This window comes from Alteromonas sp. ABH2_165 (genome assembly GCF_056159945.1).
In genome coordinates, this window is sequence record NZ_JBSWWF010000002.1 from 115042 (window position 1) to 172712 (window position 57671).

The 57671-nt window shown below is 49.6% G+C and carries 56 protein-coding genes (2 of these 56 only partly in view); 32 read left to right on the forward strand and 24 right to left on the reverse strand.

Translation table 11 applies throughout. From position 1 onward, the window contains the following. Window positions 1-622: the 3' portion of an HTH-type transcriptional activator IlvY gene (ilvY, locus tag ACXAFQ_RS05100; RefSeq protein WP_474818612.1), read on the forward strand. 236 nt of this gene lie to the left of the window's left edge; the window shows 622 of its 858 coding nt (coding positions 237-858); its start codon lies off the left edge, out of view; its stop codon occupies window positions 620-622. On the opposite strand, the gene ACXAFQ_RS05105 is transcribed toward ilvY, so the two are convergent. After that, window positions 614-2134 carry a YifB family Mg chelatase-like AAA ATPase gene (locus ACXAFQ_RS05105; protein WP_474818615.1) on the reverse strand — a complete coding sequence of 507 codons (1521 nt, stop codon included), beginning with the start codon at window positions 2132-2134 and terminating at the stop codon, window positions 614-616. The two genes, ilvY and ACXAFQ_RS05105, sit on opposite strands and share 9 nt — an antisense overlap. Before the next feature lie 85 nt (window positions 2135-2219). After that, complete coding sequence (locus ACXAFQ_RS05110; protein ID WP_070124450.1) at window positions 2220-2831, reverse strand: trimeric intracellular cation channel family protein; 612 nt, start codon at window positions 2829-2831, stop codon at window positions 2220-2222. Between the two features lie 342 nt (window positions 2832-3173). On the opposite strand from ACXAFQ_RS05110, the gene ilvD reads away from it, so the two are divergent. Together ilvD and ilvA are read left to right on the forward strand one after the other, a co-directional pair. Beyond that, complete coding sequence (ilvD, locus tag ACXAFQ_RS05115) at window positions 3174-5024, forward strand: dihydroxy-acid dehydratase (RefSeq protein WP_474818619.1); 1851 nt, start codon at window positions 3174-3176, stop codon at window positions 5022-5024. After that, window positions 5021-6550: a threonine ammonia-lyase, biosynthetic gene (gene ilvA / locus ACXAFQ_RS05120; protein ID WP_474818621.1), complete on the forward strand. Its 1530-nt coding sequence runs from the start codon at window positions 5021-5023 to the stop codon at window positions 6548-6550. Before ilvD ends, ilvA begins: the two co-directional genes overlap by 4 nt. A gap of 51 nt (window positions 6551-6601) precedes the next feature. Here the strand turns inward: ilvA and ACXAFQ_RS05125 are convergent, their stop codons facing one another. From ACXAFQ_RS05125 to ACXAFQ_RS05150, 6 genes are all read right to left on the reverse strand, one after another. Beyond that, window positions 6602-7348 (reverse strand): copper homeostasis protein CutC, encoded by a 747-nt coding sequence (locus ACXAFQ_RS05125; RefSeq protein WP_474818623.1) that lies wholly within the window; start codon window positions 7346-7348, stop codon window positions 6602-6604. Window positions 7349-7408: 60 nt separating this feature from the next. Further along, window positions 7409-8365, reverse strand: a complete 957-nt coding sequence (locus ACXAFQ_RS05130) for a glycosylasparaginase (RefSeq protein ID WP_474818624.1) — start codon at window positions 8363-8365, stop codon at window positions 7409-7411. 27 nt (window positions 8366-8392) lie between these two features. Then, window positions 8393-9247 carry a glucosamine kinase nucleotide-binding domain-containing protein gene (locus ACXAFQ_RS05135; RefSeq protein ID WP_474818625.1) on the reverse strand — a complete coding sequence of 285 codons (855 nt, stop codon included), beginning with the start codon at window positions 9245-9247 and terminating at the stop codon, window positions 8393-8395. Continuing rightward, window positions 9248-10231 (reverse strand): Kelch repeat-containing protein, encoded by a 984-nt coding sequence (locus ACXAFQ_RS05140; RefSeq protein WP_474818626.1) that lies wholly within the window; start codon window positions 10229-10231, stop codon window positions 9248-9250. Window positions 10232-10262: 31 nt separating this feature from the next. Next, window positions 10263-12713, reverse strand: coding sequence for a glycerol-3-phosphate 1-O-acyltransferase PlsB (plsB, locus tag ACXAFQ_RS05145; protein WP_474818627.1), 2451 nt, complete (start codon window positions 12711-12713; stop codon window positions 10263-10265). 102 nt (window positions 12714-12815) lie between these two features. After that, window positions 12816-13289: a DUF2177 family protein gene (locus ACXAFQ_RS05150; protein WP_474818628.1), complete on the reverse strand. Its 474-nt coding sequence runs from the start codon at window positions 13287-13289 to the stop codon at window positions 12816-12818. A gap of 118 nt (window positions 13290-13407) precedes the next feature. Between ACXAFQ_RS05150 and ACXAFQ_RS05155 the strand changes: the two genes are divergently transcribed. Beyond that, entirely contained in the window at window positions 13408-14193 is a 786-nt protein-coding gene (locus ACXAFQ_RS05155) for a hypothetical protein (protein ID WP_474818629.1), read from the forward strand. On the opposite strand, the gene ACXAFQ_RS05160 is transcribed toward ACXAFQ_RS05155, so the two are convergent. The 6 genes from ACXAFQ_RS05160 to ACXAFQ_RS05185 form a co-directional block, all read right to left on the reverse strand. Further along, window positions 14180-16429, reverse strand: coding sequence for an ammonia-forming cytochrome c nitrite reductase subunit c552 (locus tag ACXAFQ_RS05160; protein WP_474818630.1), 2250 nt, complete (start codon window positions 16427-16429; stop codon window positions 14180-14182). The two genes, ACXAFQ_RS05155 and ACXAFQ_RS05160, sit on opposite strands and share 14 nt — an antisense overlap. A 15-nt stretch (window positions 16430-16444) precedes the next feature. Further along, window positions 16445-17911 carry a sulfatase family protein gene (locus ACXAFQ_RS05165; protein WP_474818631.1) on the reverse strand — a complete coding sequence of 489 codons (1467 nt, stop codon included), beginning with the start codon at window positions 17909-17911 and terminating at the stop codon, window positions 16445-16447. Continuing rightward, window positions 17904-18071 (reverse strand): hypothetical protein, encoded by a 168-nt coding sequence (locus tag ACXAFQ_RS05170; protein WP_474818632.1) that lies wholly within the window; start codon window positions 18069-18071, stop codon window positions 17904-17906. The genes ACXAFQ_RS05165 and ACXAFQ_RS05170 overlap by 8 nt, the downstream gene beginning before the upstream one ends. A 2-nt stretch (window positions 18072-18073) precedes the next feature. Then, window positions 18074-18451 carry a sulfatase-like hydrolase/transferase gene (locus ACXAFQ_RS05175; RefSeq protein ID WP_474818633.1) on the reverse strand — a complete coding sequence of 126 codons (378 nt, stop codon included), beginning with the start codon at window positions 18449-18451 and terminating at the stop codon, window positions 18074-18076. An 11-nt stretch (window positions 18452-18462) separates the two neighbouring features. Beyond that, window positions 18463-20124 carry a sulfatase family protein gene (locus tag ACXAFQ_RS05180; protein WP_474818634.1) on the reverse strand — a complete coding sequence of 554 codons (1662 nt, stop codon included), beginning with the start codon at window positions 20122-20124 and terminating at the stop codon, window positions 18463-18465. An 83-nt stretch (window positions 20125-20207) separates the two neighbouring features. After that, window positions 20208-22559, reverse strand: a complete 2352-nt coding sequence (locus ACXAFQ_RS05185) for a TonB-dependent receptor (protein ID WP_474818635.1) — start codon at window positions 22557-22559, stop codon at window positions 20208-20210. Between the two features lie 358 nt (window positions 22560-22917). Here ACXAFQ_RS05185 and ACXAFQ_RS05190 point away from each other — a divergent pair, with 358 nt between their 5' ends. The 3 genes from ACXAFQ_RS05190 (at window position 22918) to lexA (ending at window position 26000) form a co-directional block, all read left to right on the forward strand. Continuing rightward, a complete protein-coding gene (locus ACXAFQ_RS05190; RefSeq protein ID WP_474818636.1) occupies window positions 22918-23937 on the forward strand; it encodes a LacI family DNA-binding transcriptional regulator in 1020 nt (339 codons plus the stop codon). A gap of 49 nt (window positions 23938-23986) precedes the next feature. Beyond that, window positions 23987-25309 carry an MFS transporter gene (locus ACXAFQ_RS05195; protein WP_474818637.1) on the forward strand — a complete coding sequence of 441 codons (1323 nt, stop codon included), beginning with the start codon at window positions 23987-23989 and terminating at the stop codon, window positions 25307-25309. Window positions 25310-25373: 64 nt separating this feature from the next. Further along, complete coding sequence (gene lexA, locus ACXAFQ_RS05200) at window positions 25374-26000, forward strand: transcriptional repressor LexA (RefSeq protein WP_474818638.1); 627 nt, start codon at window positions 25374-25376, stop codon at window positions 25998-26000. A 130-nt stretch (window positions 26001-26130) separates the two neighbouring features. Here lexA and ACXAFQ_RS05205 read toward each other — a convergent pair whose 3' ends face one another. Both ACXAFQ_RS05205 and ACXAFQ_RS05210 read right to left on the reverse strand, forming a co-directional pair. Next, a complete protein-coding gene (locus ACXAFQ_RS05205; RefSeq protein ID WP_474818639.1) occupies window positions 26131-27273 on the reverse strand; it encodes a serine hydrolase domain-containing protein in 1143 nt (380 codons plus the stop codon). A 123-nt stretch (window positions 27274-27396) separates the two neighbouring features. Next, on the reverse strand, window positions 27397-27972 hold the full coding sequence (locus ACXAFQ_RS05210) for a YceI family protein (protein ID WP_474818640.1): 576 nt from the start codon (window positions 27970-27972) through the stop codon (window positions 27397-27399). Window positions 27973-28364: 392 nt separating this feature from the next. On the opposite strand from ACXAFQ_RS05210, the gene coxB reads away from it, so the two are divergent. From coxB to ACXAFQ_RS05230, 4 genes are read left to right on the forward strand one after another with little or no spacing between them, the layout of a single operon-like run. Further along, window positions 28365-29489, forward strand: coding sequence for a cytochrome c oxidase subunit II (gene coxB, locus ACXAFQ_RS05215; protein ID WP_474819256.1), 1125 nt, complete (start codon window positions 28365-28367; stop codon window positions 29487-29489). A gap of 9 nt (window positions 29490-29498) precedes the next feature. Then, window positions 29499-31130 (forward strand): cytochrome c oxidase subunit I, encoded by a 1632-nt coding sequence (ctaD, locus tag ACXAFQ_RS05220; protein WP_474818641.1) that lies wholly within the window; start codon window positions 29499-29501, stop codon window positions 31128-31130. A 9-nt stretch (window positions 31131-31139) separates the two neighbouring features. Then, a complete protein-coding gene (locus tag ACXAFQ_RS05225) occupies window positions 31140-31730 on the forward strand; it encodes a cytochrome c oxidase assembly protein (protein WP_474818642.1) in 591 nt (196 codons plus the stop codon). 21 nt (window positions 31731-31751) lie between these two features. After that, entirely contained in the window at window positions 31752-32630 is an 879-nt protein-coding gene (locus ACXAFQ_RS05230) for a cytochrome c oxidase subunit 3 (protein ID WP_474818643.1), read from the forward strand. Between the two features lie 198 nt (window positions 32631-32828). Here the strand turns inward: ACXAFQ_RS05230 and ACXAFQ_RS05235 are convergent, their stop codons facing one another. After that, window positions 32829-33038: a DUF2909 domain-containing protein gene (locus tag ACXAFQ_RS05235; RefSeq protein ID WP_474818644.1), complete on the reverse strand. Its 210-nt coding sequence runs from the start codon at window positions 33036-33038 to the stop codon at window positions 32829-32831. A 30-nt stretch (window positions 33039-33068) separates the two neighbouring features. Here ACXAFQ_RS05235 and ACXAFQ_RS05240 point away from each other — a divergent pair, with 30 nt between their 5' ends. From ACXAFQ_RS05240 to ACXAFQ_RS05265, 6 genes are read left to right on the forward strand one after another with little or no spacing between them, the layout of a single operon-like run. Then, window positions 33069-33779 carry an SURF1 family protein gene (locus tag ACXAFQ_RS05240; protein WP_474818645.1) on the forward strand — a complete coding sequence of 237 codons (711 nt, stop codon included), beginning with the start codon at window positions 33069-33071 and terminating at the stop codon, window positions 33777-33779. Between the two features lie 4 nt (window positions 33780-33783). Beyond that, on the forward strand, window positions 33784-34341 hold the full coding sequence (locus tag ACXAFQ_RS05245; RefSeq protein ID WP_474818646.1) for a hypothetical protein: 558 nt from the start codon (window positions 33784-33786) through the stop codon (window positions 34339-34341). Between the two features lie 9 nt (window positions 34342-34350). Then, window positions 34351-35340, forward strand: a complete 990-nt coding sequence (locus ACXAFQ_RS05250) for a COX15/CtaA family protein (protein WP_070124486.1) — start codon at window positions 34351-34353, stop codon at window positions 35338-35340. Beyond that, complete coding sequence (cyoE, locus tag ACXAFQ_RS05255) at window positions 35333-36250, forward strand: heme o synthase (protein WP_474818647.1); 918 nt, start codon at window positions 35333-35335, stop codon at window positions 36248-36250. Before ACXAFQ_RS05250 ends, cyoE begins: the two co-directional genes overlap by 8 nt. Then, a complete protein-coding gene (locus ACXAFQ_RS05260) occupies window positions 36247-36894 on the forward strand; it encodes an SCO family protein (RefSeq protein ID WP_474818648.1) in 648 nt (215 codons plus the stop codon). Before cyoE ends, ACXAFQ_RS05260 begins: the two co-directional genes overlap by 4 nt. 5 nt (window positions 36895-36899) lie before the next feature. Continuing rightward, window positions 36900-37499 carry a GNAT family N-acetyltransferase gene (locus tag ACXAFQ_RS05265; protein WP_474818649.1) on the forward strand — a complete coding sequence of 200 codons (600 nt, stop codon included), beginning with the start codon at window positions 36900-36902 and terminating at the stop codon, window positions 37497-37499. A 14-nt stretch (window positions 37500-37513) separates the two neighbouring features. Here ACXAFQ_RS05265 and ACXAFQ_RS05270 read toward each other — a convergent pair whose 3' ends face one another. Continuing rightward, window positions 37514-38593, reverse strand: a complete 1080-nt coding sequence (locus ACXAFQ_RS05270; protein WP_474818650.1) for a polysaccharide deacetylase family protein — start codon at window positions 38591-38593, stop codon at window positions 37514-37516. Between the two features lie 91 nt (window positions 38594-38684). Here ACXAFQ_RS05270 and ACXAFQ_RS05275 point away from each other — a divergent pair, with 91 nt between their 5' ends. Continuing rightward, window positions 38685-39959 carry an MATE family efflux transporter gene (locus tag ACXAFQ_RS05275; protein WP_474819261.1) on the forward strand — a complete coding sequence of 425 codons (1275 nt, stop codon included), beginning with the start codon at window positions 38685-38687 and terminating at the stop codon, window positions 39957-39959. A 25-nt stretch (window positions 39960-39984) separates the two neighbouring features. On the opposite strand, the gene ACXAFQ_RS05280 is transcribed toward ACXAFQ_RS05275, so the two are convergent. Both ACXAFQ_RS05280 and nfuA read right to left on the reverse strand, forming a co-directional pair. After that, window positions 39985-40242 (reverse strand): hypothetical protein, encoded by a 258-nt coding sequence (locus tag ACXAFQ_RS05280; protein ID WP_474818651.1) that lies wholly within the window; start codon window positions 40240-40242, stop codon window positions 39985-39987. Between the two features lie 30 nt (window positions 40243-40272). Continuing rightward, window positions 40273-40851 (reverse strand): Fe-S biogenesis protein NfuA, encoded by a 579-nt coding sequence (gene nfuA, locus ACXAFQ_RS05285; protein ID WP_070124495.1) that lies wholly within the window; start codon window positions 40849-40851, stop codon window positions 40273-40275. 124 nt (window positions 40852-40975) lie between these two features. On the opposite strand from nfuA, the gene ACXAFQ_RS05290 reads away from it, so the two are divergent. Then, window positions 40976-43567, forward strand: coding sequence for a M14 family zinc carboxypeptidase (locus ACXAFQ_RS05290; RefSeq protein ID WP_474818652.1), 2592 nt, complete (start codon window positions 40976-40978; stop codon window positions 43565-43567). Between the two features lie 172 nt (window positions 43568-43739). Here the strand turns inward: ACXAFQ_RS05290 and ACXAFQ_RS05295 are convergent, their stop codons facing one another. After that, window positions 43740-44417, reverse strand: a complete 678-nt coding sequence (locus tag ACXAFQ_RS05295; RefSeq protein WP_474818653.1) for a ComF family protein — start codon at window positions 44415-44417, stop codon at window positions 43740-43742. A 66-nt stretch (window positions 44418-44483) separates the two neighbouring features. Between ACXAFQ_RS05295 and bioH the strand changes: the two genes are divergently transcribed. The 4 genes from bioH (at window position 44484) to ACXAFQ_RS05315 (ending at window position 47689) form a co-directional block, all read left to right on the forward strand. Further along, window positions 44484-45287, forward strand: coding sequence for a pimeloyl-ACP methyl ester esterase BioH (gene bioH, locus ACXAFQ_RS05300; protein WP_474818654.1), 804 nt, complete (start codon window positions 44484-44486; stop codon window positions 45285-45287). Between the two features lie 230 nt (window positions 45288-45517). Next, window positions 45518-46297 carry an IclR family transcriptional regulator gene (locus tag ACXAFQ_RS05305; RefSeq protein WP_474818655.1) on the forward strand — a complete coding sequence of 260 codons (780 nt, stop codon included), beginning with the start codon at window positions 45518-45520 and terminating at the stop codon, window positions 46295-46297. A 176-nt stretch (window positions 46298-46473) separates the two neighbouring features. After that, window positions 46474-46806, forward strand: coding sequence for a hypothetical protein (locus ACXAFQ_RS05310; RefSeq protein WP_070124510.1), 333 nt, complete (start codon window positions 46474-46476; stop codon window positions 46804-46806). 7 nt (window positions 46807-46813) lie between these two features. Then, window positions 46814-47689, forward strand: a complete 876-nt coding sequence (locus tag ACXAFQ_RS05315; RefSeq protein WP_474818656.1) for a putative metalloprotease CJM1_0395 family protein — start codon at window positions 46814-46816, stop codon at window positions 47687-47689. Between the two features lie 69 nt (window positions 47690-47758). Here the strand turns inward: ACXAFQ_RS05315 and ACXAFQ_RS05320 are convergent, their stop codons facing one another. Further along, on the reverse strand, window positions 47759-50107 hold the full coding sequence (locus tag ACXAFQ_RS05320; protein ID WP_474818657.1) for a Tex family protein: 2349 nt from the start codon (window positions 50105-50107) through the stop codon (window positions 47759-47761). A 151-nt stretch (window positions 50108-50258) separates the two neighbouring features. Next, the gene (gene greB / locus ACXAFQ_RS05325; protein ID WP_474818658.1) at window positions 50259-50744 is read right to left on the reverse strand and encodes a transcription elongation factor GreB; all 486 of its coding nucleotides are present in this window, start codon (window positions 50742-50744) and stop codon (window positions 50259-50261) included. A gap of 178 nt (window positions 50745-50922) precedes the next feature. Here greB and ACXAFQ_RS05330 point away from each other — a divergent pair, with 178 nt between their 5' ends. From ACXAFQ_RS05330 to ACXAFQ_RS05355, 6 genes are all read left to right on the forward strand, one after another. Next, complete coding sequence (locus ACXAFQ_RS05330) at window positions 50923-51213, forward strand: hypothetical protein (RefSeq protein ID WP_474818659.1); 291 nt, start codon at window positions 50923-50925, stop codon at window positions 51211-51213. A gap of 152 nt (window positions 51214-51365) precedes the next feature. Beyond that, the gene (locus tag ACXAFQ_RS05335; protein ID WP_474818660.1) at window positions 51366-51929 is read left to right on the forward strand and encodes a type 1 glutamine amidotransferase domain-containing protein; all 564 of its coding nucleotides are present in this window, start codon (window positions 51366-51368) and stop codon (window positions 51927-51929) included. A gap of 15 nt (window positions 51930-51944) precedes the next feature. Further along, on the forward strand, window positions 51945-53027 hold the full coding sequence (locus ACXAFQ_RS05340; RefSeq protein ID WP_474818661.1) for an alkene reductase: 1083 nt from the start codon (window positions 51945-51947) through the stop codon (window positions 53025-53027). 34 nt (window positions 53028-53061) lie between these two features. After that, window positions 53062-54066 (forward strand): metal-dependent hydrolase, encoded by a 1005-nt coding sequence (locus ACXAFQ_RS05345; protein WP_474818662.1) that lies wholly within the window; start codon window positions 53062-53064, stop codon window positions 54064-54066. A 96-nt stretch (window positions 54067-54162) separates the two neighbouring features. Further along, a complete protein-coding gene (locus tag ACXAFQ_RS05350; protein WP_474818663.1) occupies window positions 54163-54720 on the forward strand; it encodes a DJ-1/PfpI family protein in 558 nt (185 codons plus the stop codon). A gap of 31 nt (window positions 54721-54751) precedes the next feature. Beyond that, window positions 54752-55144 carry a ribbon-helix-helix domain-containing protein gene (locus ACXAFQ_RS05355; protein WP_474818664.1) on the forward strand — a complete coding sequence of 131 codons (393 nt, stop codon included), beginning with the start codon at window positions 54752-54754 and terminating at the stop codon, window positions 55142-55144. A 122-nt stretch (window positions 55145-55266) separates the two neighbouring features. On the opposite strand, the gene fkpA is transcribed toward ACXAFQ_RS05355, so the two are convergent. After that, on the reverse strand, window positions 55267-56037 hold the full coding sequence (fkpA, locus tag ACXAFQ_RS05360) for an FKBP-type peptidyl-prolyl cis-trans isomerase (RefSeq protein ID WP_474818665.1): 771 nt from the start codon (window positions 56035-56037) through the stop codon (window positions 55267-55269). A 203-nt stretch (window positions 56038-56240) separates the two neighbouring features. Between fkpA and ACXAFQ_RS05365 the strand changes: the two genes are divergently transcribed. The 3 genes from ACXAFQ_RS05365 to ACXAFQ_RS05375 all read left to right on the forward strand — a co-directional run. Beyond that, window positions 56241-57236: a WD40 repeat domain-containing protein gene (locus ACXAFQ_RS05365; protein ID WP_474818666.1), complete on the forward strand. Its 996-nt coding sequence runs from the start codon at window positions 56241-56243 to the stop codon at window positions 57234-57236. After that, complete coding sequence (locus ACXAFQ_RS05370) at window positions 57229-57459, forward strand: SlyX family protein (RefSeq protein WP_070124525.1); 231 nt, start codon at window positions 57229-57231, stop codon at window positions 57457-57459. Before ACXAFQ_RS05365 ends, ACXAFQ_RS05370 begins: the two co-directional genes overlap by 8 nt. A gap of 104 nt (window positions 57460-57563) precedes the next feature. Beyond that, window positions 57564-57671: the beginning of a transposase gene (locus tag ACXAFQ_RS05375; RefSeq protein ID WP_474818667.1), read on the forward strand. It continues 600 nt past the right edge of the window; 108 of the gene's 708 nt are visible here — the first part of the coding sequence; the start codon lies at window positions 57564-57566; the stop codon falls past the right edge of the window.

A 57671-nucleotide genomic window follows, 5' to 3' on the forward strand; every position in this document is an offset into this window, starting at 1 on the left:
GCACGAACTGCGGGATGACAGCGAAACCCTGCAAGGTGAACTTAGCTTATTCTGCTCAGTGACTGCCGCACAAAGTCACCTTCCAGCGTTACTCAAACAGTTCCGTAATCGCTATCCTGGCGTAGATATCCGCCTTATTACTGGCGATCCTGCGTTGGCGAATGAAAAAGTGAAACAGAAAGAATGTGATGTAGCGATAGCCATTCATACCCCTGACTTCCCTACCGACATGGCATTTTCAGCACTGGATGATGTTCCGCTAGTATTGATTGCACCGCGGGACTGGCGTTTAACGGAGCTGTCGCAGGTAGACTGGCGCCGTCATCAGGTGATCATGCCTGAACATGGCCCCACCCGGCGCATTGCTTATCACTGGTTTGCTGAACACGGCATCCGACCCAATGTGTATGCGTCGGTTGGCGGAAACGAGGCCATTGTGAGCATGGTGGCGTTAGAATGCGGTGTGGGCTTCGTGCCCGAAGTGGTGCTGGAGCACTCTTCAATGGCAGGAAGCGTGAGTAAAATATACGTGGCCGATATTGAAGCCTATGAGCTCGGCATTGCCTGTTTGAATGCCCGGCGCAGCGACCCGCTGATTGATGCCTTATTTAGTTTAGGCTGAGCTAAGCTGTTTAATCACATTGTCCAGCGCCCGGTAGCCAAGGGCTTCGGCCAGATGCTGACGACCCACAGCCGTTTCCTGTTCAAGGTCAGCAATGGTGCGGGCTACGCGCAACGCCCGGTGAAAAGCGCGCATGGAAAGCTGAAGTTTTTTGGCTGCCTGCTGAATAAAATTGAGATTTTCATCACTGAGTAAGCAGTGTTCTGCAAGGCTGTTTACTGGCAAGGCGCCGTTTAGCACACCTTGTCTGCTTATCTGTAACTCTCTGGCTTGTATCACTTTTTGGCGTGGCGACTGCAATGTTACCGGTTCATTGTTTTCCAGGGTCAGAGTAAGTTGATAATCGGGCAAGCGTGGCACTTCCACTTGAATATCAATACGGTCTAATAGTGGGCCAGATACTCGACTTAAATAGCGCAGTACCTGATCTGGTGGTGTTCTGCCATCCTGTACATCCCCTGTGGGACTGGGGTTCATCGCCGCAATGAGTTGGAAGCGAGCGGGAAATACAGCGTGCCCGGATGCGCGGGAAATGTGCACCTCTCCGGTTTCCAGAGGTTCGCGCAGTATATCCAATGCCCGACGGCCAAATTCCGGCAATTCATCAAGAAATAGAACACCATGATGGGCCAGAGAAATTTCTCCCGGCGTAGGTGTCGAGCCGCCGCCTGTCAGGGCTACAGCTGAACTGGTATGATGGGGAGAACGAAAGGGCCGGGTGCCGGTATTTTTTGTCCCGGAGCCAGTGTGACTAATGGAATAGAGCGTGGCGACTTCAAGTGCTTGCTCGGCTGTGAGTGGCGGTAACAATTGCAGAAAACGGCTGGCTAGCAAGCTTTTACCCGTACCTTGCGGACCTGTAAAAAGAAGATTATGCGCGCCTGCTGCGGCTATCATAAGCGCTCGCTTTGCTTGATGCTGTCCATGAATGCCATCCCATACAGGGTTTTGATGCTCACTTTCTAACTGCAAAGGTTGATGAGGATCTTCACTTAATCGTTCCAGGTCGGCCAGATGAAGAAACACAGATAATAGTGATTCTGCAGCATAGCGCCGGGCCCCTTCCACCAAAGCCGCTTCGTTTCTATTCGCAGAGGGATGGAACAGTCTGTGATTATGATCGCGACAGGCTAATACTGCTGGAATGATCCCTGATACGGCCATTAGCTCTCCGGTGAGCGCCAGTTCGCCAACAAATTCATAATCATCAGCAATACTTTCGGGCAGCTGCCCGGCAGCGATAAGAATACCGATAGCAATGGCTAAATCGTAGCGACCGCCCTGTTTAGGAATGCTGGCGGGAGAGAGGTTCACGGTAATACGACGGGCGGGAAATTCAAAGCCACTGTTGATCATGGCGCTGCGTACCCTGTCCCTGGCTTCCTTTACTGAAGTTTCTGCCATACCGACGAGCTGAAAAGCCGGTAGTCCATTGGCCAGATGTACTTCCACTCGAACCAGGGGCGCGTTGATGCCGCTACCCGCCCGGGTTTTTACCACTGCCATGCCCATACACAATCTCCGTTACACATCTGGGCTAAGTGTATCGGTGCTCAGGCACGGGAATAACTGGCCTGGCGGGCAGTTTTAATTAGGCTTACTCGTTCTTGAATACCGGCAACTGCCAATGCCAACGCATGGCGGCCAGGCGCATTAGCACGGTAACCAAAAGTGCAAACCAAGGGCAGTAGTGCTGATCGAACCCAGCATACAAGAGCGCGGCGTAACTCAGACCACCGGTAATACAAGTGATGGCATAGAGTTCACCATTGAGGACCAGCGGCACTTCACGGCAAATCACATCCCGCAGCAAACCGCCGAATACACCGGTGATGGTGCCCATGGCGATGGCTACCGACATGGGCGCGTCGTTGATCAGTGCTTTCTCCATTCCCACCACGTTAAAGAGTGCCAACCCGAATGCGTCGGCTACCAGTAAATAGTGATAAGGAAAGCGAGGACTAATTCTCAGCCAGGCTATCGTCAACAATGCGGCGCCTAACGTGGTATACAGGTAGTCGGTGTCTTTGATCCAGAAAACCGGTAAATCGAGCATGATATCGCGCAGGGTACCGCCGCCGATAGCGGTCACCGATGCGAGCACCACCACCCCAAAGCCGTCCATCTTTTTCTGATAGGCCATTAATGTGCCGGAAATCGCGCAAACTGCGACGCCCGCCAGATTTAGCCAGTGAAACCAATCTGTCATTGCATTACTCTGTGTTGTTGTTTTATGTACACCCTCATTCAGGCTTAATTTGGGCGTCAGGGCGCAAAATACTTGATTCTGGCGCGGGTTTCATGCTATTTCTTCGCCCTCAAGCAATGTGTGGTCAGCCAGCCACCTGCTACGGCGCATTTTTAATGCTCCGGTAGAAATTCTGAACAATTCTATAACCCAGTCATAAAAAGTCCGCGCTAACGGGCTATCCTTTTCTATGTCGGCCAACAGGCGAACCTAGATGAGCGTGTCGTTCTGCGTGCAAGTCAGCACCAACGACAAATCAATTCGCATTTAATACATTTTTTAAGACCAAAACGGGAAAGCATTATGCCCAAGTTACGTTCTGCAACCTCCACCCAGGGAAGAAATATGGCCGGCGCACGCGCGCTGTGGCGTGCAACCGGTATGAAAGATACTGATTTCGGCAAGCCGATTATTGCGATTGCCAACTCCTTCACGCAGTTCGTGCCGGGACACGTGCACTTAAAAGATCTCGGTCAGTTAGTGGCGCGCAGCGTTGAAGAGGCAGGCGGTGTGGCCAAAGAGTTTAACACCATCGCGGTAGATGACGGTATCGCCATGGGTCATAGCGGTATGCTGTACAGCCTGCCGTCACGTGAAATCATCGCCGATTCCGTGGAGTACATGGTAAACGCGCACTGTGCAGACGCCATCGTATGTATCTCTAACTGTGACAAGATCACCCCGGGAATGCTAATGGCCTCTATGCGCCTGAACATTCCGGTAGTATTTGTATCCGGTGGTCCGATGGAAGCCGGTAAAACCAAACTGTCTGACCAACTGATCAAACTTGACCTGGTTGATGCCATGGTTGCCGCTGCCGATGACCGCGTGAGCGATGAAGATACAGACAACATTGAACGTTCTGCCTGCCCCACCTGTGGTTCGTGCTCCGGTATGTTTACCGCCAATTCAATGAACTGCCTGACCGAAGCGCTGGGTCTGTCCCTGCCGGGTAACGGTTCTATGCTGGCGACCCACGCCGATCGCGAAAAGCTGTTTAAGCAAGCCGGTAAACTGGTGGTTGAGCTGTGTGAGCGCTATTACAAAAATGATGACGAAACTGCCTTGCCGCGCAACATTGCATCGTTCAAAGCGTTCGAAAATGCCATGAGTCTGGATATTGCCATGGGCGGTTCCACCAATACGATTCTGCACTTATTGGCGGCGGCGATGGAAGGTGAAGTGCCTTTCACTATGGCTGATATCGACCGTCTGTCTCGTAAAGTACCGCACTTGTGTAAGGTGGCGCCGTCCACGCCTAAGTACCATATGGAAGACGTTCACCGTGCCGGTGGTGTTCTGGGTATTCTGGGCGAGCTAAATAAAGCTGGCCTACTGAATCAGGACGTACACCACGTTCTTGGCAAAAAGCTGCCAGACGTGATCAGCGACTGGGATATCACTAACCCTGAAAACAAAGACGCCGATACTTTCTTCCGTGCGGGCCCTGCGGGTATCCGTACTACTCAGGCATTCAGTCAGGATTGTCGCTGGGATGAAGCCGATGCTGACCGCAGTGAAGGCTGTATCCGTGATTTAGAGCATGCCTACAGTAAAGACGGCGGTCTGGCGGTACTTTACGGTAACCTGGCGGTTGATGGTTGTATCGTTAAAACTGCGGGCGTGGATGAATCTATCCTCAAATTCACTGGTTCTGCAAAAATCTACGAAAGCCAGGACGATGCGGTAGCAGGCATTCTGGGTGACGAAGTGAAAGCAGGCGATGTGGTTATCATTCGCTACGAAGGCCCGAAAGGCGGCCCGGGTATGCAGGAAATGCTGTATCCCACGTCTTACCTGAAATCCAAAGGCCTGGGCAAAGCCTGTGCGCTTATCACCGACGGTCGTTTCTCCGGTGGTACCAGCGGTCTGTCTATTGGTCACTGCTCGCCTGAAGCGGCAAGCGGCGGCGGCATTGGTCTGGTGGAAGACGGCGATAAGATTGAGATCGACATTCCTAACCGTACGATCAACATTGTGATTTCCGACGAAGAAATGGCTCATCGTCGCGCGGCGATGGAAGCCAGCGACAAGCCTTGGAAACCGAAGAATCGTGAGCGCAAAGTGTCTCTGTCTTTGAAAAACTTTGCGATGCTGGCAACCAGTGCGGACAAAGGCGCGGTGCGTGATGCGTCTAAATTGGAAGATATATGAGTGTTACCGACCACGAATACCTGAAAAAGGTTCTACTCGCGCCGGTTTATGAAGTTGCCGTCAACAGTGAGTTGTCGGCCATGTCTCGTCTGTCTCAGCTAATCGGTAACGAGGTTTACCTGAAGCGTGAAGATCAGCAGCCGGTGAAGTCATTTAAGTTGCGCGGTGCATATACGCGCCTTAGCGCACTGAGCCAGGAACAATTGACTGCGGGTGTGATTGCGGCCTCAGCCGGTAACCATGCGCAAGGTTTGGCTTATGGCGCGAAGAAGAAAGGTGTTCATGCCACTATCGTGATGCCTGAAACCACACCGGATATTAAAGTGGATGCGGTGCGTCGTTTCGGTGGCAACTACGCCAATATCGTGTTGCACGGTACCAACTTCGATTCTGCCAGCAAGCATGCACAGGAACTGGCGAAAACCCACGGCTACACGTTTATTCCGCCGTTTGACGATCCGGATGTGATTGCTGGTCAGGGTACGGTTGCCCGGGAACTGCTGGAGCAAAATCCGAATCTGGATATTCTGTTTGTGGCTATCGGCGGTGGCGGTCTGGCGGCGGGTATCGCGGTATACCTCAAACAACTGAAGCCAGACATCAAAATCATTGGTGTGGAATCGGAAGAATCCGCCTGCTTTAAAGCGGCCATGGAAGCCGGTGAAATCGTAACCCTGCCCTCCGTGGGAATTTTCGCCGATGGTGTGGCGGTGAAAACCATGGGCACGGAAACCTTCCGTTTATGTGAGCGCCTGCTTGATGGCGTGATCACCGTGAGCAACGACGAAATCTGTGCGGCCATCAAAGATATCTTCGATGACACCCGCGTGATTGCAGAGCCCGCCGGCGCCATGTCCATCGCGGCCATTAAGAAGTATGTGGCCGAGCACGATATTCGTGGCAAGAAGCTGGGCGGCATTCTGTGTGGTGCGAACATTAATTTCCATACACTGCGTTATGTGTCTGAGCGCTGTGAACTGGGTGAGCAGAAAGAAGCGGTGTTTGCGGTGAAAATCCCTGAACGTCGCGGCGCGTTCAAGCAATTTTGCGAAACCCTGGGCGGTAAGGCCATTACCGAGTTTAACTACCGTTTCGCGAATGAGAAAGACGCGCACATCTTTGTGGGTGTGAACCTCAAAGGCGGTATGAAAGAATTCGCTGACCTGAATACGTCACTCACGGCGCAGGGCTACGACTGTTTTGACATGAGCGGTAACGAGCTGGCTAAGCTGCACGTCCGTCACATGGTGGGTGGACGTCCGCCCACACTGCTGAACGAAGCGGTTTTCACCTTTGAATTTCCGGAGCATCCTGGTGCGCTGCTGAAATTCCTGGCGACCCTGGGCGAGCGTTGGAACATTACCTTGTTCCACTATCGCAATCACGGTGCGGCGGAAGGTTTGGTACTGGCCGGGTTTGAAATCCCGCCTGAAAGCCGTGCCGAGTTCGATGCCCATGTGGATCAGCTCGACTACGAGTTTAAAGAAGTTACAGAAGATCCCGCTTACAAGTTTTTCTTGTCTTAGCGCTATTCAGAGCCTGCCAGTCGGCAGGCTCTATTGTTTATACTGTTCGATTTATACTGTTCGACAGCCCTGCATCAAACAAGACACCTTTTCAGCATCCAGTTGCCCATTCGACAGCAGCGAAGAAAAGCAATGTAAGGCAAAGGGCGCCTTACGGCCAATCTGGCTCTCCTGCATATTTGCTGTTAACGCATTTATTAGTGTTGGCGCATTATTCGGTGTGACACCGCCCCCTATTATCAGCTCAACCTGATTTTCAGCGTGCTGTAAAAAATGTTGGAGTCGTTCAATACCATCCACGGCCCCTTTGCCTGAGCCCCAGTCTGTCCCTGACGACAGCACTCTATCAATACCAAGTGTAAGCACCTGCGACAGCGCTTCTGAAGGAAAAGAAGTGGCGTCGAAAGCGCGATGGAATGTGGTTTTCAGGTTCAGCGAACGAGCGGCATCGACAAGTGTGCGATTTGCCTGCATATCCAGTGCGCCAGTATTATCAAGCACACCAAATACTACACCATCGGCGCCACAACCTGCTGCCATTGACATGGACGATACCATTTCAGCCAGTTCCTCAGCGGTGTAACTGAAACTCCGATCATGCGGGCGAACCATCACTAATAGTTCGCCATGGGGAAAGGCATCTCTGGCAGCGTTAATAGTTGCCAACGACGGCGTTAATCCCTGACGGTCCATATCAGCGCAAAGCTCAACGCGATGAACGCCAAGTGCTGTAGCAAGCTTTAGGTTTGCTACCAGGAAAGGTGAATCAGCGTCAGCGCACAGTTCAATGTCTGTCATTGTGATACCTTTGATTCACCCTTTAATGATGGTAGATAGGTTGCTGCAACAGGCTTATCCTTAAAGCAAACTTTTACCGTCGATTAACTGTGTGCCTGATTTGTCCTGCACCGCATAGTTAAACCCTGGCTGAATGCAGTGAGCACCGTATTCGCCATTTTTATTCAGCGCCAGGAAACCAACCTGAAAAGCTTTGAAATCGCCTAACTTACGGGCGATGCGTTGAACGGCTTCTTCACAAGCCTCAGCCGGTGCTGCGCCCTGACGCATGAGTTCAACCACAAGGTGACAACCTACGGTTTTAATCACCAGTTCGCCCATGCCGGTTGCGGTTGCGGCACCCACTTCGTTGTCGACATAAAGACCAGAACCGATAATCGGAGAGTCGCCTACTCGCCCCTGCATTTTGTAAGCCGCACCAGACGTGGTGCAAGCACCAGAAAGATTGCCCTGACTGTCCAGCGCAAGCATGCCGATGGTGTCATGATTTTCGATGTTGATCTGTTTGATTTCTCGGGTTTTCAACCACTGTTGCCAGTCTGCTTTTGAAGCGTCGGTAAGCAGGTTTTCTTCAATAAAACCCTGTTCGAGGGCGAATTTCTTTGCGCCTTCACCCACCAGCATCACGTGAGGCGTTTTATCCATTACCAGACGTGCGACAGAAATAGGATGTTTGATGTTTTGCAGGAAAGCCACAGAGCCACAATTCATGTTTTCATCCATGATGCAGGCATCAAGCGTCACGTTGCCATCACGATCAGGATAACCCCCAAAACCAACGGTTCTGACTTCCGGATCTGCTTCCGGCACTCTTACACCTTGTTCAACGGCGTCAATGGCCCGACCACCCTCTTCGAGTACCTGCCAGGCTGCCGCATTGGCGGGGATGCCATGTTCCCATGTGGAGATAACAATGGGTTTTCTTTGCACTGGCGGCTTTTTTGCGAAAGCACTGGTTGCCAGGCCTACCGCCCCTGTTAATGTAGAAAGCTGTAGAAAGCGGCGTCGTGAAGTCATGGTCTTTCCTTGTTGTTTTGGTATTTATTATTGTTGAGCGGCTTGCCTCGCAAACATAATTGCGCCTTCCTGTGGAGAAGCCTTTGCCGCGTATATTGTTGATTGGGTTTCAGCCGACATAAATGGCAACAATGCGTTCGCAACGCTGCCAATTAACGTTACTCTGGGAGCGCCAAAGTCAGAGAGCTTTTCGATCACGGATTCTGCAAACTGGGTTGCCTGGCGTAACAGGTTTTGTGCAACTTCGTCGTTTTGCGAGGCTGCCTCGAATACGGCTGGTGCGTACTGGCCAAACGTGGTGGCGTTAGCGTTCACGGTATGTTGTGCAAGCACGGTTTTGTTTTCACCCGCAAGTAGCAGGTTCTGAAGTATTGTTTGGGGCGCTAACTGATCTTCTGCCAGAAGCACAGCTTTTACTGCTTCTAGTCCAAGCCACGAACCACTGCCATTTGCATTAATCGGAAATCCCATGCCACCAATAGCGAGTCGCTGCTGACCACAAACGGCAAGAGCACTAAACCCGGTTCCGAGTATGAGTACGCCACCATCGTGGCCAAGATGTGCGCCAAGTACTGCGGCATGAAGGTCGGTAGTGAGTGCCAGAGATTTAAATGGATGGTCCCAATTCATCATAACTTGCTGCATAGCACCAAGATGCAGGCCGGCGAGGCCAGCGCCAACAGTAATTTCGCCCACGCATTCTCTGCTGAGGCCGGCATTATCCAGCGCCTGAAAGCATGCTTCAAGGATTGAATTCTGAGACTGGCTTACGCCATTAACCGGATTCGCTGGACCGCCTATCCCTTGGCTTATTGTACGTCCATTTTCATCTTGCAATATTGCCTTACAAGATGTGCCACCGCCATCAATCCCTATAAACACTTATTTCCCCACTGCTTTACGCAGTTGCTTAGCATCAAACACTTGAATAGCATCCAGGACTGGGCCTGATGTGCCTTGGGTTCCACCGATCAGATAGACTGAGTCGTTAAAGGTGACTGCGCTGCTGTGTCGCACGCCGGTAATTTCAAGTTCACTATGATGCCACTGCTCGGCTTTGAAATCGTAGGTCCATACTGCGTCCAAATCGTCATAGTTACCGAAAACGATCAGGTAATCACGCCAAACGGTAGCGCTATGTGCACTGATTTTTTCGGGTAGCGGCGGCATCGACTGCCATTTACCCGTAGCAGGGTCGAATTGTTCAAAAACATCTTGCGACTCACCGCTAGCATAACCACCAATGGCGTAAATTTTTCCATCATACGTTACCGTGGCGGTTTCCTTTTCGGTAGGCATAGGCGGCCCCAGTGACCAAACACCCGTTTGGGTGTCGAAAATCGCCATTATCGCAGTGGTTTTGTGTTTGCGGGTATCCCAGTCAAGGTGTGAGCCGCCCAGAACATATATTTTCCCGTTCAGATAGACTGCTGAATTCATTCGCGTTGGGTAAGGTAGCGGGGCTGCTTCGACGACCTTGCGGGTAACGGTATTAAAAATCTCGACCTTGCTTTCGTAGCGCACTTTTTTGCCATCTTGCGCAATGCCACCAATGAGATAGACGTTTTCACTACCATCATAAACGGCAGAAAAATAGCGGCGAGGAATAATATGATTTTTCAGTACTTGGATATTTTTAGTGGTGGGATCAATAATTTCAACATCACCCAGAAACCCTGCCTTGTAGCTGCCACCGAAAACGAATATCCGTTTATCGTCGGTGGCGGATTTGGCCCCCAGTCGCGGCATTTCCAGCTTAAAGGTATTCCCCTTTTGAAATTTGCTAATGTCTGGAATTGATGAACAGGCAGCAATTAACACTAAGCCTACCAGCAAGGTAAGTAATCGGATTGTCCTGACGTACATAACGTTCCTGTTTTTCTGTCGTTTATTATAATTATTGGTTTTGAATTTCGACGCTTTGTAGATGCTGGGTGATTTCCGGCCACACCAGTGTCAATACGTCCTGTCTAAGCGCGTCACTTTCTTCTGAGTATTTCAAACTTCCATCTTCAGAGGAGTCGAGCCAATGGTTTTCCCGCAATGCGGAAATGAAAGACGAAAGCACGTTCTTATCGTAAAACTCAGGCGAATTCATACCGTAAAGCGTCGACAGACGCTCTGCAACCTGTCTGCTACAACGTTCCAGACTGTTGCGACTAATTACCCGTTCGCGTTCGATGATCGTCAGTACGACGGCATAACGCTGGAAAGTTTCCTGCATGCAACGACTTAACAACCAGGCTGGATGGAACGCGCGATCGGAAGAGGTGGGTGGGTGCAGCAGACCCTGCTCCATCTCGATAACCATACCCTGTTCGATAAACGCAGTGATTAACTTATCGGTGTATGCCAGCGCTTCATCCTGTGTCATATAGATGAAAAGCTCTCGCTGAAGTAGCGGATACAGTGCCGCCATTAAGCGCAGGATTTCATGACGATGAATACCTGGGCGGGCGAAAACCGAGGACATGATAATGCCGGGCAGTGCAAATAAGTGCAGTATGTTGTTGCGGTAATACGTGAGAAAGACCGCAGAATCTTCCTGCGGCGCGATCATCGTACCGAAGCCGTCCTGACTGATATCAAACCGCTTAAGTGCCAACGTTTCTTCCAGCATCTTACGGGCACTAATATCTGGAATGGTGGCATCGTCGCTAAAGGGGGCGCTACGCAGCAGCGACAGATAGCTATCCATGGCACGAACCAGCTCTTTTTCAGACATAGTGCGCGTCTTGGAGGATAACAGGCACAATGAAATCAATGCCATACCATTGATTGCTGCATTGCTATTAATGCGTAGCATGACTTCATGGGCTAAATCATTAACCAGCGGGGTGAGCCAGCCTGGCTTTTTCTCAGGATCAGCAGGCAATGTTTCACGCCAGTCAGGCACGCCTTGTTCGAGAAACTGATTCAGGTGAATGGGCTCGCCAAAATTAACATAGCCATGGCCGTAGTTTTTAAGCTTACGGATAGCAGAAAAAACCTGCAGGTTAGATTCTTTCTTCTTGCCACTGCCTTTCAGTTCGCTCAGGTAGCTTTTCACTTCCATCACGTTTTCATAGCCAATGTACACAGGCACAATGCTTACCGGGCGCTGAACACCTTTCAGAATCGCTTGCATGGTCATGGCGAGCATGCCCGTTTTGGGTGGGATCAAACGGCCTGTACGGCTTCGCCCGCCCTCAGGGTAATATTTTACTGAATAGCCTTTATTAAACAGCAACTCCAGGTATTCACGGAAAACGGCTGTGTACAGTTTGTTTCCGGCAAAACTGCGACGCAGGAAGAACGCACCGCTACGACGGAAAATAGGTCCGGCGGGCCAGAAGTTCAGATTAATACCCGCGGCGATATGGGGTGTCACCATGCCTTCGTGATAAATCACATAGGTAAGCAGCATGTAATCCATATGGCTGCGGTGGCAAGGCACGTAAATAATTTCATGACCATTGGCTGCCAGTTCGCGAATACGCTCACTGTGACCAACACTGATACCGTTGTAAATTTTGTTCCAGATGCGGGTGAGAATACGATCGCCAAAGCGGATCAAGCCTTCCCGGTAGTCTGCGGCAATCTCGTCGACATATTCTTTCGCCGTAATCCGCGGATCTTTCTTCTTTGCCTTTTTGCCGCCTTTTTCTTCGCCCATGGCACGCTTCACAGACTCAGAGCCAAGAATGGCGTTGTACAGTTCCTGTCGCTCCAATAGCGTTGGACCTGTCATAGACTGGCGCTTACGATGAAAGTGAGTACTTGCTACCCGAACGAGTTTGTGAGCGATAGAATCGTCGGTACCGTGCTGTTCTGACATTTCACGTGCAGATACCGCCTTGCTGAAATTGATAAAGTTATCGCGACCTAAAAACATCACGATAAAGAATTTACGCAGCCAACTGGGTGAAGCGTGGTGCGCGATGAGATCGCCTAAACCCGGCTTTCCTCTACCTGGCGCACGGCCCCAGGACACAAATACTGGCACAACCTGCACATCAACATCGTCGTGATCGCGGTGCAAATGGAACAAGCTGGAGAAGATGGTTTCCACATCTGTGTGGCTACTGCGGCCAATAAGCGGTTCGGTTTTGCGCAGAAAGACGCTACCCGGATACGATTTCCCTGCAAGCTCAATTTGTTCGGTAGGGCTGGGTAAGCCTAACCGTTGCGTAGACATTTTTAACGCCAACTGATCGGTAACCGAATTTGTTGGCAATAAATAAATGATTGGCTTGGATCTATCAATACCGAGTTCAGACTCGACATTGGCCGGAATGTTGTGGTCTTTGACCAACAGTTTAACGGGATAATGAAACACCGATAAAAGCGTTCTGCGCATCCACGACATGAAATTGGGATCCTGTATTAAGAAAACGGGCGCAGTCTACCACAATTTCACTGCAAACCAGATGACATCAGATGGGAATTCCATCATAGGGATTCTTTTACGCTACGTCACCTCTGGCGCGCTGATTTTATGCTGAATTTTCCTCGCCACCCAGCCTCCACACGTGGCGATGATGCCCGTTGCTGTGGTGCCCCAAATCCAGTCGACGAAGGTCATGGTAAGAGGCCAGTCGTCAATAATGGAGTAGCAGGTTAGATTATAGGTGCCATAAGCCGCTGCCCCGAGTGCAAAGCCAGCAAGTGATTGTGATAACAGGTTTTGTGCAGCATAAGGACGTATTGTTAAATACACCACAGCGGCGCAATAAAGTAGATAGAATGCAAGCCATGGCCACGTGATGAACTGTTCGCGCAATAGCGTGTCGAAGGCCGACTGATAAAGGGGCATAGCAATAACGCCCAGCCACACACCATCGAGGCAAGCGAAAGCAATGAGCACGGCGATGTAGGCGCCAATAAGGGCTTTAACGGAATAGTTCATAAAATGATAAACGGCATAGCCGGATGAAAAGTTCACTGTGAATACTTATCAGGAACTTTCACATTAATGAGCCATACTTACAATATCTACCCTGTGGCGTTGATAGTCAGTCTGACCGTTAACCCGACAACAATAGGACAGGCGCGGGGATACAATGAAAATAAAATTATTCGAATTTGGTGACTTGTTCTGGGTGCCAGAATTTTATCACGCGTTTCTGCGCCGCTTCATGGGTGCACTGTATAAGGTATTTGGCTATCACAAAATGTGGCTGCCAGAACTGAATGCTTTTATTGATAAAGCCGGTGGTACCGTGCTCGATCCGTGCGCTGGAAGTGGTTTCGTTAACGAACTTCTGATCCGCGAGATGGGCAAAAAAGACATCCGTTTTAATCTTTCTGACTTCATGATCGATAAAAACCCGGAATTTCGCGAACGCATTAATCGCTTAGGTGATGATCGCATTCATTACCTTGAGCAACCCATCGATGTGCTCAAAGACAATCCGGATTTTCGCTGCCCGAAAATATTTATTAATTCCTTTCACCATTTCGACCACGAACAAGTGAGTCAGATTTTTAAACTGAATCTCCCTCACGGCGACGATGTGCTGGTGTTGGAGTACTGCGATAATTCATTTATGGCCTATGTCTCTATGCTGCTCGGGCCGCTAGTGGCGATGATCATGCTGCCGTTCATTACCGAACGCCGCCTGTTGTTAGTAACCGCCATATTCACTTACCTGATTCCTATCGTACCGCTGATGTTGCTGTGGGATGGCATTGTGTCGAGCATGCGATGTTATTCAAATCGGGAATTGAAGCAGGTGTTAGCCAGCGCCGGATTTGAAAACGTGAAGGTAACCACCACGTTCCGTCGAAACTTGCTGTATCCCGCTGGTGTAACGGCCCATCATATTGAAGCGCCTAAGGCTGAATAAGCGGCTTTAGCTGCTGATAAAGGCTGTCATTGGGGTAAGCATTACCCAGCGCGACGGCAGCCTTTTTCAGCATGGCAGTGTTCTTACTCATATAAGCGTATTTTGCCCAGGTAGACAGTAAATCATAATCGGCAGGCCAGCGCGCTGCGGCATTTGCCAATACCTCAACAGCTTCATTCTGACGCTGTAATTGCCAGAGTGACACCCCATACACAAACGCAAATCGCGGAATCGCATCATCGGCCTGATAGGCCAGCTCAAGGTGTAGTGCGGCTTCGTCGTATTGCTTTTCACGCACTAGCATGAGTCCGTAGGCAAATTGCACGGCACCTGAATCTGGCGCTGTCGCAAGTGCGGCTTTCAACTCGCGTTTCTCTCCCCGAGCATTCCCCATTTCCTTTAGAAAATCGGCAAATGCCATGCGTGCTGACAAGAAAGCCGGGTCGATGGTCAGTGCACGCTCATAAAATTGCTTCGCAGCCACAATGTCATTTCGGCGTCGGGCAAGTTGAGCGAGTCCTACATTCGAACCGGGATGATCTGCCGACTGTTGCAACCATTTTGCGTATTCGTCTAATAAGGGCGCGATGGTCGCTTCCGGTAAAATATGGTCTACCGGTGCGTTTAACAGCGCCGCCGCAACTTCACTACGAACGGAGGCAGCCTCGTCATTCATGAGGTGCTTGGCTATTTTAGCTTGCTGTTGTGGCGGTAAAGCGCGCGCTGCACGGGCGGCGCCACGACGACGAATGGTTGAATCTGACTGAGTATCACGCCAAATCAATTCAGCTGCCTCTGCGGGTGACTGTGTCACCAATTTTTCAGTGAGTGCAACAGCCAGCAGATCCGGCAGGTTTACCGTTTCATCTGCAAGGAAGCGGCTTGAATCTGCGATCGCATCGGCGTTCCAGGTGAGCATCGCCTGATTGAATGCCGCCCATTGCCCTAACGTGTCAGCAGATGCACCTTCCCGCCTTGGCCAGTGCATGATGGCGTCTTTGAACCAGCTTTCAGATTTGTCTTCATGACAACTCTGGCAAGGACTCATGCTATTTGCGTTCAGTGCTGACGGGCGATGAAAACGGTGATCTCGTCTGTCGTCCACGCCCATGTAGGTGCGGGCGGGCATATGGCAGTCGAGGCAGTTTGCATCTTTATGTCCATTGGTATGTTCCGGTGCGGCAAACACATCCGCTCGGTGGCAGGTGGCACATATCTGTTCGCCGGGAAGCTTTGTTTTACCTGAGTGTGGGTCATGACAATTGGTACAGGTGACCCCAGCTTGTGCCATTTTGCTTTGCAGGAATGAACCCAGTACAAACACTTCATCACGAATTTGTCCGTCGCTGAAGTACAGTGGTTCGTTTACACCATCGAGTTGAAACTGCTGATGATACGGTTGGGTTAAATCTGGCTCTCCCAGTTCAGCCCGGCGGCTGTGGCATCCGCCACACGTGTCGGTAGCCAGTGCCAGTGGTGAAGCGGAAGAAGACTGCGGGCGGGCAATAGGATCATTGCCGGAAAAATGAAACGCAATGGCTTTGCCTAGAGATTTCAGGCCGGTCTTGTTTGCTGAAATCTTGTTGGTTTTAGCCAGTTTAACGTGCTCTGAGCCAGGGCCATGACAGCTTTCACATGCCACGTTGACGTCGGAATACGTGGTATTGAAGGCATTATTGACTGGATCGTAATGCTTCTCCAGGTTGGTAGAGTGGCAAGAGGCACAGCGACTGTTCCAGTTTTGGTAGTAGCCAGTCCAGAAGAATGGATGTTCCGGGTCGGTTACGCTGTCATCTTGTAACTGATACCATCGTTGTCCACCTTCGCCCAGCGGCCTACTGTCCCAGGCTACGTCGAAGGCCTGCAATCTGCCGCCATCGGTACGCAAAAGATATTGCTGCAGAGGGTTATAGCCAAAAGTGTAAGCTACTTCAAAGGTTTGCGGCTTGCCATTATTCCCTAAGGTTTCGACCAGGTACCTACCATCGCGGATGAAAAAGCGTGAGGTGCGTTTGCCGGCCGTGAAACTGGCTTCATTAAAGTCGCCAAGTACAGACTTTTCATTCGCAGGCAGCATGCTGTGATAGTGATCAGATTGTTGCCAGTCAGCAGTTTGCTCTGCATGACAATCGGCGCACACGCTAGCCCCCACATAACCTTCGTCGGCATGGGCGGCAGTGCGCATCACGAGCAAAAAAAGCAGGGCTGTCAGACAGCCCTTATTCAGTAAATACAAAAGTCAGGGTCCGGTTTACTTACAAAGTCGCGAGCCTTTTTGACACTTATCCAACTGGTTTTCAACTGGTTTAATGCTCGCCGCGTGGTCTTCACGCAGTTTGGTGAGTCTCGCAATGACTTCTGGATGACTTTGTGCGATATCATATTTCTCTGAAGGATCAGCATTCAAGTCAAATAACAGCGGACTTGCCAGCACTTCACCAGGGTTGCCGCCGTAGCCTTCTTTAAGAATAAAGTGCGCTTTATAGCGGCCTTCCCGCACAGCAAAAACCTTTGCGCCGCGATAGTAGAAATAGACGTCACGGGCGCTGTCTTCACCATTCAGCAACGTGGATTTTACTGAATAGCCGTCGGTGTCAGCGGGTATTTCTCCACCTGCAAGATCAACCAGAGTGGGCAGTAAATCTATGGTGGAGCCGATATCGTGACGGATGCCGGATTTAATGTGTCCCGGCCACCAGAAAATACCGGGTACGCGCATGCCGCCCTCAAACACATCAGACTTTCCGCCGCGCAACAATCCGGCACTGCCGCCTAATGTTTCAAACCAGGTCCAAGGTCCATTATCGGAACTGAAAATTACCAGGGTGTTTTCATCGATGCCTTCATCTTTTAGTGTTTGCAGAATTTCACCTACCGACCAGTCGAGCTCTTCAATCACATCGCCATACAGGCCTTGCGTGCTTCGACCTTCAAATTCTTTCGAAGCGAACAGCGGTACATGAGGCATAGCGTGGGCGATATACAGGAAGAACGGATTTTCTTTATGGGATTTAATGTAGTTCTTTGCCCGGGTGGTGTAGGTTTTCGTGATCTCATGCTGATTCGGTGCACGCTCGATAATTTCTTCCCCCTGCATGAGTGGCACACGAAAATACTCGGATTTCGGGTTGGTCCACTGCTTACCCTTGTTCCAGGTTTTTACACTCCAGTCTGGGCCGTTAAGCTTTTGAATTTTTTCAAAATCCTGATCCATGTCGTTGGAATAAGGAATGCCGAACCAGCTGTCGAAGCCGTGGTTCTCTGGCAAGAATTCAGGGAGGTGGCCAATGTGCCATTTCCCAATCATGGCGGTGTCGTACCCTTGTGCTTTTAGCGCTTCTGGAATGGTAGTGGCGGACGTCGGCATACCGCCTAGCGAGTCTTCACGGAAAACCTGACGCATTGGCGTGGAAGAAGCCAGGCCAGCCCGGACCGGGTATTGGCCTAGCATCAAACCCGCACGACTGGGCGAGCACACGGGCGCGGCTACGTAAAAGTTCGTCCACTTTTGCCCTTCCGCCGCCATCGAATCCAGATTCGGGGTTTTTAGCGTAGGATGACCATTGTTGCTCATATCGCCATATCCCATATCATCAGCAAAAATAATGATTACGTTGGGTTTCTCGGCGTTGTCTTCGGCAGCGAGTGTTGGGGAAGACATTATCCCGGCAATACACAGCAAGCTGCCAAGCAGCGCGGCCAGGGGGAATTTAGTCATGATGGTATTGCTCCACTTTGCTTTCCTGATAGCCGTAACGCACGGCTTTTGCTTCAATTAAACTATTAGGTAACACCGACACAGGGCCAGTATAGAGTTGCCAGTTATCACCGGCGGCAAGACGATAGGTGATAGAGGCATTGTCACTGGCAGAGTCCATGCTTATGCACATCTGTCCGTTGCAGTCGGTAATGCTTCTATCTCAGCCGGAGTGATCATTTCGTAACCGGTGCTGCCATTGGGCAGCAGCAACTGCGACGTACGCATTTGGTGAGTGCCCATGGAAATCGGGTACATGCCGGATATCAGCGCAGAGCGGTTTGGTGCACAGACCCCAGCAGCGGCATAAACGTTGGTAAAGCGAATGCCTTGCTCAGCAAGGGCATCAATAGTGGGCGTATCAGCCACTGCATCACCGAAAGCACCGACGCGGGGGCTCAGGTCTTCGGCAACAATGAGCAAGATGTTAGGCTGCTTTCCCCAAGCGGTCAGGGAAAAACCAGTAACAACAGTGAAAAGCATCCAACGAAACATTCGCATTACCCAACTCCTTAGTGACCTGAACTGCCGTTTGCTTCCATCCACGGAAAGTACATTTCACCTTTGCGCTGCATCTCCAGCTTCATTGGTGTATCCGGGAACAGGCCCATGTACATGTCTTTACGATTCGGTTCTACCAGCCACCAGTCTGGGAATGGCGCTGCCTTCAGACCATCTTTCTTGCGCAGATTCATGCCTTCGGCCAGTCGTGCGTTGAAGGGCACAGATGGTTTACTGCCGTTGGCAGGATTCAGGGATGCATACAGTGCTTTACGTAATGGCAGTAGCTCTTTTGCATACTGCGGATCGCGGATCAGGTTGTGCATTTCTTCAGGGTCTTTCTCCAGGTCGTAAAGTTCTTCGATATCCCATACGCCGTGGTATTGAATGTACTTGAGGTTGTCGCGGCGGATGGCAAACGTGGTTGGAGTCATCGGGAACGACCACTCCCAGTAGTATTCGTAAACGAAATCAGGTGATTCCCATTTATCCTGGGCGACTTTTCCTGAAGCAACAGGCAGGAAGCTTTTACCTTCAAACTGCGCAGGCTGTTTTGCGCCGGCCAGTTCAAGGAAGGTGGGCGCCATATCCAGATTACGCACCAGTGCTTCGTTGGTTTCGCCCTGTGGCAGCAGACCTGGCGCACTGATCACCAGTGGAACACGCACAGAACCCTCATAAGCATTGCGCTTGTCGATAAGGCCGTGATCACCAATCAGGAAGCCATTATCCGAATAAAACACGACCATGGTATTATCGTATAAATCGTTTTCTTTCAGGTAGGCAAGCACTTCGCCCAAGCTGTCATCCACCGCTGAGAGCGTGGCATAATACTGCTTGAGGTATGCTTCCATGGTGCGGTCACTGGCGTAGAAGAAATCGGTACCGTGCCAGCTGTTGCGCTGGTTATGAACCCACATCGGCTTGTTCTTCGCGGCTTCTTCCGTCACTACAGCTGAGTCCGGCAACTTAAAGTCGACATCGTCGTACTGACCTTCATGGCGCTTAGCTGGCGTGGCGTCAGAGTGAACGGCTTTGTGGCTCAAGTAAAGGAAGAATGGCTGGGAATCGCCCACGTCATTTTTCAGCCAGTCCAGCGCGTAATCAGTGAGTTCGTCGGTAATGTAGCCTTTCTGATCTACATGCTTACCATCAATATTCAGCTGATTGATCTTGCCCTTTTCAAGCATAGGTTTTGGAATGCCATCTGTCGGGTAATAAGCTCCCTGGCCAGGAAAACTCACCCACTTGTCAAAACCATCGCGAGGCATATCTGAATGGCTGCCCATGTGCCATTTACCAAAAAATCCGGTCTTGTAGCCGGCCTGCTGCAGGTATTTGGGGAAAAACGTTAGGCCTTCCTCGCTGGAGTTATTGTTATCCACGATCTTGTGATTACGGGCAGTCATGCCGGTAAGAATGGTGGCCCGGCTGGGGGAACAGAGTGATGAAGTGACCACTGCGTTGGGGAAATACACGCCGGTATCGGCCAGTTTATCGATGTTCGGGGTTTGTAGTTCTTCCTGCAAGAACCCCATACCGTCGTAGCGTAGGTCGTCCATCAGCACAAAAATCACATTGCGCTGTGTGTCTGACGCTTGCACGTTTAGTGACGTGCCGAGTACAAGAACACTGGCCAGCGTCATTAATCGTTTTGAGAGGTGAAGTTTCATGAAATCTCTTCCGGTTAAAGTAAAAAAGCGGCGGACACAGGAGATTGCACTGCCCCGGGCCGCCGTACTGTTGAACCCGTGCGCTAGTAAGCGCCGAATCGATAGGTGAATTCCACGCCCATGTAGCGTTGGAAATCACGGGTTAACTGCGCGTTGATGTTGCTTTGATCGAAGATGGCGGTGCCAATTTGGGCAACGTAATTGTCATCCAACGCGTTCTTTGCAAACACACTGGCCACCCACTGACCATCATCGGCCTGAATGCCTACAGTGAGGTCGAGCACACCGTAGCTGGGCAGGATCAGATAGGGCGCCTGGTTCTGGTTCATCTGCACTTCGTCCTGCCAGCGATAATTGGCACTGACGAACATGTCCATATCGCCATCTAGATAAATGTTGTACTTACCGGAAAGGGTGATTTTGGTATCTGGTGAATTGGGAACATCGCCACCAGAGATTGACTGGAAGCCATCGATACAGCCTTCAGCTTCGGTTTGATTGAAGTAGCACTGCTGATCCATGAATTCACCATAGGTGGCATCAATGAATGCCACACCACCGCTGATTAGCAGTTCAGGTACCGGTTTGGCATTAAACTCCAATTCCAGACCCTTTGTGATAACTTCACCGGCACTGGTCAGCGAAAAGGTCACTGTTTCCGGGTTGTAAGCCTGACCCTGGAAATTCTCGAAAGTGGTATGGAACGCGGTAGCAGACAAGCGCAGGCGACGGTCGAACATTTCTGAGCGTACGCCCCCTTCCCAAGCTACGTTAGTTTCGGCCGGAACGGGGGCGGTGCGGCTTTCGTTCAGCGAGAAAATTAAATCGAAGGCTGGCGATTTATAACCCTGAGCGTAGCTACCAAATAGCATGGTGGTGTCGTTTAAATCGTAGGAAAGTGCAAAACGACCGGTTAGCGCATCGTCTTCGGTTTCGTTGCTGAAATCGCCTTCGGCACCCGGCAGGGCTGGCAGGCCCGAGAACGGCCCGGTAATTTCAGCCGCGCTGCGGTAAAAATCGAAGGAAATTTCGTCTTTGGTGTAGCGTAAGCCCAAAGAGGCTGTGAGTTCGTCTGTGACATCCCAGTCGGCTTGTCCGAATATCGCATAGTTGCGGGTGTCTACCGATGAGTCCATCGCCGCGAAACCAATACCCGACCCTTCCTCCGAACAAGCTACCGTACCGACTACCGGATCGTAGGCATCAGCACAGCGCATGACTTCACGTTCGAAATAACGGTCAACTGTTTGCTCCCAGTAGAACGCGCCCACTGTGACAAACATATCGTCAGTAAGACGTCCAGCTAGACGGAGTTCTTGTGAGAACTGTGACTGCTGTTGGTCGCCGCCACCGGATGCGCCGTTTTTAGTAAACAACACATGGCCTGTCACCGGCGTGAGGTAAGGCACGATGTCGGCATCTTGTGCGGTTTCGAGGGTAAAACCGCGGTAGCCAGTAATCGACGTTAGCGTAAACTCTTCGAAGCTGTGGTTGTATTCAACGGAGATCCCGCCGGTTTCTGTGTTCGAGTACGCTGGGCTGGCAATTTTAACTTCATTGTTGCCCCAGGACACATCCACATCAGCATAGTCTTCTCCAAGCTGGTGGAGGTCAGCCAGTGAACCGCGGCCAATACTTTGTAGCGTTGGTGTACAGCAATCCCGTGTCTGCTTGGAATAATCCGCAATGATATAGAGGTTGTCATCCATGCCAAGATCGATATCCAGCTTACCGCGCATCCCCTTACTTTCGTCACCGTTGATCATCTCGCCAGTGGTGAGGTTTTTTACAAAACCATCGAAGTCACGATTGTAGAACGACAAGCGTCCACGCATATTATCGTTGAGGGGGCCGGTAACCTGACCCATCAATCCCCAGGCGTCATCGTCGGTGAGCGTCATACGGACTTCACCGAAAAAAGAATCTTCCGGGCGTTTGGTAAAGACGCTAACTACACCACCTGAGGCATTTTTACCGAACAGTGTGCCCTGTGGACCGCGCAGTACTTCCACCCGGTCGATGTCAGCCAGATCTGACAGGAATTGCACGGTACGGCCTAGCGGAATGCCATCGATTACTGTACTTACGGTGGGCTCTACGGCTGTCTGGAAGGCGGTAGTACCAATACCACGAATGTTAACGCCGGAACCTCGCATATCACCAGACTGATTAAACGTAACAGACGGGCTTACCTGCACCAGATCCTGAAATTCTGTAGCTTGCGCTGCATCCAGAATTTCTCCAGATACGGTTGTTACTGCGACGGGCACTTCCATGAATCCCTGCACACGCTTTTGCGCAGTGACTTCAATGACTTCCAACTGGGCTTTGGATTTTGCGTCTTGCTCAGCGTCTTCCTGCGCGAGCAGGGCCGACGACGACATCGCGCCCAACGCTATCAGTAACGCTTTTGTGAGTGGCTTTTGGTTAAACATCAATGTATCTCCTCAGGTCTTTTTTTGCACTCGGCAACATAAGTGCATTTTTTGTGCGCATCCCAAACACTGAGCTGCGCTGATATTTTTTGTTTAATAATTGTTAATTTCTTAACAAGGATACAGCTTGATCTGTTTAAAAGTCTATCGTTGTCTTTTTGTTTTGATATCGCTCATACTTTATTTAAAGTGTTGAAAAATATGATCTTAATTTTTGTTTCTAAGTTTGGGTTATAAGCATATTTTCAAATATTATATGCTAACGTTGTCTTTTTGTTGTCTATAACGCAATATTTTCAACTGGGTTTTCGGAAAGCCTGTGGCACAATAGAAATAGTTGCAGAAAACGTAAGTAGATATGAAAGCGGAAAAGAACATCACAGTGCATGACGTTGCCGAAGAAGCTGGCGTGTCTATCAAAACCGTGTCGCGGGTTCTGAACAACGACCCCACCGTTAGAGATAAAAATAAGCAGAAAGTCCTCGATGCCGTGGCGAAAACCGGCTATCGCGTAGATTTAAATGCCCGGCGACTGCGGACCGGGCAGTCGTATCTTATTTGCCTGCTATATATGGACTATGCTTCCAACTCTTATTCCGCAAGGCTGACGTCGGGGGCCATTGAAGTTTGTGATGAAGCGGGCTATGACCTACTTGTGAGGCCAGTTAAAGACAGAGCTTCGCTTGTTGAACAGGTCAGAAAACTCTCGGAACGCTCTAATCCCGATGGCTATATTCTCACGCCCCCTTTGTGTGATGATAAAGGTGTGCTTGAGGTGATTAACGCCGAGAACAAACCCGTAGTAAAAATTTTGCCGATGGATATGGACGAAGTCAGCTGCGTATCCTGCGACATTGTCGGCGGTGTACGAGAGGCGGTTACCCATTTGTTGACCATGGGTCACCGTCGTATTGGCATTATTAATTACAACACGGTCCATGGCGGCTTACTGCGCTACCAAGGGTTTCAGGAAGCCCATGATAATTTTGGGATCAGTGTCGATCTTGAGCTGGTGGTAAATAGTAACCCTAAAACCGACGAGACCTACGAAAGAATTATCCGCACCATGCTGAGCCGGGACGATCGGCCCACGGCATTTTTCACCTTCAACGATTACATTGCAACACTGGTTTACAAAGTAGCTAGCCAGCTTAAATTGCGTATTCCGTACGAGTTATCGGTAGTGGGATTCGATGACGACCCCTCTAGTAAAAACCTTTGGCCACCGCTAAGTACGGTGCATCAACCGGTGGAGAACCTGGGTAAGGCTGCGGCCGGAAAATTGATTCAACAGCTTGTACTTCATCGTCCTTACGAGGAAACCACTGATTTGCGATGTCGGTACGTGCAACGTAGCTCATGTGGCCCACTGTTGTGAACAAACCGGCAGTGTTGCAATTGTCAGCTAAGCTGACAGAGTACCGCCAGTGAGAAGGTTGACTCGGTTTCAGCGCAACGCCTACGCGTCGGGTGCTTTTACCAAAAGTACGCTGTGGAATTTTACAGACCTTCTGCTTCTTTACTACCTGGCAGATATTCAGGGCTTAGGAGCTTCGACAGCAGGTCTCATTTTAATGGTTTCACTGATTGTGTCCGGTATTCTGGATATCACGCTGTCAGTCATGCTCGATACCTATCGGCTGCGCTATCAGAAAGTTATTGCCCTAAGCGCCCCTATTACCGTGTTGTCTTTTGCTCTGCTGTTTTATCCCGTCGAATTGGCGAGAGAGTCGCTGTTTTTATTCTATCTCGTGGCTGCAATCGTGTTCAGAATTGGCTATGCGTTGTTGGATATTCCCCACAATGCCATGCTTGGTACGCTAACAAGCAATAGCCGTGAACGCACAAAGTTGTCATCTGCCCGCATCTTCTTCAACGCATCAGCCATTCTGGTTTTCGCTGCCTTCGCGGGTAAAGTTATTGCGTTGTTGGAAACCCCGGGAGATGACCTTCGATTATGGATGTTGGGCCTCTGCTGCCTGTTTATGCTGAGCAATATTTATTTATGCATCATGCCCGTGTGGTCATTACAAATTCAGCCTCTTCAAGTACAGCGGCCGCCACTGAGAGCCACCTTCACAGCGTTGTGTAAAAATCGCGCCTTTATGGTGCTGGCATTGTATGCGCTTTTACCTTGTATCTTTATTCCAGTGTTTTACAAATCCGGCGTCTACTTCGCCAGTATGTTACTGGCAGACGAAAAACTCACAAACTGGCTCATTATAAGCTTGGCCATTGGTAAATTGGTGGCATTGCCCGGCTTCGTAAAGCTGTCGTACCTGATAGAAAAGCATCACGCCATGATTCTTGGCTTAGTGGGTCTGATTGCGGTGTTACTCATATTCATGGTGTTTACGCCCCGGTCGCTACCTTTCCTGTGTTTGGCGTTCTTCTCGTGTGGCATTTTTGCCGGGGGGCTCATGGTGTTGATATGGTCCGCGCTACCCGACACTATCGAATATGGTTTGCGAGAAACGGGGGTAGTGAACCCTACGCTAACCTTTGGCGCTTTCCACCTGGTGATGCGGGTGAGTGATGGACTGTCATTCGCGGTGATAGCGGGGGTACTGGAATGGTCTGCGTTGCAAACTGCAGGAAATGCAGAATTCTTTGTCGATAGCATTGCCATTATTGCCGCTATCGGCTGTGTCCTTGGCGTTGCCGTGCTCTGGTTTTATCCGATTACCCATCAATGTCACCAGGAAATGGTAAATACAGCTGAGGAAAAAACCGCAATCAATCAACGTTGATCACTTGTCAATCTTGCATAACTGTATATACTCACAGGAACTGTATAGAAAAACAGGGCTGTTTATGCGTCCACTTACCCCAAGACAAACGGAAGTTCTCGAACTCATTAAAACCACCATGCTGGAAACCGGTATGCCGCCAACGCGTGCCGAAATCGCCAGGCAACTGGGTTTTAAATCGGCCAATGCGGCGGAAGAGCACTTAAAAGCACTGGCACGAAAAGGGGTAATCGAAATCCTGGCGGGTACCTCCCGGGGTATTAAACTGAATATTCCTCTGGAAGGTGAAAACGAGGAAGATGCCGGTTTACCGTTAATTGGGCGGGTTGCTGCCGGTGAGCCAATTCTGGCCCAGGAACATGTGGAAATGCACTACAAGGTCGATCCTGACTTGTTCCACCCCCGTGCAGATTTTCTGCTGCGCGTAAACGGCATGAGTATGAAAGATATCGGTATTTTAGATGGCGATCTTCTCGCAGTGCACCGTACTACAGATGTTCACAATGGGCAGGTTGTGGTTGCACGTGTTGATGAAGACGTAACCGTGAAACGTCTTGAAAAACGTGGCCGAGAAGTATGGCTGCATGCTGAAAACGACGAATTCAACACGATTAAGGTAGATTTGGCGTCAGAGCCTTTCAATATTGAAGGTTTAGCCGTTGGTGTGATCAGAAACGCCGACTGGATGTAAGCGCCGGGCACCGTACCAAACAAAATAGATTTTATAGAATAAGAAAGGCGATGCACTGAAGTGAGCATCGCCTTTTTCTTTTATCAATATGGTGCCCTTAACGAAGCGCTAGTGAAGGATTTGCCCTAACTTAATAACTGGTGTGAGCATAGTGCAGTGTTTTTAGTGCCAGCATAAAAACGTCAGCATTTTTTTCGCCACTCACATTCTTCACTACAGTCACTGCTGTGTTGTGTTCACGACACAGAATCGTCATGGTAATACCACCCATGCTGCCGCCTGAATGCATCACCGCGGTGGGAATGTCGTCCATTAACTTAAGTGCTTCCACGTTAGCTTTATACGCTTCCCGTTCTCGATAATCGCCAAAGCCAACTTTCCAGCCAATGCCGTAGCCCACTTCGTCCCCGTTATTTAACGTTGCCCGGGTAAACATGGATTTCGTTGTTTCTGCAGCCAAATAATCACTGGCTACGTGAGCCACTGCAAAGCGCACAATGTCAGATGGCGAGGCAATAAAACCGCCACCTGCCCACTTGTAGCTGTGGTCGGTTTGGGGAGCGTTAATCAAAGTGCCTTCTTCGGTTGTATAGGGCCGGGCGCGGTTTTCGATAATTGTGAACTGATCATCAAATACAGTTTCTTTTAGCGATAAAGGCGCAAACACTTCCTGTTCGATAATCTGACGAAAATCCCGATTGCCATCAGCGCCTTCCATTGCAGCACTGACTAACGTCCAGGCGAATGTGGAATAGCTGAAATCGGTACCTGGTGAGAATTCCAGCGGATCATCCTTAAACATGGCGAGGGCGCTGTTAATATCTGGGTAGGTTTCATTGAGCAAAAACTCATTCGCGCCTTCTTTGTAATGGCGAATACCGGCTGTATGAGAGGCTAACTGACGTAAGGTAATGACTGGCTTGTCTTTCGGCCAATCAGCGACATAGTCGGTTACCGGTGCATCTAAATCAATTTTACCTTCGTCATACAGCCGCATCATTGCTGCCGTTGCGATGAGCTTGGATACACTGCCGATGCGAACCTTGTGGTGCGGTGTCATGGCGACGCGATTTTCTACATCGGCATAGCCAAAACCCTCGGCCATCATAATGCCTTTTTCATTACCCAATGCCATAGTGATGCCTGGCACAGTGTCATGATTAACCGCTTCATTGAACATAGCGGAGATGGCGTTTTTCGGGAGTGGCTTGGAGAACGCGTTAAAACAGAGCGCAAGGGAAAGCGCTGAAAAAAGAAGTGATTTGTGCAGCAAAAGGACAATCCTGTCTGAAGGTTAAACCTTTACCCTACAGGATGTTTTTCATCTGGCAAATAAAAAGCCCGCTTTCGCGGGCTATGCATCTGGACGGTGATGCAGTAATCGATATTAGCGCTATTACTTAGCCGCTTGTGCTTCAGCGGTGATGCGCAGGGTAACTTCGTCACTTACATTCGGTACATACGTGTCGATACCGAAATCAGAGCGTTTAATCGTTGTTTTTGCATCGAAGCCTACCGCTTGTTTCTGAGTCATCGGGTGCACGCCTGCGCCATTCAGTGTTACGTCCAGTGTCACTTCTTTCGTTACACCTTTGATGGTCAGATCGCCGGTGACTTCCATCGTTTTGTCACCCGTTACCTCAACGTCAGTGCTTTTGAATGTAGCTTTAGGGAATTTAGCTTCGTTGAACCAGCCTTCTTCCATGAATTCTTCGGTCAGTTTCGCAACAAAGGTATCCATAGACGCAATTGATACAGAAACGTCTACCTTACTGTCTTCTGGGCTCTCTTTGTCATAAACAATAGTCCCCTCAGCACCGTTAATTGCTGCTGTAGGGTTAGAAAAACCGAAGTGGCTCCACGACGCAATGACATTGGTGTGAGTCGGGTCGATTTTATAAGACACAGGTGCCGCCAATGCACTTACGCTGAACAAACCTGAAAGCAGTACCGCTGGGATCAATTTAGTCATTACCAATTTCCTTTTTAAACTTGGGGTGTCAAAACAATGAATGTTGTCAGATGATTAATGATACGGCTTCCTGAGAAATTAGATGTATTTAAGATCTGAACAAAACATTCTAATAATCAGAATGAATGCAAAACTTGTCATAATGACCGTCTCCTCATTTCACCATTTCAATGAAACCCGCCATTTATTTTTCACCTAAAGTCTAGACATTGAGCAAAAACTGTTTAATTCTTATACCGTAGTTAACAGAAAAATAACAAAATAAGATAATAATTAACAAGTCGGGCGACTATACGACAGAATCCTGTGAGCAGGGTATTACACAAGATTCTCCATCACGGAGGTGTTGAGTGAAAAAACTCGTAAGTAACGCATTGATGGTTTGGGGGGCAATGAGCGTCGTCACCGCGACCAGCGCACTAGCTCAAACTCATTCTACGTCAGAACGCGCAGGCGAACTGAATCTGCGTCAGGGAGTGACGGATATCAGCGGTCAGGTTTACGACCTGCATATGCTGATGTTTTCGATATGTGTCGCCATCGCCGTCGTGGTGTTTGGAGCGATGTTCTACTCCATTCTCAAACACCGAAAATCTAAAGGCGCCAAGCCAGCGCACTTCCATGAAAACGTGAAAGTCGAAATCGCGTGGACGGTGATCCCGTTTTTGATCCTGATATTTATGGCAGTACCGGCAGCCCAAACCCTGATTGCCATGGAAGATACCAGTAAGCCAGATATGACGGTATTAGTCACCGGTTCGCAGTGGAAATGGCACTACCAATACATGGACTCAGACGTTTCTTTCTATTCAGTAATGGCTACACAGCGCGAGCAAATTGAGAACAAGTTCGACAAAGGCGAGAACTACTTACTGGAAGTTGACCGTCCGCTGGTTATCCCCACCAATCAGAAAGTCCGCTTTCTCATTACTTCCGACGACGTGATCCATTCCTGGTGGGTGCCGGACTTTGCAGTGAAGAAAGATGCTAATCCGGGCTTCATCAACGAGGCTTGGACAAAGGTGAATGAACCCGGCATTTATCGCGGTCAGTGCGCCGAGTTGTGCGGTAAAGATCACGGCTTTATGCCGGTTGTTGTTATTGCTAAAACCCCGGATGAATACAAAACCTGGATGACGGAACAGGAGGCCATTGTTAAGCAGGCCAAAGAAGAAGAGGCCCGTTTGCTTGCAATGAGCATGAGCAAGGAAGAGCTAATGGCGGTGGGTGAGAAAGTATACAACTCTACCTGCGCTGCCTGTCATATGCCTACTGGTCAGGGGTTACCGGGTGTATTCCCTGCGCTGAAAGGCAGTCCAATGGTACTTAATGATAAGCAGGCTCACATCGATATTGTGCTCAATGGTAAGAGCGGCACAGCCATGCAAGCCTTTGGCAAAATGCTATCGCTGAAGGAAGTGGCGGCTGTGGTTACCTATGAGCGTAATGCCTGGGGCAACAATACGGGCGATGTGATCCAACCGAAAGACGTGAATGCTGTGGCAAACGGTAACTAGGAGCCTGCTATGACTAAAGCAACCGAAACCTTGATGCCGGAGCATACTGCGGCACACGACAACCTTACTCACGAACACGATCATCATGAACATCATGGCGCTCCAGCAGGCCTGATGCGATGGGTACTGACCACTAACCACAAAGATATCGGCACCCTGTATCTTTGGTTCGCTTTCATTATGTTTTTAGTGGGCGGTGCCATGGCCATGGTGATCCGGGCAGAGCTATTTCAGCCAGGCCTACAAATAGTCGACCCTAACTTCTTTAATCAGATGACCACCGTTCACGGCCTCATTATGGTATTTGGTGCGGTAATGCCGGCATTCACTGGCTTGGCCAACTGGCTGATCCCAATGATGATTGGTGCACCAGACATGGCGCTGCCGCGAATGAACAACTGGAGTTTCTGGATTCTGCCTTTCGCGTTTTCCATGCTGCTCGGCTCGTTATTTATGGAAGGTGGTGGTCCGGCGTTCGGATGGACGTTTTATGCGCCACTGTCTACCACTTACAGTAGCGACAGCACCGCATTATTTGTGTTCTCGGTACACATTATGGGGATCTCCTCCATCATGGGCGCCATCAACGTTATCGTGACTATCTTCAACATGCGTGCGCCAGGCATGACCTGGATGAAAATGCCTTTGTTTGTATGGACCTGGTTAATCACGGCGTTTCTGCTGATCGCGGTAATGCCAGTACTGGCGGGTGCCGTCACCATGGTACTTACCGACAAATTTTTCGGTACCAGCTTCTTTGATGCTGCCGGTGGCGGCGATCCGGTAATGTTTCAGCACATCTTCTGGTTCTTCGGACATCCCGAGGTGTACATCATGATCTTGCCGGCATTTGGCATCATTTCTCAGATTGTGCCCACTTTTGCCCGCAAACGCCTATTTGGGTATGCCTCCATGGTGTACGCCACGGCGTCCATCGCATTGCTGTCGTTTATCGTCTGGGCGCATCACATGTTCACAACCGGTATGCCGGTGTTTGCAGAGATGTTTTTCATGTTCGCTACCATGCTGATCTCGGTGCCAACGGGCGTGAAAGTGTTTAACTGGGTGGCCACCATGTGGCGGGGTTCCATGACGTTCGAGATCCCCATGCTGTTCGCCCTCGCCTTTATCGTACTGTTCACCATCGGTGGCCTGTCTGGGCTGATGCTGGCGATTACGCCGGTGGACTTCCAATATCACGATACCTATTTCGTGGTAGCGCATTTCCACTATGTGCTGGTGACGGGCGCCGTATTCTCCATCATGGCGGCGGTGTATTACTGGTTACCAAAATGGACCGGTAAAATGTTTAACATCACATTAGCGAAGTGGCATTTCTGGTGTTCACTGGTATCCGTTAACGTTCTGTTCTTCCCTATGCACTTTGTCGGACTGGCCGGCATGCCTCGCCGTATTCCAGATTATTCGCTGCAGTTTGCCGACTACAACCAGTGGATCAGCATCGGTGGCTTCGCATTTGGTTTGTCACAATTAATTTTCCTCGTGTTAGTGATCAAAGCCTGCCGCAAGGAAGGTGAACCGGTTACGTCACAGGTATGGGAGGGCGCTGAAGGACTGGAATGGGAAATTCCATCACCGGCCCCTTACCATACGTTCGAAACGCCTCCGAAAGTGAAGTAGGAGTGCGGTATGACCTCGCCAACATCCGCTAATAACCGACTGGTACTACGACTCATGGCCGTGGTTGTGGGGATGTTTGGCTTTGGGTTTGCGTTGGTGCCACTTTACGACGTGTTCTGCGATATCACGGGTATTAATGGAAAAACGGATAACAAAGCCGCGGTTCGCACTGTGGATGAAGTAGATAAGAGCCGGGAAGTTACCGTGGAATTCATCACCCGGACCAACAGTGGAATGCCCTGGGAGTTCCGGGCTGAAACGCAGAAGGTGCTGGTGCATCCGGGCGAAGTAAATACCGTGGCCTTTTATGTGCGTAACCCGGCCAGCAGCAACATCATTGCTCAGGCTATTCCCTCTGTCAGCCCTGGTCAGGCGGCATTGTATCTGAACAAAACCGAGTGTTTTTGCTTCAACCAACAGCCGCTACAGGCGGGCCAGGAAGCCTGGATGCCCATGTCATTTTATGTGGATACCAGTTTGCCGGAAGACATCACCTATTTCACTTTGCAATACACGCTTTATGACGTGACCGCCCGGGCCACCGATTTGATGAAAAGCGACAACCCTTATTTACGACAACCTGTGAGCGGCAGCCGCTGACGGGGAGGAAGGAGAACCATCATGCAACAACAATATGAACGTTATTACGTGCCCGCACAGAGCCCCTGGCCCATTGTCGGTGCGGTTGCCTTGTTCCTGATTGCAGTCGGTTCCGGTAATACGGTAATTGAAGCGACAAATGGGGAGTCGGGCCACGGTGGGAAGATCCTGGCGGTAGGTATCGTTGCGCTGCTAGTGATGCTGTTTGGTTGGTTTAAAAACCAGATTGATGAATCGATGAGTGGGCTTTACAGCAGCCAGTTAGGCCGCTCGTACCGACAAGGCATGAGCTGGTTTATCTTTTCTGAAGTGATGTTCTTTGCGGCGTTCTTCGGCGCACTGTTTTACGCACGGGTGATTTCAGTGCCCTGGTTAGGTGGTGCATCGAATAACGCCATGACTAACGACGTATTGTGGCCGGCGTTTGAGGCAATGTGGCCGCTTATTCAAACGCCTGGTGGCACTACCACGCAGCAAATGAGTGCGGCTGGTTTGCCTACCATCAACACCATTATTCTGCTGATATCGTCGGTGACTCTGCACTTTGCTCATGTTGGCCTGGAACAAAATAAGCGCAAGCAGCTTACCATCATGCTGGGCGTAACCATTCTACTGGGCTTAGCGTTTCTGAGTTTACAGGTAGAAGAGTACATCCATGCCTATCAGGAGCTAGGGCTAACACTGCAATCCGGTATTTACGGCAACACCTTCTTCCTGCTTACCGGCTTCCATGGCATGCATGTGACGCTGGGCACATTGATTCTGATTGTCTTATTTTTCCGCATTCTGAAAGGGCATTTTACCCCACAAAACCACTTCGCATTCCAGGCCGGTAGCTGGTACTGGCACTTTGTGGATGTTGTGTGGGTCATGCTCTTTCTGTTTGTTTATGTGTTGTAGAGGAGTTTGGGCGGATGGCTTTCTGGGAACTGGCTGAATGCATTTTTAAACACGCGGTAAACCCATCCCTGGGCGCTCGACTGCCGCATCCCTGCGGCAGACGGTTTAAAAATGTATTCAGCCAATCCCCACGCCATCCGCTAAAAATGCAATGTGCCTCTCAACCGAGAGGCGCGCGTCTCTGCAATTTGCCACGGTTCAGTAAGGCGTGGGATTCGGGGTGATAAGGCCGGTGGCGAGGGCCACGAGAATAAGTAACACGATGATGACAGAAGTCATTACCCGGCGACCGATGTACTTGCTCATTGGTTCGCCATCAGGGTTGTCTTTCATCATCACACGCATGGCAAGAAACAGGTTGATGATCATGTAGATCACCAGACAAACCAGAACGATTTTTATAATCATATTTTTCTCCATCAGCAGCAGGAGCCAAACATGAAACAACCACGTCGGTTCCCTTCCCTTCCTACCACAGCGGTGGTTCTTACTGCGGTTATCTGTATGGTTTTGCTCGGATTCTGGCAGTTAGATCGGATGCATCAGAAAGAGCAACGTTTGGCTAGCATAGCGCAAAAAAGCGGCGAGGGAGCAATTTCTCTTGATGCACTCGAACCCCAGCAGGAAGACATTCGAGACTATCAGGTTGGCTTCAACGGGCGGGCTGAAAGTAACCAGATCTTGTTTTTAGATAACCGGGTGCAAAACGGCAAGGTGGGTTACGAAGTGCTGGTACCAGTGCAAAGTACTGACGGTACCGTACTCGTTAACTTTGGCTGGGTAGCCGCACCTGCCCTGCGCAGCGAGCTGCCCCACGTTGACCTTGCGCAAACCTATCAGCATTTTCACGGGCGAATTTCTATTCCCGGGCATAACCCCGTTGTACGTGAAACCTTGCCCTTCGATGCGTCCTTCCCGGTAGTGATTCAGGCTGTGGATCTGGACTTTATCCGTCGCTTAACCGGGAAGTCATTGCTGCCTTACGTGGTGGAGCTTACCGCGCCTGAGCAAAGTGAATTTATTCGCGATTGGCAGCCGGTGGTGATGCCGCCCGAGAAACATTTCGCCTATGCCATTCAGTGGTTTGGCTTGGCCGTAGCGGCCGCTGCAGTGAGTTATTTTTCGTTAATTTCGAACAGAAAAGGATAGCGCTATGTCGGTTAAAAATAGCAAAGTTACCATGTTGAGCGTTGCCGCCGCCTTTGTTTTACCGGTGTTGATTGCAAAATTAGCGCTGGATAATGGCTGGTTTACCCAGGGAGCGACCAACAAAGGTGAGTTGTTACAGCCTACACGGGATCTGTCCACCGTTTTTGCCAGCGAGGAACCTAAATGGCGGCTGGTTTACTCGCTACCCGCTCACTGTGATCAGGCCTGCGAGAATGCCATTTTTAGTATTCATCAAGTGTGGATGGCGCTGGGGCGTGAAACTGAGCGTGCTCAGGCTACTGTACTGGTGAGTGAAAGCAGTGATGCCTCGGTGATCGATAAATTGGGCGAAGAGCAAAATTTGCACCTGGTACAGGTTTCAGAAAACGAACTCAATCGCGCAATAACCACAGAAGATTCCGCCACTATTTTATTGGTCGATACGCTCAATAATGCCATGTTGCGTTATCCGGTATCGGGCGACAAGCAAACAGCCATACAGCGTAGTCGCGACATTCTGGCTGATGTAAAAAAGCTGCTGAAGCTATCACGCATTGGGTAGGAGGTTGCAATGAGAAAGCTCGTCCTGTTTAGTCTGTTTTTGGCTGTGTTTGTGATCATTCTTGGTGCGTATACCCGACTCACCGATGCAGGGCTCGGATGCCCTGACTGGCCGGGTTGCTATGGCTTGCTCTCGGTGCCAACCGCAGAGCATCATGTGGCTGCAGCCAATGAGGCTTTTCCCGACCGCCCGGTAGAAGCAGCAAAAGCCTGGAATGAAATGATTCACCGTTATTTTGCGGGTGCGCTGGGCATGTGCATTTTCACTATTGCAGCAATGGCGTTCAGGCGCCGGCACAAAGGGCAGTCTCTGCGTCTGCCATTTTTCCTGGTTGGGCTGATTATTTTTCAGGCCATTCTGGGCATGCTTACTGTGACCCTGAATTTACTTCCTGTTGTGGTGATGGGGCACTTGTTGGGTGGATTCACCATTCTGGCGTGTTTGTTTTTACTCCATCTTAAGCTTCGTGATGGCGCACGCATCAAGCCACGGCGGATCAACCGGCTCACGAAGGCAGCGCTACTGGGAACCGCTATTTTGCTAATGCAAATTAGTTTGGGAGGTTGGACATCTGCCAACTACGCGGCGCTAGCCTGTACTGAATTTCCAGTGTGTGAGGATGGATGGTCGGTTCGACTAGATTTCTCCGGCGCGTTCAGTGTGCCCTATGCTGAAACCTACGAATACGGTGCCCACGGTTACGGCGAACGCATGACCATGCACATTGTTCATCGGGCAGGGGCGGTGGTGACATTCCTTTACTTGCTATGGCTGGGTTTTAGGCTCTACACCAAAGAGTTTGCTACACCGGTAAAAACGGCCGGTTTAGTGCTGGTGGGTGTATTAATGATTCAGGTAACACTTGGAGTGAGCAACATTCTCCTGAGTCTGCCGGTACTGGTGGCGGTGGCACATAATATTGTCGCGGCTTGCCTGTTGTTGGTCATGGTGTGGATCACCTATCAGGTGTCCAGAGTGCAGGGAGAAATTCATGGCTAAATCTATTTCAGCAACAACCCGGCGTGAGATTAACTATCAGCAGGCGAACTGGCGAGATTACTATGAACTCACCAAGCCAAAGGTAGTGATGCTATTGCTGCTAACAGCATTAGTCGGTATGTGCCTTGCCACTGAAGGCTGGGTGCAATGGCAAGTTCTATTGGCGGGAATGACCGGTATCGGCTTACTCTCCTCATCAGCTGCGGTGATAAATCATGTTGTCGACCATCGTATCGACGGCATGATGGCGAGAACCGTAAACCGGCCTGTGGTGAAAGGCAAAGTGTCTGTAGACCGTGCGCTTTGGTTTGCTGCGATACTAGGTGCTGCTGGATTCGTCATTTTATCTGCGTGGGTTAATATGCTTACCGCCATGCTTACCCTGGCCAGTTTGGTAGGTTATGCGGTGATTTACACCATGTTCTTAAAGCGTGCGACACCACAGAATATCGTGATTGGCGGGCTAGCCGGTGCTGCACCGCCGCTGCTTGGTTGGACTGCCGTCACCAATGAGGTGCACGCCCACGCGCTACTGCTGGTTCTGATTGTGTTTACCTGGACGCCGCCTCATTTCTGGGCGTTAGCTATTCATCGCAAGAAAGATTATGCCCGGGCAAACATTCCCATGCTGCCTGTTACGCATGGCGAAGAATTCACCAAAACATCGGTGCTCGGATATACCATTTTGCTGGTCTTGGTATGCCTGTTGCCGTATCTGGTGGGCATGTCTCACATGATATATCTGATTGGTTCATTGGTTCTGAACGCAGGTTTCTGTGCCTGGGCATACCGGCTTAAATTCGCCTGTGAAGAAGATACGGCAATCAAAACATTCCGTTATTCGATTGTTCATCTCATGCTATTGTTTGTGGTGCTTTTATTCGATCACTACATGCCAATAACGTTATGACGCAAAGAACCCTTACCGGTATCGTCGCCATTGTTGCACTGATTGCCGGCATTTATGGTGCGATTTATATCGCACCGCCTGAAGCTGATGAAAATACGGTGGATTATTTTCAGTATTACCCTGCACCGAAAGCCATTGATGAATTCACACTTGCTGATGCTAATGGCGACCCTTTTACCCGCGAAAATCTCAAAAAAAAATGGACCTTGGTTTTTCTGGGCTACACTTATTGTCCGGATGTCTGTCCGACAACGCTGGCTTCGTTTAAGAAAATCTGGCCTGTACTTTCGTCTAAATTAGAAAAATCTAATATACAAGTGCTTTTCATATCGGTTGATCCCAAAAGAGATACGATTCAAAGGCTTAACAGCTATATCAGTTTTTTTAATAAAGATTTTCTTGCTGCAACCGGACCACACGCTGAAATCTTCCCTCTTGTCAGGAATTTAGGATTGATGTATGCATTGTCTGAAGATACCGAAAAAGAAGCCTACTTGGTTGATCATAGTGCTTCTGTGGTAGTTATCGGACCTGATGTTGAAGTCATCGGGCGATTTAAACCAACAATGGAGCCGGGAAAATTAGCAATCAGTGACAGTGAGCAAATTCTTGCAGACATGCCCAAGATTGTTTTATCTCGATAGTATGCATGACAGTAGTAGTGAGACAGGCCGAGGCAGGGGACATGGACTTCGCCGTTCCCTTATTGTTAGACGCCGGAGAGCATTTACTTATCGACATATTCGGGAACGGAGAGCGTGAACGCGCCTACGATTTCCTCATCACAGCCTGGAACCGTGGTACAGGCCAATATGGTTACGCAAATCACTGGGTCGCCTGCATCGACGAGCAAATCGTCGGTATTATTTCTTCCTGGCATGACAAACTTCCCGCGCAATTCGACAGAGATACGCTGACATCGATTACCGATTTTTACGGTTTGGATGAAGCCATTGATGTGGTTATGCGGAGTCAAACCTACACCATTGCACTAAACCCACCGCTGGTGCTCGAATTGGCAATCGGTCACCTGGCTGTTGCTGCCGGCGCTCGCCGTAATGGTATTGCAACCACCTTAGTGCGTTTCAAAGAACGGATGGCGCGGGAAATGGGTAAGCTGTCTGTGGTTTTAGACGTTCATACCGGTAATAAACGCGCCATCGATTTCTATCAAGCTATCGGCTTTAAGCCGCGGCAAGAAATTCCGCCTTTTATGCAAATGACTAAAGGCGTCGCCCCACTCGGCTAGATCAAGCCGCCTGATTAGTCAGGATACGTACCATCCTGGCGTGAAACGAAGAACGGCTGCGAAAACCAGTAGTAGCGGCGGTTCTGAGAATTAGAAGGCGCGGTGCAATTTATGCGGGAACGGCCAGTGGGTAGCACGGTGTTTAGCGTGTAGGAAAGTGTGCCGGATCCCGCTTCAATCGGTAGTTTTTCGTTTTGAAAATAACAGGCTGCCTGGCTCAATCTCACATCATCACCGTCTATTTTTAGCGTAATGGTTTCGTCGATTATTGGATTTGTGCGCTCAGGATCATCAACACCACTGGCGGTGACCGGCATTCCCAAACTGTTCATTTTTACTTTGATGGGCTCCATGTTCGCGAAACGACCCGCGGCAGGAAATCTGGGCAGTGCGGTAAAATCGCTGTAACTGCTCACGCCGCCAGAATGCTGTCCGAACCCCACATAGCCATTACTTGCCAGTTTTTCTGCCAGCACTTCGTTGTATTCACCGAAGGGATACGCCAGATATTTGAGCGACTCGCCAATATGAGATTCAAGCTTTTGCTCGGCTTCTTCCACATTACCCCATACTCGCTTAAGCCAGGCCGCTTTGCTTTCATCCGGGAGTCTGTTGAGCATATGAATGTGGTCAAGCGTGTGGTTGGCAAAGTCGACACCGTCCTCATGCATGGCTTTTACATCGTCCCAGGTGAGCTGATTGCTCAGGCGGCCAATCTCGTCAGGATTCACGAATACCGTGTACGGGAGTGACAATGATTGCAAAATCGGGTGCCCGTTCTCGAGAATGTTGCGATAGCCATCATCGAAAGTAATGGCAACGGTTTTGGGGGGCAATGATTTCTTTTGTTGTAGCGCTGCGACCACGTCAGGCAGCGGCATCACATGAAAGTTTTCGGCCAGGTAGGTCATGTGCGTTTTAAATTGCTCTGGCGAAATACTGGTGCTGGCCGGTGTGCTGTCTGAAACATGATGGTAAAGCAGGATAACCGCGCTGTCGTCAGCATGAGCCGAGCCCATCATTGCCGATAACCCAAAACCGGCGATTAACGCGCCTTTTGTCACCGATGACATCAAGTTTCTGATAAGCTGCATGCACATTCCTCAAGTTTGTACTGTTTTTTTGACCACGACACAAGCCAAGGGCTGGCAAGCCCATAAAAATCTGTTAGCGCTCGCTTTTCCAATGATTCTGGCCAATATCACCACGCCATTACTCGGACTGGTTGATACGGCTGTAATGGGGCATATGGATTCATCAGCCATGTTGGCAGGTGCGTCTATTGGAACATTGATCCTCACGCAAATCTACTGGGTGTGCGGGTTTCTCCGTATGTCGTCGACTGGCCTGAGTGCACAGGCGAAGGGTGATCAAGACGCGCCCCTGTTGCGTTCTGCCAAAGTGCTTTGGCAAACCAGCGCTGTTGCTCTCATTTTAGGGCTAGGGATCATACTGCTTCAACAGCCCGTTCTATGGGCTGGTCAAGCGTTGGCGTCATCACAGCCAGACGTGGCTGGCTTTACCGAAATGTATTTTTCGGTGCGGGTATGGGGGGCGCCTGCGGCAATGCTGAATCTGGCGTTAATTGGCTGGCTGGTGGGTCAGCAGAAAACCCGGCAGGTGCTGGTTATTCAAATTGTCGGAAATCTGCTGAATGCCGCACTGGATATCGTGTTCGTTTACGGACTGGATATGTCAGTAAGGGGCGTTGCCCTGGCGAGTGTTATCGCTGAATACACTATGATGCTGATGAGCGTAGCCGTGGCGTTACGCCTCACAAAAGGTCACCTGCCAGCCCTCGATTGGTTTAACAGCGCCGCCCGTAAAGTGCTGCTGAAATTGAACGGCGATATGCTTCTTCGTAACCTGGCATTGCAGGCTTGTCTGGCATTTCTGACGATACAAGGCGCGCGCATTGGTGAAACGGCCGCCGCCGTGAACGCCATTTTGATGCAGTTTTTTGTGCTCATCGCTGTGGGTTTAGACGGCGTCGCGTTCGCGGTGGAAGCCTTAGTGGGCGAGGCTGCGGGGGCAAAAGATCAACGTAAACTGGTAGCCTGTACGAATCGAGGCCTATTCTGGTCGTCAATATTTGCTCTGGTTTATGCGTTGATGTTTTTTGTGGCCGGAAGCGACATCATCGCCTTACTTACCGATATTGAAGCGCTACGGATTACGGCTGCATCTTATTTACCGCTTATGGTGTTGATGCCTCTTGCCGGTCACTGGTGTTTTCTGTTCGATGGGGTGTTTGTGGGCCTGACGCGCTCGGGTGCGATGCGCAATACCATGATAATCAGTGCGTTGCTGGTGTTCTTTCCGGTGTGGTGGTATTTCAAAGATTACGGCAATGTGGCGTTGTGGTATGCATTGCTGGCATTTTTGCTTGCCCGGGGCGTTACATTGGGCTGGGAGTTTTGGAAACTGTCGAAGCAGGATGCATTGACTGAGCAAACCTGAGCTTTCCGCTTGCTCTGCGGTTATCCTACTTGAACGGGTCGTAATCCTTGCGTTTGTTCGCTGGATTCATGCCTTTAAGCCGTTGCCACAGAATAGTCAGATAGCCGCTCATGGCAATGACAAACCCTACAAAAAGGATAATGAGAGAAAGGTAGTAAATAGCGGCGTGAAAGTGGCTGACGGTCATCAGCAGCGTGGCGCCAATAATAAACAGCACCAGCCCAAATTTAAATCGGCCCCAACTGCGATGTAAAGCAGTAAGGGACCGGTCTGATAAATTCATTCGCTAACCACCGCAAATGAGCTACTGAAGTTAGTAGTAAGAGTGCTCACCAGCTTCATGCTCAGTGGCATCACGAACGCCAGTAAGTTCGCCAGGGAACTGGTCCAGCAGTTGTTTTTCGATACCTTCTTTTAAGGTTACGTCAACCATTGAACAGCCGTTACAGCCACCACCAAATTGCAGTATGGCGAGACCGTCTTCGGTAATTTCAAGTAGCACAACTTTACCGCCGTGGCTGGCAAGCTGCGGGTTTACTTCAGATTCAATGACGTAACTAACACGATCTACCAGCGGGGCGTCTGAATCAACCTTGCGCGCTTTCGCGTTTGGCGCTTTTAATGTGAGCTGTGAACCCATTTGGTCAGTCACATAATCAATTTCTGCTTCTTCCAGAAAAGGGGCGCTTTCGGCATCAACAACAGCATCAAAACCATTGAACGGCAAGGTAATATCGCCGGGCTCAACCGCACTCGGAGGACAGTAAGACACGCCACATTCTGCTGTGGAGGTTCCCGGGTTAACTACGAACACTCTGATGTTCGTCCCAGCATCTTGTTTTTCCAACAGTTTTGCGAAGTGAGCCTGAGCGCCTTCTGATATAGTAATCATTAACAAATCCTACGTTGCATCGTTATGTGCATATAATAACAAATTTACCTGACTAAAACAGTCAAGTATTGCGAGCATTCATACAGGTGTGGTCAAAAGTACAAAAAACAACAGGAAACCCAAAATGACTTCATATTTCAAACGAACGGGTAAATGGATTTCGGCGTTGCTTTTAGTCACCGGCTTTTCGGTTTCAGCAGCCCCGGACTTTAAAGATACCGGTGGTAAACCCGCTGTGGCCTATTTGCCGACAGGCACTGAATTTGACCCCGCTGTTCCCACACCTGAATCGTTTTTGGGTAGTGAAGTGGGTACCTGGCATGTTCGCCACGATCAACTGGTTGCCTACATGCGAGCGCTGGCTGAATCATCAGACCGGGTATCATTGGAAGAGACCGGTAAAACGCACGAAAACCGCCCGCTGCTATTGTTAACCATCACCGCCCCGGAAAACAAAGGGAAATTGCCACAATGGCGTGAACAGCATCTGGCGTCGGTGAATGATGGGGCAAAAACCGCAAAAAATGCCCCTCTGTTCCTTTACATGGGTTACAGCATTCACGGCAACGAACCCTCAGGCAGTAATGCCGCGCTGGTTGTGGCCTATTATTTGGCTGCCGCCACCAACGATAAAATGGTGTCAGATCTACTTGCCAGTAACGTGGTGCTGTTCGATCCCTCCCTCAATCCTGATGGTCTTTCGCGCTTTGCTCAATGGGCAAACATGCATAAGGGCAAAAATTTAAATGCAGACGGTGAACACCGTGAACACCGTGAAGGCTGGCCATCTGGCAGACCAAATCACTACTGGTTCGACTTAAATCGAGACTGGTTACTGCTTACACATCCTGAATCCCGCGCTCGCATTGCACAGTTTCAAAAGTGGCGTCCGCATATTCTTACCGATCACCATGAAATGGGCCCTGACAGTACATTCTTCTTCCAGCCTGGTGTGCCTTCACGCAAAAATCCGAACACGCCCGATGGCAACGTGCGTCTGACAGAGGCGCTGGCGGCTTTCCATGCCGAGGCTTTCGACGATGCGGGTCAATTGTATTTTTCTGAAGAAGGATTTGATGATTTCTATTACGGAAAAGGCTCGTCGTATCCGGATTCCATGGGCAGTATTGGGATTTTGTTTGAGCAAGCCAGTAGCCGCGGCCATGTACAAGATACCGTAAATGGCGAACTCCCCTTTGCCCAGACAATACAGAATCACGTTACGGCAAGCCTTAGTACCATGAGAGGCGCGCTGGCGAACAAGCCGGCGATTCTGGATTACGAAAACAGCTTCTTTAACGAAACCGCGAGTGCCATCAAAGATGACGATGACTTCGGTGCCATCATTTCTGCGCCAAATGATAAAGGGCGTTTAGACGCATTGGTGTCGATTTTAGATCAGCATGGAATTGCTTATGGCTACAGTCAGAAAGAAGTGGAAGCCGGCGAGCAGGCTTATCCCGAGGGCAGTATTGTGGTGAGTTACAACCAGCCTAAATACCGTTTGATCAAAAGTCTGTTTTCTACCCGTCAGTCGTTTGCAGAAAACACATTTTACGATGTGTCTAATTGGAATATTGCCCTGGCATTCGACCTCGATTACAGCATTCTGACCAAGCGTGAAGGGCGTAGCGTTAAAACTGCATCACAGCTGAACGCTGCATCTGAGGCAGCTATTCCTGCTGGCGCCTATGCTTATGCCTTTGAATGGAATGACTACTATTCACCCGCCATGTTGCAGCATCTATTGGAAGCGGGTGCCATTGTAAAAAGCACCGAAGCCCCGTTTACTGCTCTGTTAAGTGATGGGAGCTCCTATGACTTTGCCGCTGGCACAATGGTTGTTCCTACTGCACTAAAACAACCTGACGATCTTATCGCTCAGCTGAAAAGTGGTGCTGTACTTTCTGGTGTGACGGTTTACGGCATTAAAAGCGGTCTGACATCGAAAGGCTCAGATCTTGGCGGGCGCACCTTGTCTCGCGTGGAGGCGCCACGGGTGTTGCTGGTGGGCGGCGAAGGCACTAATTCATCTGAAGCCGGTGAGATTTGGCATTATCTGGATACCCGCGTTGGTTTATCTCCCACCATTATTGAACAATCGCGATTGCGCTACACCAACCTGGATAATTACTCTCATATCTTTTTTGTCAGTGGCAGTTACGGTGATCTTAGTGAATCTGTGACAGACGCTATTGGTAATTGGGTTAAAGACGGCGGGGTACTGATTGGTCAGAAAACGGCACTGCGTTACTTTGCACAAAAAGGATGGTTAAACGCAGAGATTGTGTCGAGAGACAAAGTAGATGGCGCCTTCCCTACCGATAAATTGCACTATGCTGACAAAGCTGCACTGCGTGCGAGCAAGATCATTGCAGGGGCGGTGTATGAAACGACGATTGATCCTACCCATCCAATTTTCTTCGGTTACAGCGATAACATGCTGCCGGTGTTCAAAACCACCAACATGATCGTGAAAGCGGATAAAGACCCGTTTACCTTGCCGGGACATTACACCGAAACACCCCTGTTGGCAGGCTACAGTGCTAAACAGCTTGAAGACATGATTGGCAATACCGCCTCGGTACTGACGCAGCCGAAAGGCCGCGGCGTGGTTATCGGCTTTGTCGACAACAACCTCTTCCGCGGCTACTGGTACGGCACCGGCAAACTGATGAGTAACGCCATCTATCAGTCGTCACACCTGACGCGGTAGTCGGTAGTCGCTAGGCGGAAGGCGATAGGTGAGCCCTGTTGCCTGAGGAAGGAATTAGCAGCGAGGACCGTCCGCCGCAGGGATGCGGCGGCCGAGGCTCCAGGGAAGGATTCACGCCGTGTCCTCGATGTTAACTCCTCCCCCGGCGAAAGTGCTCGCCCTTCAGCGAAACCTACAACCTGGCCTGGGTCAGTGGTTTTCTCAGCGTGATGGCCATGGCCCACACTTCCACTATGAGATCGGGATTGTGAGCGCGGAGCTGGCGGGCGAGTACATCGGCGGTGGTGCCGGTGGTCATTACATCGTCGATAATGGCAACATGGTGAACGTTTTCTGGTACCTGAACGGTAAATGCCTGCCGAAGATTCAGTAAGCGCTCGGCCCGAGATAAGCCCGATTGGGTTTTACCGCCAGTACGGCAAGCCCAATCAGTGTTTATCGGGCGATCAATGGCTCTGCCTATCTGTCGTGCTATTTCAGTAGATTGATTAAACTGGCGCCGTATAAACCGACGTAACTGAATAGGTACAGGTAGCAGGCAATCTGGTAGCAGTGAATCGTCATTCAAACACATCTCCACAAACCAGTTTGCTAAAATAGACGGGCTTATCAGACAGCGTTTAAACTTGGTATTATGGATCAGCGTATTAAAGGGCCAAACGTACTCACCGCAGGCTCTCAGGCAGCTGTAACCGGTATGACGAAATTGCTGGCTGATTGCCGGATAGCGCAGTAAATTACCTCTATAATTAAGCTGTAACAAAAAGCGGGTATCAAATTTGCAGAACGAACATACCGGTGTGTCACTGTATTGATTGCACAGCATACAAACTAAATTGGGAAGTCGCATAAAACACGTAGCTCCTGTCGGCCCGACAGTAGTGCAAGCGGCAAAATTGCAGGCATAGTTTAAAGGATGTCATCAGTGTTAAATGCTAACGTTTCAGAAAATCTCGTCAGCCGTACCCGTGGTACAGGAAAAGATCTGGTTCTGTTACATGGCTGGGGAATGAATAGCGGCGTATTTGAGCATTTTATTCCTCTGCTGGAAGAAGAATTTCGTATAACCACTATCGACTTACCGGGGTTCGGAGAAAACAATAGCCTTGTTCCTCAACAAACCTATTCGGTGGCGTCTGTCGCAGACATGTTGTTACCGTATTTGCCAGACAACTGCATTGTCGCTGGATGGTCTTTGGGCGGCATGGTTGCCCAGCAATTAGCGCTGGATAACCCCGATAAAATCAGCGGACTTATCACCATTGCATCAACGCCGCGTTTTGTCAGCGGACCATGCTGGCCAGGAATTGATGCAGATTTACTCGCTCAGTTTGAGACGCAGCTTGCGAAGGATTATCAGAAAACCCTTGAGCGCTTCTTAGCGATTCAGGCAATGGGTAGTGATACCGCGCGAAAAGATATGAAAGCGATTCGCGAGAGTATTACGGCGTACCCAACGCCAGATCTTGATGCGCTAAAAGCCGCATTAGGGTTGCTGTCTTCGGAAGATTTACGGGATCAAATTGGTCGGATCCGCCAGCCAACATTGCGTATTTACGGTCGCCTAGACAGTTTGGTGCCTACCAGCGGAATAGATCGTATTTGTGAATTACATCCGCAAAGCGACACGGTGGTTTTGCCTCACGCATCCCATGCGCCGTTTATTTCCCATCCGCAACAGTCTGCCGACATTATCCGGCAATTCGCTGGTGCGGTTTAAAAGCATCAAATACAGCCCCCCGAACACTGCCGGTAGCTTCTTAAGGTTTTATCGGCAGTACTTTCCATTCCAGCTTCTTGCACCCATGGATAACTCCTCAGGCTATGGATTACAAAATCTCCCCTAATATCTAGCATTATCTCAGCGCACCTCTCGTAACAAAACTTAAATCACCAATTGCCACCGGTGGCAATTGGTGATTTAATGTTTTCTTTAGGTTATTGTTTGGTTTGTTTTTTGTAAATGGCGAACTGTCTATGCAGCGATATGTTATCCCCAGTGTCTATCAGGCAATTCGGCTTTATCGCTTATTAATTCGAGCTGAGCGGGGAATGTCGTCGCTGGAGCTGGAAGGCGCATTGAAGCTACCCCGTTCAACCATTTTCCGCTTACTGAAAACACTTTTAAGTCAAAATCTTATCGCTAAAAACGGTACTCGTTTTTATGTTGACAACAGACTTCATACGATGGGCATTGTCCCGCCAACAATTCAAAAATATCAAAACCAGCTAGCCTCGCCACTGGCAGAACTGATTGAGCATACCCCACATATGGCTTTACTCTGCATTCCTGCTACCGATTCTGCTCTGGTTCTCGATGTCGTATGTATGAACAGTGCCAGCATGGCGCTGATAAGACCCGGAATACGGCTCTCACTGTTAGACTCTGCGCCTGGTCACATTATGTTAGCCTATCAATCTGATTACTCAGGGATGTTTCAAACAGCTACTTCTGAACAAGAATGGGATGCGTTGCGCGTTGAAAAAATCACTACTCAAACCTGTACACGTGGCTACGCGATATCCTCTGCTTCGAATGCGCAACAGGTTTTAGTGGCAGTGCCCGTTCTTTCTAAAAGTGGTTCGCTCGTTGCGATGTTGAGTTTGCTGTTAAATGGCATTAACGCCTCTTCAGATGCAGATGATATTCATTATTGGACCACACAGCTTAAGCTGATTGCTTCCATGCCCGCTCGAGGATGTTTTGCCGATAAAGATGAAGCTGGATAACCAATAAAGAGTGCTCAAATTTCCTGGACTCTAAAGATAATCCACATTTTTTCTTGCTCAGACTTCTCATTTTTTGGATTTTGGTTAATAATTGAACATGAGAGAGTGAAGTTGAGGTTCAGTAATCAATGTTAATTTGCCTGATTTTTACATTGGTTACCTAGAGGTAGAAAAGTATGTCGAGCATTATTGGTAATAATATCAATTCGGCGATTGTGTCTGGCATGAGCGGTATTCAAAACGCTTATGAGGGAATGACACAGGCTTCCGTAAATTTAGCGCAGCGCGCAGCCCAGACCAGTGTCGAGCTTAATGGCACCGGCGATGTATTGGCTAATGCGTCACTCAATAGTTTGTCTAATGTGCGAAATACACTTCCGCAAAATGTAGGCAGCGTGACCGATGACCTAATTTCGCTGCAAATTAATAGTAAGAATGCACTGGCATCTGCCAAGGTTGTAGATACGGCATTCGATACTGTTGGTACGATTATCGACACACTGACTTAATAACAGTATGAATATTGTCACGCCTATTCCAACGTCATTAGTGTTCTCCACAGCCAATGTGAACACCGAATCTGCGCGTCGTGACAACCTATTAAAAGACACCATTCCGCCATCTAAAGATGCTGACCAAGGCGCTGCTGAGCAGGGGTTAGGATCTGAATCCGATCGCGCCCGTACGCCGGGGCAAAAGCCTGCGCCGGTCACCTATGAGCGTCCGCAAATTCAGATTGATGCCGGCGCTGACGCGTTGCAACAAAACGACAATCTAGACAACCCGGAAACGGGCACTGATAACGCCAATCAGGAAAGCGCGGGTAGAGAGTCGGCGGAAGAAAAACAGCAACAACAAGCTGAACAGGACGAAATTCAAGAACTCAAAGCGCGAGACCAGGAAGTACGCCAACACGAACAGGCGCATGCAGCCCGTGGTGGTCAGTATGCGGGTTCGCCGCAATATGAATACGAAACCGGCCCTGATAACAAACGTTATGCTACGGGTGGTGAAGTCAGTATTGACGTGTCTGAAGCCGCTACGCCTGAAGATACAATCCAGAAAATGGAGCAAGTTCGTGCTGCTGCGCTAGCACCGGCTGAGCCTTCATCTCAAGATTTAAAAGTCGCCGCCGAAGCGGCCCAAAAAGCCAATGAGGCCAGAGCTGAAATGGCCAGCTCGTCAGCCTCAGGTGATGAGCAAGGGGCTGAAGTTTCATCGATTGCGGGGGAAGGTGAAATCAGTGTGCAAGCTGAAGGCTCTCGGCCGTTGGAAATGGCTAATGAAGACGTTATGCCATCGGCAGAAATGCAGTCGCGGATTGGTGTCATTCAGGGGTTCTATAAAGCTACAGTGACCCCAAATGCAGGTGGCTTTACTGTTAGCGCCTAGTGGTGATACTTATTCTTAAACGAAAAAAGCCAGCAATTTAAGCTGGCTTTCTTGTATTAGGTCTCAACTTTACTTCTGCTTCGCCTTCGCGAACGCATCTGCAAAAGCATTACCCATGGCGGCATTTGCTGGCGATTGCGCCTGACGGTTGCCACCACCGTTGTTGTTACGGTTTGGCTGACGGCCTTTGCCCTGCTTGCCTGCCGGTTTACCGGCTCCGCCCGCATTGCGTTTTTCCGCTGCCGGTGCTGGTGTGTCGTCCAAACGCATGGTAAATGAAATACGCTTACGCTGAACGTCCACTTCCAATACCTTTACCTTCACAATATCACCGGCTTTCACCACTTCACGTGGGTCAGAGATAAACTTGTTCGTCAGTGCAGAAATGTGTACCAGTCCATCCTGATGTACGCCCACGTCAACGAAGGCACCGAAGTTAGCCACGTTACTGACTACGCCTTCTAGAATCATGCCTGGCTTCAGATCGCTAATGGTTTCCACGCCTTCTTTAAAGGTGGCGGTTTTAAACTCTGGGCGCGGGTCGCGGCCCGGCTTGTCGAGTTCTTTCAGAATGTCTTTTACGGTTGGTAAGCCAAACGCGTCGCTGGTGAAGTCTTCCGGTGCTAACTTACGCAGCAGATCGGTGTTTCCAATCAAATCGTTTACCGCAACCTGGGTGCGATCAACAATGTTGTCGACCACAGGATAAGATTCTGGGTGAACGGATGAAGCATCCAGTGGGTTTGAGCCCGCCGTAATGCGCAGGAAGCCTGCCGCCTGTTCGAAGGCTTTAGGACCAAGTCGTTCCACTTTCAGCAATGCTTTACGGTCTGGGAATGCGCCGTTGGAATCACGGAAAGACACAATGTTATGTGCCAAGGTCTTGTTTAAACCAGACACGTAAGAAAGCAGTGCGGGAGACGCGGTGTTCAAATCAACGCCAACGGCGTTTACACAGTCCTCAATCACGCGGTCGAGGGATTTACCCAGCTGGCTCTGACTTACGTCGTGCTGATATTGGCCAACACCAATGGCTTTAGGCTCAATTTTTACCAGCTCGGCGAGAGGGTCCTGCAGGCGACGGGCAATAGACACTGCGCCACGCAGTGATACATCCATCCCCGGCAGTTCTTTGGAAGCCAGTTCAGATGCGGAGTAGACCGATGCACCGGCCTCACTCACCATAATCTTCTGCGCCCCCAGTTCTGGCGCTGCTTTAAGCATTTCAGCCACCAGTTTGTCGGTTTCCCGTGAACCGGTACCGTTACCAATACTGATGAGCTCTACTTTATGCTGCTTACACACATTAATAAGCGTGCGCATGGACTTGTCCCAAGCATTCTGCGGTGCGTGTGGGAAAATGGTATTGGTAGCAACCACTTTACCTGTTTTATCAACCACAGCCACTTTCACACCGGTACGCAGACCTGGATCAAGGCCCATGGTCGTTTTCGCACCTGCTGGTGCAGCCATCAACAAGTCGTTGAGGTTTTTAGCAAATACGCTAATGGCTTCTTCTTCCGCTTGTTCACGCAGCGTGGAGAAAAGCTCTGTTTCCATGTGCAGGGCAATTTTGATTTTCCAGGTCCATTGTACAACCTGCTTTAAAAATGCGTCGGCAGCACGGCCTTTGTCCGCAATGCCATAGTGTTCGGCAATGATAAATTCGCAGTGTGAAGGAGCTGTGGCGTCTTCATTTTGCGGATCAGCATTAAGCTGAATATGCAGCATGCCTTCGTTGCGACCACGGAACATGGCCAATGCGCGGTGTGAAGGAACAGATTTCAGTTTTTCCTGGTGCTCAAAGTAGTCTTTATACTTAATCGCTTCCTGTTCTTTGCCCGGTGCTACGGTACTGGTCACGAACGCATTGTCGTTAAGATACGCACGGATTTTTGCCAGCAGACCGGCGTCTTCTGCAAAACGCTCCATCAGAATATAGCGTGCGCCTTCCAGCGCTGATTTAGTATCAGCAATGCCTTTGTCTGCGCTGATAAACGCTTCAGCTTCATTTTCTGGGGTCAGAGTGGGGTCGCTAAACAGTTTGTCGGCTAACGGCTCTAAACCGGCTTCAATGGCAATTTGGCCTTTGGTGCGGCGGCGGGGCTTGTAAGGCAGGTACAAATCTTCCAGCGTGGTTTTGCTGTCGGCGGAAACAATCTGGGTTTTCAGTTCATCAGAAAGCTTACCTTGCTCTTCAATAGACTTAAGGATCACGCCTCTACGGTCTTCCAGTTCGCGAAGATAGGTGAGACGTTGTTCCAGGTTTCGAAGCTGAGAATCATCTAGTCCCTGTGTTGCCTCTTTCCTGTATCGAGCGATGAACGGCACCGTTGAGCCTTCATCTAAAAGTGAAACGGCCGCTTGCACTTGAGTAGGGCTGACAGCGAGTTCTTCGGCAATTTTGTTGATAATCATAGTAAGCTCTGTGGCCTTTAAATTTGTGTCCTGCCGGGTCGTCAGGCCCGACTAAATATTGGGTGTATTCACTGGTGCGCAAGTATATCACTGATGAATTCATGGTTAATGCTGTTTATCTCAGTGAATCCTTTGTTTTACGCAGGTGACGTTAAACTTTGTCTTCGGTATCGTACCAAATGCGGTTTATCCACCACTCGAAGATACCGGTTTCTGTTTTCACTGTGATGTCATCGTCTACCGATTTACCAATCAATGAGCGTGCCATGGGTGAATCCACGGAAATATAGTCCTTACGACCAAAAATTTCATCGTACCCGACAATGCGCAGCGTCATGGTTTTACCATCGTCGTTCTCAATTTCTACCCACGCGCCAAAAAACACTTTGCCCTCTTGTTGAGGCGAATAGTCGACGACTTTTAGGTTTTCCAAGCACTTGCGTAAATAACGCACGCGACGGTCGATTTCCCGCAGACGCTTTTTGTTGTATTGATAGTCTGCATTCTCGCTACGATCGCCGAGACTCGCGGCCCAGGTGACTTTGCGGGTTGTTTCGGGGCGTTCTTCCCGCCATAAATAGTCGAGCTCGTTTTGTAGCTTCCGATATCCATTACGGGTGATGAGTGGCGTGCGCATAGTAAAAATTCGCTATGTTTATGATTTTAAAACTAATCAATTATAAATTTGAGCCGATAAGCACTAAGCAATGTGGTTAATCAGCGCAAACACAAGTTTATAGGGTTATTTTGCGTAAAAAATGAACGAATTGTTGGTGGGTATGTCGAAATACTATCCATAATTAACATGGAAACGAGTGAATATTATTATGCAGCATGAGCAAACACAGTTAAAAGAAAAACGTAGCGATCAAACGCTAACGGCCAATGGCATTACCATTGTCGGCTTTATGTTGTTTCTCTCCGGCGTGGTTTTGTTCGCAATCGGCATGATCGACATTCTCGTTCACATTAATAGCGTGAAAACCGCAGCCCTGCTTGTCGGCGGTATCGCCGCATATAAGGTAGGTCACACAATGATTAAGCATTGCGCAACGTTACGGAAACGCCCGGAACGCCGACGTCATCTGCTATCTGACAACACGTAATAGTGAATAGATGTTTTACAAAAAGCCCTTCAATTGAAGGGCTTTGTTGTTTCTGCCTCAGGCTGTGATGAGCGAGATTTAATGTTTGTAAACAATCCTCAGCAGTAAAAGCCCCGTAGCCATGGATACATTTCAAAACAGGAGATGAATTCATGAGTAATAAACTACAGGATAAAAAAGTCGCTATTTTAGCAACCGACGGTTTTGAGCAAATTGAACTGACTAAACCGAAAGAAGCGGTGGAAGCAGAAGGTGCGACAGTTGATATTATTTCGCTGAAAGCCGACGACATTCAGGGCATGAATCATGATGAAAAAGGCGACACGTTTTCAGTAGACAAAGTAGTTTCTGCAGTAAATGCTAAAGACTACGATGGCCTCATCCTCCCTGGTGGTGTGCAAAACCCAGATACCCTGCGCACTGACGAAAAAGCGGTAACGTTTGTTCGTGATTTCTTTGCCCAGCATAAACCGGTATCTGCTATTTGCCATGGTCCGTGGATGCTGGTGGAGGCAGACGTCTTAAATAATCGAAAAATTACGTCCTTCCCCAGTCTCAAAACCGATATTGTTAATGCGGGTGGTAACTGGGTAGATGAGGAAGTGGTTTGCGATCAAGCACTGGTAACCAGTCGTACACCGGATGATTTACCTGCCTTCTGCCGCAAAATTGTGGAAGAGCTTCGTGAAGGTAAGCACGACCAGCAGCACGTATAAACGGAGGCAATGGTAATGACTACATTATTTGATAAAGGTAGCGTCGGCAGTGTCGACGTACAGAACCGCGTTTTTATGGCACCGCTTACGCGTAGCCGTGCAGTGGATGGCACCGATGTTCCATCAGACATGGCGGTAACCTATTACCAGCAGCGCGCCTCGGGTGGATTGCTGATCACTGAAGCGTCGCAAATCAGCCCTCAGGGTAAAGGTTATATTCGTACTCCGGGCATTTACAGCGCCGAACAAGTGCAGAAATGGCGAGAGATCACAGAAGCTGTGCATGAGAAAGGTGGTCGTATTTTTCTGCAGCTCTGGCATGTGGGCCGAATTAGCCACAGTCATTTTCAGCCGGATAATGCTAAGCCGCTGGCCCCTTCTGCGGTGAAGCCTGACGTGGATGTGTTTTTCGACGGCGATAAACAGCCCGCGTCTGAACCCAAGGCCATGACGGTAGAAGAGATTCAGTCCACCGTGGCAGACTTTCAGAAAGCCGCGGAAAATGCCCGTGAAGCGGGATTCGACGGCGTTGAAATTCATGCAGCCAACGGCTATCTCATCGATCAGTTTCTGCGCGATAAAACGAATCTTCGTGACGACGAATACGGCGGCAGTATCGAAAACCGGCTGCGTTTTCTCAAGGAAGTCACCCGGGCCGTACTGAAAGTCTGGGATGCATCTCAGGTAGGCATTCGACTTTCTCCGGTGGGTAACCAGAACGACATTGCCGACAGCGATCCGCTGGCCACGTTCAGTGAAGTGATCAACTATATCAATCCGCTGAACCTGGCATATTTGCACATGGTAGAGCGGTTCCCGGGTATGCCGGCAGGCAATCCGGATCTTGCGATCCTCACAGCACTGCGTGAAAAATGGCAGGGTTTTTATATTGCCAATGGCGGCTATGATCTACTGTCAGCAAAACAGGCCGTTGAGTCGGGTTATGCCGACGCCATCGCCTTCGGCCGTCCGTTTATTGCTAATCCTGATTTGGCTGAGCGCATGGAAAAAGGTGTGGAACTCAACGAGCCTGATCAGGATACCTTCTACGCCGGGGAAGAAAAGGGGTATATTGATTATCCGTTTTATGATGAGTAATCCTCATCCGCAGTAATCGATAGAAGGACAAAATATGGATCCGGTGTCACAGGGAGTGCTGGGAGCAACCGCAGCGCTTTTTATCAGTAAAAAAACCGATACGAAGCGGGCTGCTGTTGTTGGCGCGCTGGGTGGAATGGCACCGGATCTGGATATTCTGTTCCGCTCGTCCCAGGACCCGATGATGGCGCTGAAACTGCATCGTCAGTTTACCCATTCTCTGGCTTTTATCCCTTTCGGCGGCGCTATCGTCGCGCTGTTTTTGTGGATGCTGTTTTACCGGCGGCAAACCTACCGCGAAATCTGGTTTTTCGCCACCATGGGTTACGCCACCCATGGGCTCCTCGACGCCTGCACGTCTTACGGTACACAGCTTTACTGGCCGTTCTCTGATTTCAGGGAAGCATGGGACGTGATTGGCATCATTGATCTATTGGTGACCGTCCCTTTGCTAATTGGCGTTGTGACAACAGCCCGATCCGGACACAAGCGCTGGCTGGTAACGGCCACTACGCTGGTGGCCATGTATTTTAGCTTTGGTGTTTATCAGCATCAGCGAGCAATGTATGAAGTGCAGCGTATTGCCAATGAAACCGGCCATCAGGTGATACGGGCGAAGGCTATGCCAACCATTGGTAACCTGATTGTATGGCGCACAATCTATCAGTCGGACGAAGCGTATCACGTTAATGCGATAGCGCTGCCGCTGTTTTCAGAATCACGTATTTACCCCGGCGATACGGTAAAACCTCTGGATGCTGATGCTGATTTCCCATCTTTACCTGCCGACTCAGTGCAGGCTGACGACATTGAACGGTTTCGCTGGTTCACCAGCGACTGGCTGTATGTTTCTCCGTCCAACCCGACTGCCATTGGTGATTTACGTTATGCTGGCCGACCTGATGGCACTCAGTCTTTATGGCAAATTACGGTAAACCCTGAGCATCCGGAAGAACACGTAGACTATGGCAGTCAGATGCGTGACAGCAACAGCTTAGTGCTTCTGGACATGCTGCTTGATCGTGAGGTAGATCAGTAACATAGCGGTTGTAGTATTATGATGTTACCGCCCGGAAGGACTGATATGGTCAGATAGACCTGCAGTATTGTTGATAACCAATTAAAGGACACGACGATGAGCAAAATTCTGATGATTACCGGTGACTTCGTAGAAGACTATGAGAACATGGTGCCCTACCAGGCTTTAATGGCCTGTGGTCATACCGTAGACGCGGTTTGCCCGGGCAAGAAAGCCGGCGACACGGTTAAAACCGCTATTCACGATTTCGAAGGTGACCAAACCTACACCGAAAAGCCCGGTCACAATTTCGCCCTTAATGCGACGTTCGCAGACATCAACGCTGATGACTACGATGCGCTCTACGTTCCTGGTGGCCGCGCGCCAGAGTATCTGCGTTTGAACGATGCAGTTATTGAAATGGTGCGCAGTTTTTTTGTTGCCGATAAACCGGTAAGCTCCATTTGCCATGGTCCACAATTATTGGCAGCGGCCGGCGTTCTCGAAGGCAAGCGCGTGTCGGCGTATCCGGCTTGCGAACCCGAGGTGAAACTGGCTGGTGGAACCTATGTGACGGTGGAAATGGACGAGGCCATTACTGATGGCAAGTTAGTGACAGGTCCAGCTTGGCCTGCGCACCCGGCGTTGTTAAGTCAGTTCATGGCTTTACTGTAATGCAAAATGTGAACGTTTAGAGGACAAGATGATGTGTGGATTATTCATTAATGCCGACGCTGACCTGTGGGAAAGTAAAACCCGCTCGATGCGTATTGAGGGTGTGGTGACATCAATTCGCATGGAGACGTTCTTCTGGAATATTTTGCAGGAAATTGCCTGTCGCGATGAAATGACGGTAAATCAGCTGGTCACCAAGCTTTATCTGGAATCGTTGGACGCCGACCATGATGTCGGTAACTTTACTTCGTTTCTACGGGTTTGCTGTGGACGTTATTTGTCATTAAGTGCCGATGGGCATCTACAGCGTGATGAAGCGAAACCGTTGGCGGGTTTAGCATCGGCCAAACTTATTGAAAAAGAAACTGAGGCAGCCAATTTGCGTCAGCTCAGTGCCGTTAACCGACGAGGGGAAAGCCACTAAGTATTTTGCTTTTGTCGTGCTTTTAAGGGGATATAAAAAAGCCAGTCAGGACAACCTGACTGGCTTTATCTTATGCATAGCAAGGGTAATTCAATGGAAATTGAACCCCTTGCTTATGCGACTTATTCAGCTTCAGAATCGTCAACCACTTCCAGTAATTCAACGTCGAAAATCAGTGTTGAATTAGGTGTGATAAGGCCAGTAGAACGTTCGCCGTAAGCCAATTCCGCAGGGATAACGAAACGGAATTTCGCGCCTTCTTTCATTAGCTGTACGCCTTCAGTCCAACCAGGAATGACGCGGTTCAGCGGGAAGGTAACAGGTTCGTCACGTTCAACAGATGAGTCGAAAACTGTGCCGTCAATCAGGGTGCCGTGGTAATGTACTTTAACTTGATCAGTGGCCGTTGGGCTTTTGCCAGTACCTTCCTGAAGTACTTCATACTGCAGGCCTGAATCAGTAACCGTTACACCTTCTTTCTTCGCGTTTTCTGCCAAATACTCTTCACCAAGTTTGATGTTTTCTTCAGCGGCTTTAGCAGCCATTTCTTGCTGCGCTGCGCGAACTGCCATTTCAGCAGCTTGAGCATTTTCCTGAATTTCGCCTTGGGTCATTTTGCTTTGATCTGCCAGGGCATCAAGGAAACCTTGCTTCAGGGCCTCTTTATCTAAAGGAAGACCGATTTGATCTTGTTGTTTTGCACGGTTATTTACAAAAATACCCATGCCTGCGCCCATGGCGTACGCTTGTTTTTGTTCTACTGACATGTCAGCTAAGGCACTACCTTGCGCTGCTTCTTCTGCTGCAGGCTGCTTCGGTGCTTCTTCTTTTGGCTGACAGGCAAACAAACCCAGTGCAGCTACTGTCGATAAGGCGACAAGCGACTTACGCATAAAAACTTCTCCATTATTATAAAATCTTTGTCGTGCCCCGGGGTACGACGGGTTTGTGTGATATACCCAAAAATTATTTTTCGTTGTGGGTATAAACATAAGAATTTAGCAAAATGATCACTTTCGAATCATTTTGCTAAATCGATTCGATTTGTTCCATGCTATGGTAAACCCAGAGACATTGAAAGCGAAACCTATAAGACATGCTTCATCGACGATCGTTCAAAACTACGCTATTACTGGCATTTTTCAGTGTGTTGCTGAGTGCCTGTTCAGTACCGGAAACCGAGCCGGAGGAGCGCTGGCTGCACGCTGAAGATGGTGCTTATGCCGCCGACATTTCACCAAACGGTGAATACAGCGTGGTGTCCGGTGTCGATAATGGCATTAATGTATGGCACAACAAAGACAACAACCTGCTTTTTCACTGGCAACATCAAAGTGAAGGCAACAACCTGGTGCTTGCGATTCATATTTCTGCAGATAACAAGTTCGTAGTTACCTCAGATCGTGAGGCGTTTGCATTGTGGAGCATTGAAAGCGGTGAGCCTGTAGGATTTTGGCGGATCGACGAATCTACTATTCGTGATGTGGCCGTAACGAATAACGGAACGGGTATTCTTGTAGGCCGTTCCAACGGAAAGGTTATGTACTTCGAGCCAGAAACCGGTCGGCGTCTGGAATTTCTGGGGCATCAGGAGCGTATCAATTCCGTCGACATTTCGCCCAACGGCGAATATGCGCTAACCGGTGGCAATGACTATGTGGCTTATCTTTGGAGCACGCGCACGGGGCAAATTATTCACACATTCACTCACAGCAGTCGAATTTCCTCGGTAACGCTGGATGATGAGGGGCGTTTTGCCTTTACTGCAGACAGTAAGCAAGGCGCTAAGATCTGGAACGCACAAACAGGTGCACAGATGAGTAACCTGCATTATATTGCGCGCCAGAAAATTTTTACCGATGCGGTTTTCTCTGATGATGGTAAGTATTTACTTACTGGCTCACCCTCACGAAATATCTATTTGTGGGATGTGAAAAATGGTGAGCAGGTGGATGAATGGAAGGTGGCTGCTAAAGAAGGCACCCGTCCTGCCACCGCCGTAGTGTATGCGGTGGGCTTCGTCGATAAGAAAACAATCCTTTCAGAAAGCAGCAGCGGCCTAGCAGAAATGTGGACAATAGAACATGAGTGAATCACTAACACTGGAACAAGCGATGGAAGCCATCGAAGAATTACAGACCAAGGTGTCGTTCCAGGAACATACTATCGACACCCTCAATGACGCACTGACCGACCAACAGTACCAGATTGAAAAGCTGCAGGTGCAAATGCGATTTGTGATGGAAAAAGTGAAAGGTTTTGAGCCATCAAACATTGCCAAGCTCACTGAAGAAACACCGCCGCCGCACTACTAAAACGGCGGTGCTATAAATAATCCGCCGACTCTTTTAGATATATCTGAAATTCTTGTCTACGCTTTAAAAATAAACTTATTTAATTAGCTGACGAATTGATATTCATGGCAAGAAAGCTCAGAACCTCCCCGGCGGGAATTCCGCAGCTCGTGCAGCGTACAGGGCGCACGGGTGTCATGCCTTTCAAAGACGATACCGATCGTCTGACTTAT

Coding starts and splice junctions, on each gene's coding strand:
- ACXAFQ_RS05105 (WP_474818615.1), bottom strand. CDS start 2,134: ATGGGCATGGCAGTGGTAAAAACCCGGGCGGGTAGCGGCATCAACGCG.
- ACXAFQ_RS05110 (WP_070124450.1), bottom strand. CDS start 2,831: ATGACAGATTGGTTTCACTGGCTAAATCTGGCGGGCGTCGCAGTTTGC.
- ilvD (WP_474818619.1), top strand. CDS start 3,174: ATGCCCAAGTTACGTTCTGCAACCTCCACCCAGGGAAGAAATATGGCC.
- ilvA (WP_474818621.1), top strand. CDS start 5,021: ATGAGTGTTACCGACCACGAATACCTGAAAAAGGTTCTACTCGCGCCG.
- ACXAFQ_RS05125 (WP_474818623.1), bottom strand. CDS start 7,348: ATGACAGACATTGAACTGTGCGCTGACGCTGATTCACCTTTCCTGGTA.
- ACXAFQ_RS05130 (WP_474818624.1), bottom strand. CDS start 8,365: ATGACTTCACGACGCCGCTTTCTACAGCTTTCTACATTAACAGGGGCG.
- ACXAFQ_RS05140 (WP_474818626.1), bottom strand. CDS start 10,231: ATGTACGTCAGGACAATCCGATTACTTACCTTGCTGGTAGGCTTAGTG.
- plsB (WP_474818627.1), bottom strand. CDS start 12,713: ATGTCGTGGATGCGCAGAACGCTTTTATCGGTGTTTCATTATCCCGTT.
- ACXAFQ_RS05155 (WP_474818629.1), top strand. CDS start 13,408: ATGAAAATAAAATTATTCGAATTTGGTGACTTGTTCTGGGTGCCAGAA.
- ACXAFQ_RS05165 (WP_474818631.1), bottom strand. CDS start 17,911: ATGACTAAATTCCCCCTGGCCGCGCTGCTTGGCAGCTTGCTGTGTATT.
- ACXAFQ_RS05170 (WP_474818632.1), bottom strand. CDS start 18,071: ATGGACTCTGCCAGTGACAATGCCTCTATCACCTATCGTCTTGCCGCC.
- ACXAFQ_RS05175 (WP_474818633.1), bottom strand. CDS start 18,451: ATGCGAATGTTTCGTTGGATGCTTTTCACTGTTGTTACTGGTTTTTCC.
- ACXAFQ_RS05180 (WP_474818634.1), bottom strand. CDS start 20,124: ATGAAACTTCACCTCTCAAAACGATTAATGACGCTGGCCAGTGTTCTT.
- ACXAFQ_RS05185 (WP_474818635.1), bottom strand. CDS start 22,559: ATGTTTAACCAAAAGCCACTCACAAAAGCGTTACTGATAGCGTTGGGC.
- ACXAFQ_RS05190 (WP_474818636.1), top strand. CDS start 22,918: ATGAAAGCGGAAAAGAACATCACAGTGCATGACGTTGCCGAAGAAGCT.
- lexA (WP_474818638.1), top strand. CDS start 25,374: ATGCGTCCACTTACCCCAAGACAAACGGAAGTTCTCGAACTCATTAAA.
- ACXAFQ_RS05210 (WP_474818640.1), bottom strand. CDS start 27,972: ATGACTAAATTGATCCCAGCGGTACTGCTTTCAGGTTTGTTCAGCGTA.
- coxB (WP_474819256.1), top strand. CDS start 28,365: ATGAGCGTCGTCACCGCGACCAGCGCACTAGCTCAAACTCATTCTACG.
- ctaD (WP_474818641.1), top strand. CDS start 29,499: ATGACTAAAGCAACCGAAACCTTGATGCCGGAGCATACTGCGGCACAC.
- ACXAFQ_RS05225 (WP_474818642.1), top strand. CDS start 31,140: ATGACCTCGCCAACATCCGCTAATAACCGACTGGTACTACGACTCATG.
- ACXAFQ_RS05230 (WP_474818643.1), top strand. CDS start 31,752: ATGCAACAACAATATGAACGTTATTACGTGCCCGCACAGAGCCCCTGG.
- ACXAFQ_RS05235 (WP_474818644.1), bottom strand. CDS start 33,038: ATGATTATAAAAATCGTTCTGGTTTGTCTGGTGATCTACATGATCATC.
- ACXAFQ_RS05240 (WP_474818645.1), top strand. CDS start 33,069: ATGAAACAACCACGTCGGTTCCCTTCCCTTCCTACCACAGCGGTGGTT.
- ACXAFQ_RS05245 (WP_474818646.1), top strand. CDS start 33,784: ATGTCGGTTAAAAATAGCAAAGTTACCATGTTGAGCGTTGCCGCCGCC.
- ACXAFQ_RS05250 (WP_070124486.1), top strand. CDS start 34,351: ATGAGAAAGCTCGTCCTGTTTAGTCTGTTTTTGGCTGTGTTTGTGATC.
- cyoE (WP_474818647.1), top strand. CDS start 35,333: ATGGCTAAATCTATTTCAGCAACAACCCGGCGTGAGATTAACTATCAG.
- ACXAFQ_RS05260 (WP_474818648.1), top strand. CDS start 36,247: ATGACGCAAAGAACCCTTACCGGTATCGTCGCCATTGTTGCACTGATT.
- ACXAFQ_RS05265 (WP_474818649.1), top strand. CDS start 36,900: ATGACAGTAGTAGTGAGACAGGCCGAGGCAGGGGACATGGACTTCGCC.
- ACXAFQ_RS05270 (WP_474818650.1), bottom strand. CDS start 38,593: ATGCAGCTTATCAGAAACTTGATGTCATCGGTGACAAAAGGCGCGTTA.
- ACXAFQ_RS05275 (WP_474819261.1), top strand. CDS start 38,685: ATGATTCTGGCCAATATCACCACGCCATTACTCGGACTGGTTGATACG.
- ACXAFQ_RS05280 (WP_474818651.1), bottom strand. CDS start 40,242: ATGAATTTATCAGACCGGTCCCTTACTGCTTTACATCGCAGTTGGGGC.
- nfuA (WP_070124495.1), bottom strand. CDS start 40,851: ATGATTACTATATCAGAAGGCGCTCAGGCTCACTTCGCAAAACTGTTG.
- ACXAFQ_RS05290 (WP_474818652.1), top strand. CDS start 40,976: ATGACTTCATATTTCAAACGAACGGGTAAATGGATTTCGGCGTTGCTT.
- ACXAFQ_RS05295 (WP_474818653.1), bottom strand. CDS start 44,417: ATGCGACTTCCCAATTTAGTTTGTATGCTGTGCAATCAATACAGTGAC.
- bioH (WP_474818654.1), top strand. CDS start 44,484: ATGTCATCAGTGTTAAATGCTAACGTTTCAGAAAATCTCGTCAGCCGT.
- ACXAFQ_RS05310 (WP_070124510.1), top strand. CDS start 46,474: ATGTCGAGCATTATTGGTAATAATATCAATTCGGCGATTGTGTCTGGC.
- ACXAFQ_RS05315 (WP_474818656.1), top strand. CDS start 46,814: ATGAATATTGTCACGCCTATTCCAACGTCATTAGTGTTCTCCACAGCC.
- ACXAFQ_RS05320 (WP_474818657.1), bottom strand. CDS start 50,107: ATGATTATCAACAAAATTGCCGAAGAACTCGCTGTCAGCCCTACTCAA.
- greB (WP_474818658.1), bottom strand. CDS start 50,744: ATGCGCACGCCACTCATCACCCGTAATGGATATCGGAAGCTACAAAAC.
- ACXAFQ_RS05335 (WP_474818660.1), top strand. CDS start 51,366: ATGAGTAATAAACTACAGGATAAAAAAGTCGCTATTTTAGCAACCGAC.
- ACXAFQ_RS05340 (WP_474818661.1), top strand. CDS start 51,945: ATGACTACATTATTTGATAAAGGTAGCGTCGGCAGTGTCGACGTACAG.
- ACXAFQ_RS05345 (WP_474818662.1), top strand. CDS start 53,062: ATGGATCCGGTGTCACAGGGAGTGCTGGGAGCAACCGCAGCGCTTTTT.
- ACXAFQ_RS05350 (WP_474818663.1), top strand. CDS start 54,163: ATGAGCAAAATTCTGATGATTACCGGTGACTTCGTAGAAGACTATGAG.
- ACXAFQ_RS05355 (WP_474818664.1), top strand. CDS start 54,752: ATGTGTGGATTATTCATTAATGCCGACGCTGACCTGTGGGAAAGTAAA.
- fkpA (WP_474818665.1), bottom strand. CDS start 56,037: ATGCGTAAGTCGCTTGTCGCCTTATCGACAGTAGCTGCACTGGGTTTG.
- ACXAFQ_RS05365 (WP_474818666.1), top strand. CDS start 56,241: ATGCTTCATCGACGATCGTTCAAAACTACGCTATTACTGGCATTTTTC.
- ACXAFQ_RS05370 (WP_070124525.1), top strand. CDS start 57,229: ATGAGTGAATCACTAACACTGGAACAAGCGATGGAAGCCATCGAAGAA.